Annotated in this window: 49 protein-coding genes, 1 tRNA gene and 1 other RNA gene (1 of these 51 only partly in view); 29 read left to right on the forward strand and 22 right to left on the reverse strand. The window is 67.4% G+C overall.

What is annotated here, in order from left to right:
- From ACIA8C_RS16625 to ACIA8C_RS16655, 7 genes are all read left to right on the forward strand, one after another.
- Window positions 1–794, forward strand: the 3' portion of a protein-coding gene (locus ACIA8C_RS16625) for a MurT ligase domain-containing protein (RefSeq protein WP_397135361.1). 442 nt of this gene lie to the left of the window's left edge; 794 of the gene's 1,236 nt are visible here — the last part of the coding sequence; its start codon lies off the left edge, out of view; its stop codon occupies window positions 792–794.
- Between the two features lie 73 nt (window positions 795–867).
- Window positions 868–1,578 (forward strand): type 1 glutamine amidotransferase, encoded by a 711-nt coding sequence (locus ACIA8C_RS16630; RefSeq protein WP_397135363.1) that lies wholly within the window; start codon window positions 868–870, stop codon window positions 1,576–1,578.
- Between the two features lie 112 nt (window positions 1,579–1,690).
- Entirely contained in the window at window positions 1,691–2,383 is a 693-nt protein-coding gene (locus ACIA8C_RS16635) for a DUF2637 domain-containing protein (RefSeq protein WP_397135365.1), read from the forward strand.
- A 62-nt stretch (window positions 2,384–2,445) separates the two neighbouring features.
- Complete coding sequence (locus ACIA8C_RS16640) at window positions 2,446–2,880, forward strand: hypothetical protein (RefSeq protein ID WP_357379871.1); 435 nt, start codon at window positions 2,446–2,448, stop codon at window positions 2,878–2,880.
- A 156-nt stretch (window positions 2,881–3,036) separates the two neighbouring features.
- A complete protein-coding gene (locus tag ACIA8C_RS16645; protein ID WP_397135367.1) occupies window positions 3,037–3,924 on the forward strand; it encodes an ABC transporter permease in 888 nt (295 codons plus the stop codon).
- Window positions 3,921–4,988, forward strand: coding sequence for an ABC transporter substrate-binding protein (locus ACIA8C_RS16650; protein ID WP_397135369.1), 1,068 nt, complete (start codon window positions 3,921–3,923; stop codon window positions 4,986–4,988). The genes ACIA8C_RS16645 and ACIA8C_RS16650 overlap by 4 nt, the downstream gene beginning before the upstream one ends.
- A 73-nt stretch (window positions 4,989–5,061) precedes the next feature.
- Window positions 5,062–5,844: an ABC transporter ATP-binding protein gene (locus ACIA8C_RS16655; protein ID WP_397135371.1), complete on the forward strand. Its 783-nt coding sequence runs from the start codon at window positions 5,062–5,064 to the stop codon at window positions 5,842–5,844.
- A gap of 7 nt (window positions 5,845–5,851) precedes the next feature.
- On the opposite strand, the gene ACIA8C_RS16660 is transcribed toward ACIA8C_RS16655, so the two are convergent.
- From ACIA8C_RS16660 to ACIA8C_RS16685, 6 genes are all read right to left on the reverse strand, one after another.
- On the reverse strand, window positions 5,852–6,226 hold the full coding sequence (locus tag ACIA8C_RS16660; RefSeq protein ID WP_397135373.1) for a type II toxin-antitoxin system VapC family toxin: 375 nt from the start codon (window positions 6,224–6,226) through the stop codon (window positions 5,852–5,854).
- Entirely contained in the window at window positions 6,223–6,480 is a 258-nt protein-coding gene (locus ACIA8C_RS16665) for a type II toxin-antitoxin system Phd/YefM family antitoxin (RefSeq protein WP_397135375.1), read from the reverse strand. The genes ACIA8C_RS16660 and ACIA8C_RS16665 overlap by 4 nt, the downstream gene beginning before the upstream one ends.
- Before the next feature lie 71 nt (window positions 6,481–6,551).
- Window positions 6,552–7,625 (reverse strand): putative zinc-binding metallopeptidase, encoded by a 1,074-nt coding sequence (locus tag ACIA8C_RS16670; protein WP_397135377.1) that lies wholly within the window; start codon window positions 7,623–7,625, stop codon window positions 6,552–6,554.
- 5 nt (window positions 7,626–7,630) lie between these two features.
- Window positions 7,631–8,545: a transglutaminase N-terminal domain-containing protein gene (locus tag ACIA8C_RS16675; RefSeq protein WP_397135379.1), complete on the reverse strand. Its 915-nt coding sequence runs from the start codon at window positions 8,543–8,545 to the stop codon at window positions 7,631–7,633.
- Window positions 8,542–11,538, reverse strand: a complete 2,997-nt coding sequence (locus tag ACIA8C_RS16680) for a circularly permuted type 2 ATP-grasp protein (protein ID WP_397135697.1) — start codon at window positions 11,536–11,538, stop codon at window positions 8,542–8,544. Before ACIA8C_RS16680 ends, ACIA8C_RS16675 begins: the two co-directional genes overlap by 4 nt.
- Window positions 11,539–11,576: 38 nt before the next feature.
- Window positions 11,577–15,182 (reverse strand): transglutaminase family protein, encoded by a 3,606-nt coding sequence (locus ACIA8C_RS16685; protein ID WP_397135381.1) that lies wholly within the window; start codon window positions 15,180–15,182, stop codon window positions 11,577–11,579.
- Between the two features lie 171 nt (window positions 15,183–15,353).
- Between ACIA8C_RS16685 and ACIA8C_RS16690 the strand changes: the two genes are divergently transcribed.
- Together ACIA8C_RS16690 and ACIA8C_RS16695 are read left to right on the forward strand one after the other, a co-directional pair.
- Complete coding sequence (locus ACIA8C_RS16690) at window positions 15,354–15,560, forward strand: hypothetical protein (protein WP_397135383.1); 207 nt, start codon at window positions 15,354–15,356, stop codon at window positions 15,558–15,560.
- Window positions 15,561–15,585: 25 nt separating this feature from the next.
- Window positions 15,586–16,230 (forward strand): hypothetical protein, encoded by a 645-nt coding sequence (locus ACIA8C_RS16695; RefSeq protein WP_397135385.1) that lies wholly within the window; start codon window positions 15,586–15,588, stop codon window positions 16,228–16,230.
- Between the two features lies 1 nt (window position 16,231).
- Here the strand turns inward: ACIA8C_RS16695 and ACIA8C_RS16700 are convergent, their stop codons facing one another.
- From ACIA8C_RS16700 to ACIA8C_RS16710, 3 genes are all read right to left on the reverse strand, one after another.
- Window positions 16,232–16,849: a LysE family translocator gene (locus tag ACIA8C_RS16700; protein WP_397135387.1), complete on the reverse strand. Its 618-nt coding sequence runs from the start codon at window positions 16,847–16,849 to the stop codon at window positions 16,232–16,234.
- A 69-nt stretch (window positions 16,850–16,918) separates the two neighbouring features.
- Entirely contained in the window at window positions 16,919–17,527 is a 609-nt protein-coding gene (recR, locus tag ACIA8C_RS16705; protein ID WP_357379883.1) for a recombination mediator RecR, read from the reverse strand.
- Window positions 17,528–17,547: 20 nt separating this feature from the next.
- On the reverse strand, window positions 17,548–17,889 hold the full coding sequence (locus tag ACIA8C_RS16710; RefSeq protein ID WP_397135389.1) for a YbaB/EbfC family nucleoid-associated protein: 342 nt from the start codon (window positions 17,887–17,889) through the stop codon (window positions 17,548–17,550).
- Window positions 17,890–18,127: 238 nt separating this feature from the next.
- On the opposite strand from ACIA8C_RS16710, the gene ACIA8C_RS16715 reads away from it, so the two are divergent.
- The 3 genes from ACIA8C_RS16715 to ACIA8C_RS16725 are packed head-to-tail and all read left to right on the forward strand — an operon-like array spanning window position 18,128 to window position 19,941.
- A complete protein-coding gene (locus tag ACIA8C_RS16715; protein WP_397135391.1) occupies window positions 18,128–18,709 on the forward strand; it encodes a hypothetical protein in 582 nt (193 codons plus the stop codon).
- Window positions 18,710–18,758: 49 nt separating this feature from the next.
- Complete coding sequence (locus tag ACIA8C_RS16720) at window positions 18,759–19,574, forward strand: MerR family transcriptional regulator (protein ID WP_397135393.1); 816 nt, start codon at window positions 18,759–18,761, stop codon at window positions 19,572–19,574.
- 16 nt (window positions 19,575–19,590) lie between these two features.
- The gene (locus tag ACIA8C_RS16725) at window positions 19,591–19,941 is read left to right on the forward strand and encodes a VOC family protein (protein ID WP_397135395.1); all 351 of its coding nucleotides are present in this window, start codon (window positions 19,591–19,593) and stop codon (window positions 19,939–19,941) included.
- Between the two features lie 52 nt (window positions 19,942–19,993).
- Here ACIA8C_RS16725 and ACIA8C_RS16730 read toward each other — a convergent pair whose 3' ends face one another.
- Window positions 19,994–20,431, reverse strand: a complete 438-nt coding sequence (locus ACIA8C_RS16730) for an SRPBCC family protein (RefSeq protein ID WP_397135397.1) — start codon at window positions 20,429–20,431, stop codon at window positions 19,994–19,996.
- Between the two features lie 207 nt (window positions 20,432–20,638).
- Between ACIA8C_RS16730 and ACIA8C_RS16735 the strand changes: the two genes are divergently transcribed.
- Window positions 20,639–22,078 carry an FAD-binding oxidoreductase gene (locus ACIA8C_RS16735; protein WP_397135699.1) on the forward strand — a complete coding sequence of 480 codons (1,440 nt, stop codon included), beginning with the start codon at window positions 20,639–20,641 and terminating at the stop codon, window positions 22,076–22,078.
- The gene (locus ACIA8C_RS16740; RefSeq protein WP_397135399.1) at window positions 22,075–23,391 is read left to right on the forward strand and encodes a class I SAM-dependent methyltransferase; all 1,317 of its coding nucleotides are present in this window, start codon (window positions 22,075–22,077) and stop codon (window positions 23,389–23,391) included. The genes ACIA8C_RS16735 and ACIA8C_RS16740 overlap by 4 nt, the downstream gene beginning before the upstream one ends.
- Before the next feature lie 20 nt (window positions 23,392–23,411).
- Here ACIA8C_RS16740 and ACIA8C_RS16745 read toward each other — a convergent pair whose 3' ends face one another.
- Window positions 23,412–26,978 carry a protein kinase gene (locus ACIA8C_RS16745; RefSeq protein WP_397135401.1) on the reverse strand — a complete coding sequence of 1,189 codons (3,567 nt, stop codon included), beginning with the start codon at window positions 26,976–26,978 and terminating at the stop codon, window positions 23,412–23,414.
- Between the two features lie 434 nt (window positions 26,979–27,412).
- On the opposite strand from ACIA8C_RS16745, the gene ACIA8C_RS16750 reads away from it, so the two are divergent.
- A complete protein-coding gene (locus ACIA8C_RS16750; protein ID WP_397135403.1) occupies window positions 27,413–27,802 on the forward strand; it encodes a MarR family transcriptional regulator in 390 nt (129 codons plus the stop codon).
- A gap of 32 nt (window positions 27,803–27,834) precedes the next feature.
- On the opposite strand, the gene ACIA8C_RS16755 is transcribed toward ACIA8C_RS16750, so the two are convergent.
- The 4 genes from ACIA8C_RS16755 to ACIA8C_RS16770 all read right to left on the reverse strand — a co-directional run bounded on the left by ACIA8C_RS16755 (window position 27,835) and on the right by ACIA8C_RS16770 (window position 35,650).
- Window positions 27,835–28,941 carry an esterase-like activity of phytase family protein gene (locus tag ACIA8C_RS16755; protein WP_397135405.1) on the reverse strand — a complete coding sequence of 369 codons (1,107 nt, stop codon included), beginning with the start codon at window positions 28,939–28,941 and terminating at the stop codon, window positions 27,835–27,837.
- 122 nt (window positions 28,942–29,063) lie between these two features.
- On the reverse strand, window positions 29,064–31,199 hold the full coding sequence (locus ACIA8C_RS16760) for a 3-hydroxyacyl-CoA dehydrogenase NAD-binding domain-containing protein (protein WP_397135701.1): 2,136 nt from the start codon (window positions 31,197–31,199) through the stop codon (window positions 29,064–29,066).
- Between the two features lie 57 nt (window positions 31,200–31,256).
- Window positions 31,257–32,471, reverse strand: a complete 1,215-nt coding sequence (locus tag ACIA8C_RS16765) for an acetyl-CoA C-acetyltransferase (protein ID WP_150400710.1) — start codon at window positions 32,469–32,471, stop codon at window positions 31,257–31,259.
- 290 nt (window positions 32,472–32,761) lie between these two features.
- A complete protein-coding gene (locus ACIA8C_RS16770; RefSeq protein WP_397135407.1) occupies window positions 32,762–35,650 on the reverse strand; it encodes a DNA polymerase III subunit gamma and tau in 2,889 nt (962 codons plus the stop codon).
- A 467-nt stretch (window positions 35,651–36,117) separates the two neighbouring features.
- On the opposite strand from ACIA8C_RS16770, the gene ACIA8C_RS16775 reads away from it, so the two are divergent.
- The 6 genes from ACIA8C_RS16775 (at window position 36,118) to ACIA8C_RS16800 (ending at window position 44,015) form a co-directional block, all read left to right on the forward strand.
- Complete coding sequence (locus tag ACIA8C_RS16775) at window positions 36,118–36,942, forward strand: hypothetical protein (protein ID WP_397135409.1); 825 nt, start codon at window positions 36,118–36,120, stop codon at window positions 36,940–36,942.
- A gap of 171 nt (window positions 36,943–37,113) precedes the next feature.
- The gene (locus ACIA8C_RS16780; protein ID WP_397135411.1) at window positions 37,114–38,415 is read left to right on the forward strand and encodes an ammonium transporter; all 1,302 of its coding nucleotides are present in this window, start codon (window positions 37,114–37,116) and stop codon (window positions 38,413–38,415) included.
- Window positions 38,416–38,501: 86 nt separating this feature from the next.
- Complete coding sequence (locus ACIA8C_RS16785) at window positions 38,502–40,784, forward strand: MMPL family transporter (protein WP_397135413.1); 2,283 nt, start codon at window positions 38,502–38,504, stop codon at window positions 40,782–40,784.
- 44 nt (window positions 40,785–40,828) lie between these two features.
- Complete coding sequence (locus tag ACIA8C_RS16790) at window positions 40,829–41,458, forward strand: TetR/AcrR family transcriptional regulator (RefSeq protein ID WP_397135415.1); 630 nt, start codon at window positions 40,829–40,831, stop codon at window positions 41,456–41,458.
- Window positions 41,459–41,574: 116 nt separating this feature from the next.
- Window positions 41,575–42,276, forward strand: coding sequence for a hypothetical protein (locus ACIA8C_RS16795; protein WP_397135417.1), 702 nt, complete (start codon window positions 41,575–41,577; stop codon window positions 42,274–42,276).
- Window positions 42,277–42,725: 449 nt separating this feature from the next.
- Entirely contained in the window at window positions 42,726–44,015 is a 1,290-nt protein-coding gene (locus ACIA8C_RS16800) for an ROK family protein (RefSeq protein ID WP_397135419.1), read from the forward strand.
- Window positions 44,016–44,171: 156 nt separating this feature from the next.
- Here the strand turns inward: ACIA8C_RS16800 and ACIA8C_RS16805 are convergent, their stop codons facing one another.
- Window positions 44,172–44,372 (reverse strand): hypothetical protein, encoded by a 201-nt coding sequence (locus ACIA8C_RS16805; RefSeq protein WP_397135421.1) that lies wholly within the window; start codon window positions 44,370–44,372, stop codon window positions 44,172–44,174.
- Here ACIA8C_RS16805 and ACIA8C_RS16810 point away from each other — a divergent pair.
- The gene (locus ACIA8C_RS16810; RefSeq protein ID WP_397135423.1) at window positions 44,371–44,610 is read left to right on the forward strand and encodes a MerR family DNA-binding protein; all 240 of its coding nucleotides are present in this window, start codon (window positions 44,371–44,373) and stop codon (window positions 44,608–44,610) included. The two genes, ACIA8C_RS16805 and ACIA8C_RS16810, sit on opposite strands and share 2 nt — an antisense overlap.
- A gap of 159 nt (window positions 44,611–44,769) precedes the next feature.
- On the opposite strand, the gene ACIA8C_RS16815 is transcribed toward ACIA8C_RS16810, so the two are convergent.
- A complete protein-coding gene (locus tag ACIA8C_RS16815; protein WP_397135425.1) occupies window positions 44,770–46,401 on the reverse strand; it encodes a DUF2207 family protein in 1,632 nt (543 codons plus the stop codon).
- Window positions 46,402–46,747: 346 nt separating this feature from the next.
- On the opposite strand from ACIA8C_RS16815, the gene ACIA8C_RS16820 reads away from it, so the two are divergent.
- The gene (locus ACIA8C_RS16820) at window positions 46,748–47,665 is read left to right on the forward strand and encodes a neutral zinc metallopeptidase (RefSeq protein WP_397135427.1); all 918 of its coding nucleotides are present in this window, start codon (window positions 46,748–46,750) and stop codon (window positions 47,663–47,665) included.
- Between the two features lie 380 nt (window positions 47,666–48,045).
- Here ACIA8C_RS16820 and ACIA8C_RS16825 read toward each other — a convergent pair whose 3' ends face one another.
- On the reverse strand, window positions 48,046–48,621 hold the full coding sequence (locus tag ACIA8C_RS16825; protein WP_397135429.1) for an HhH-GPD-type base excision DNA repair protein: 576 nt from the start codon (window positions 48,619–48,621) through the stop codon (window positions 48,046–48,048).
- A gap of 316 nt (window positions 48,622–48,937) precedes the next feature.
- Between ACIA8C_RS16825 and ACIA8C_RS16830 the strand changes: the two genes are divergently transcribed.
- Window positions 48,938–49,744 (forward strand): methyltransferase domain-containing protein, encoded by an 807-nt coding sequence (locus ACIA8C_RS16830; RefSeq protein WP_397135431.1) that lies wholly within the window; start codon window positions 48,938–48,940, stop codon window positions 49,742–49,744.
- Window positions 49,745–49,796: 52 nt separating this feature from the next.
- On the opposite strand, the gene ACIA8C_RS16835 is transcribed toward ACIA8C_RS16830, so the two are convergent.
- Both ACIA8C_RS16835 and ffs read right to left on the reverse strand, forming a co-directional pair.
- Complete coding sequence (locus tag ACIA8C_RS16835) at window positions 49,797–51,086, reverse strand: aminotransferase class I/II-fold pyridoxal phosphate-dependent enzyme (RefSeq protein WP_397135433.1); 1,290 nt, start codon at window positions 51,084–51,086, stop codon at window positions 49,797–49,799.
- Window positions 51,087–51,271: 185 nt separating this feature from the next.
- Window positions 51,272–51,366: signal recognition particle sRNA small type (gene ffs, locus ACIA8C_RS16840), an RNA gene on the reverse strand.
- Between the two features lie 139 nt (window positions 51,367–51,505).
- Between ffs and ACIA8C_RS16845 the strand changes: the two genes are divergently transcribed.
- The 5 genes from ACIA8C_RS16845 to ACIA8C_RS16865 all read left to right on the forward strand — a co-directional run bounded on the left by ACIA8C_RS16845 (window position 51,506) and on the right by ACIA8C_RS16865 (window position 54,663).
- Window positions 51,506–51,590, forward strand: a tRNA-Ser gene (locus tag ACIA8C_RS16845).
- 135 nt (window positions 51,591–51,725) lie between these two features.
- Window positions 51,726–51,974: a hypothetical protein gene (locus tag ACIA8C_RS16850; protein ID WP_397135435.1), complete on the forward strand. Its 249-nt coding sequence runs from the start codon at window positions 51,726–51,728 to the stop codon at window positions 51,972–51,974.
- Window positions 51,971–52,525: a hypothetical protein gene (locus tag ACIA8C_RS16855; protein WP_397135437.1), complete on the forward strand. Its 555-nt coding sequence runs from the start codon at window positions 51,971–51,973 to the stop codon at window positions 52,523–52,525. The genes ACIA8C_RS16850 and ACIA8C_RS16855 overlap by 4 nt, the downstream gene beginning before the upstream one ends.
- Window positions 52,526–52,759: 234 nt before the next feature.
- Complete coding sequence (locus ACIA8C_RS16860) at window positions 52,760–53,980, forward strand: hypothetical protein (RefSeq protein ID WP_397135439.1); 1,221 nt, start codon at window positions 52,760–52,762, stop codon at window positions 53,978–53,980.
- Window positions 53,981–53,982: 2 nt separating this feature from the next.
- A complete protein-coding gene (locus ACIA8C_RS16865; protein ID WP_397135441.1) occupies window positions 53,983–54,663 on the forward strand; it encodes a hypothetical protein in 681 nt (226 codons plus the stop codon).
- Window positions 54,664–54,929: 266 nt separating this feature from the next.
- On the opposite strand, the gene ACIA8C_RS16870 is transcribed toward ACIA8C_RS16865, so the two are convergent.
- Both ACIA8C_RS16870 and ACIA8C_RS16875 read right to left on the reverse strand, forming a co-directional pair.
- The gene (locus ACIA8C_RS16870; RefSeq protein WP_397135443.1) at window positions 54,930–55,763 is read right to left on the reverse strand and encodes an EamA family transporter; all 834 of its coding nucleotides are present in this window, start codon (window positions 55,761–55,763) and stop codon (window positions 54,930–54,932) included.
- Window positions 55,764–56,049: 286 nt separating this feature from the next.
- Window positions 56,050–57,033, reverse strand: coding sequence for an adenosine deaminase (locus ACIA8C_RS16875; protein ID WP_397135445.1), 984 nt, complete (start codon window positions 57,031–57,033; stop codon window positions 56,050–56,052).
- Window positions 57,034–57,514: the final 481 nt, after the last annotated feature.

Genomic DNA, 57,514 nt, shown 5'->3' on the forward strand with positions numbered 1-57,514 from the left:
AGCGCAAACTGCGCGCGGGCCTGGCCCGCCACCCCGACGCCGTGGTGATCGCCAACTGCGACGACGTGCTGGTGACCTCCATCGCCTACGACCATCCGAACGTGGTGTGGGTGGCGGCGGGCAGCGGCTGGTCGATAGATGCCACCAGCTGCCCGCGCAGTGGTGAGCCGATCTTGTGGGAGGGTGAGCACTGGCGTAGTACCGGCGCGGATTTCGAACGGCCCGAACCGAATTGGTGGCTGGACGGCGATGACCTGGTCGGCCCCGACGCACAGCGCTTCCCGCTGAAACTCGCCCTGCCCGGCCGGGCCAACCGCGGCAATGCCGCGCAGGCGGTCGCCGCGGCTATCGCGCTGGGTGCCGATCCGGCGGCCGCGGTCACCGCGACGGGCACGGTGCGCGAGATCGCGGGCCGCTACCGAACGGTGCAGGTAGGCGAGCATGCCGCCCGGCTGCTGCTGGCTAAGAACCCGGCAGGCTGGCAGGAAGCGCTGTCGATGATCGAGCCGACCTCGGCCGGATTGGTGATCGCGGTGAACGGGCAGGTGCCCGACGGCGAGGACCTGTCCTGGCTGTGGGACGTGCGGTTCGAGCACTTCGAGGGCGTCCAGGTGGTCGCCTCCGGTGAGCGAGCCACCGACCTCGCGGTCCGCCTCACCTACGCGGGTGTCGAGCACACCACGGTGCCGAATCCGTTGCGCGCCATCGCCTCCTGCCCGGCGGGGCATGTCGAGGTGCTGGCAAACTACACCGCATTCCGGGATCTCAACCGCGACCTCGAGGCCAAATCATGAGAGAGCGAAGCGAACGAATCATGTCGCAGTGCGCATCGCGCATGACGGAACCGAGCGCCAGCGAGGTGCAGTCATGAGCGAATCGACCGTCCGCATCGGTTTGGTGCTGCCCGATGTGATGGGCACCTACGGCGACGGCGGTAACGCGCTGGTGCTGCGGCAGCGGTTGCGACTGCGCGGCTACGCCGCCGAGGTCGTCGAAATCACGCTGGCCGACCCGGTTCCCGACTCGCTGGACATCTATACCCTTGGCGGCGCGGAGGATTCGGCGCAGCGACTGGCCACCCGGCACCTGCAGCGCTACCCGGGCCTGCAGCAGGCGGCCGCGAATGGCACTCCGGTGCTGGCCATCTGCGCCGCCATCCAGGTGCTCGGCCAGTGGTACGAGACGTCGTCCGGTGAGCGCGTCGACGGCGTCGGCATGATCGACGTGACCACCGCACCGCAGCCAAAGCGCGCGATCGGCGAGGTGACCACCGCGCCCCTGCTCGACGGGCTCAGCGCGGCACTGACCGGCTTCGAAAACCACCGTGGCGGCACCAAACTCGGCGGCGACGCGACCGGGCTCGGCAAGGTAACCCGCGGCATCGGCAATGGCGTCGGCGACGGCCTCGAGGGCGTGGTGCATGGCTCGGTGATCGGCACCTACCTGCACGGCCCCGCATTGGCTCGTAATCCCGAACTGGCCGATCTGTTGCTGGCCAGGGCGCTCGGCGTCACGGAATTGGCTCCGCTGCCCATGCCGGAAGTCGAGCAACTCCGCCGTGAACGTTTGCGCGCGTAGCTAGTCCAGCACCAGATAGCACAATGCCAGGTTGCGGCATTATCGATCGATAACCGCGACTCGACCGATCGGCTCCTGGGTGCTGGGCTATCGGCACGCTACGCTCCCCGCTATGACGACGATCACGCCGGGGTTGCCTGCCGAATCAATGGCGCGGCCGGTAATGCCACGCCGTCCACCGATATGGTCTCGCTGGCGCAGCATTCTACGGCCGCGCCCGTTGTATCTTTCGCTGATCGTTTCGTCGGTAGTCGCGCTCAAGGCGTTCGAGATGTCTTTTGCCGCACTGCACCATCTGGCCGTGCGCAACCTGGTGGAAGCCGACCTGGCGTCCAATGTGCCGATCGCCATCGACGGCCTTGTCGTCGGTGCCATCGTCGCCACCGCGTCATTCCCGAAACGCAGTGCCGGCTGGTGGTATGCGACAGGGCTATTCGTCCTTTCGACGCTGGTATCGGTCGCCGGAAATATCGAATACGCGCGGGAGATCGGCGGCGGTCCGGTGTCGTTGATCATCTACGCCGGAATGCCGTTGACCCTGCTGTTCGCCGTGCATCTCACGCTGATTCTGTTGGCGCGCAGCACCGCCGCACGGCCCGTCGCGGACCACGCCGCCGAAGTCGAGCACCTCATCGCGGCCGAGGAAATGCCGGAAATGGTGACATCGCCGCAGCTCAACGGGCATTCGCCGACCAACGGGCACGAGGTAGCGAAGCCGACGGGGCCCTTCGCCGCCGGTCCGAACACCCCCATGCGTTTCAACACCTTCGACGCCGACGGCCGAAAGCTGGTCAACCACCGATAATCACGCCGTGACGTCCCCGGTACCAACTCACCCACGCTCGACTACTGCGATGGAGAAAACGTATGTCTCTCACAGTCTGGCAGGACCAGGACGTCGATCAGTTTCGTGAAGTAGCGAGCAGGCTCGCCTCGGTGATCCAAAGCAGTGTGGACCGATCGGGTGCGCTGAGCCAACTCACCGAGTCGGTGGAAAGCGGAGACGCGTTCACCGACCTGTTGATCGAATTCGCCGGTCGCTGGTTCCACGAGACCGGCGGGCAATCGGTGTTGATCGGGCCGGAATTGTTCTGGTTGCTGTCGGAACCGAACCTGCGCAAAGGCATCAGCAGTGCGCTGCGCGGCCCGGAAACCGCGCCCGATCTCGAGTACTCGGTGAGTCGGCGCAGTCGAAAGCTGTTGTTGATCTGCGTTTTCGAGACATTGGCGCAGAACCAGTGGCTGGCGGGCAACATCGGCGAGCACGTCGGCATGAACGGCAGCGTCAACGGAATAGGGTGACGGCTCTTCGCGCGTCCACGATCAATTAACTTCACGGAGTTTCTAACCCTCCCTTCGGCCCCCTCGGCGCGGATAGCGTCGAGGTTTGCCGAGTTTTGAGGAGAGTGCCGTGTCCGACGTGGGCCTGCATCGGCGTGGACTGCCACCGAGCGCCGGATGACCGCGATCACCACGCCGGACGCGCCAACGGTCGGCGCGGACGCGCCCACCGTCGCACCGCGGCGCTCGCGAAACTATCGCCGCCTGCTCGGCCCGGCGCTGACGCGCCTCGGTGCGCTCGCGCTCGTGCTCGGCCTGTGGGCGGTGCTCACGGCGACCGGGCTGGTCGATCAGCTGTATCTGCCGTCGCCGCACGCGGTGTGGGATGCGTTCGTACGGGCCAATTCTCGGCATCAGATCGCGGCGGGCGTCGATCGCACGGTGATCGGTGAGCAGAACTATTACCTGTGGGAGCATCTGCTGGCCAGCCTGCAGCGGATCGGCGCGGGGGTCGGCCTCGCCATTGTGGTCGGCCCGCTGGTCGGCTTCGTAATGGGCATGCTCACCCCGGTGCGCCTGGTCACCGAGCCGATCCTGAACTTCCTGCGGTCGCTGCCGCCGCTCGGTTACATCGGGCTGCTGATCGTGTGGTTCGGCATCGGCGACATGTCGAAGATCTGGCTGCTGTTCCTTGCCGCGTTCCCGCCCATCGCCGTCGCCACGCTGAGCGGCGTCACGGGCGTCAAGCAGGACTATCTCCATGCCGCCCGCTCGCTGGGTGCCGGTCGCGCCCAGGTCATTTCGCGGGTGGTGTTGCCCGCGACGCTGCCCGAGGTGATCGGCGGCATCCGGATCGCCACCGCGTTCGCCTGGACCACCGTGGTCGCCGCCGAGCTGAACAACGGCATCCCCGGCATCGGCGGCCTCGCGTATATCTCGGGCACGCAGCTGAATACGCCGCTGACCATCGCCTGCATCCTCGTGATCGGCGCTGCCGCACTCGTGCTCGACTCGGTCATCAAATTCCTTGGTGCCAAAGCAGTTCCGTGGAAAGGCAAGGTATGAAATCCGCAGTACGCCGGGTGGCCACCGCAGGTCTGGCGGTGGCGGCCGTCTTCGCGACGACAGCGGGGTGTGTCGAATCCGGACGCGGTGACACCGGCGCCGAGGGGGCACCGGCCGCCTGCCCGTTCGCCGCGGATCCCAGCGTGACCACGCAGGCGCGGATCGGCTTCCAGGCGATCCCCAATGCCGATCTGTTCGTGAAGGACCGCGGGCTGCTTGCCGCCTGCCTGCCGAACGCGAAAGTCGCATGGAGCCAGTTCTCCTCGGGTGCCGACGTGGTCCAGGCGTTCGGCGCGGGCAACCTCGACATCGGCACCATGGGATCGAGCCCGGCGACCAAGGCACTGTCGGCACCGCTGAATCTGCCGGTGCGGGTGCTGTGGATCCACGACGTGATCGGCAAGTCGGAATCGCTGATCGCCAAGGATAAGTCGATCACCTCGCTGGCCGGGCTGCGCGGCAAGCGCGTCGCGACGCCGTTCGGCAGCACCGCGCACTACAGCTTGCTCGCAGCGCTGAGCAAAGCCGGGCTCGGTAACGACGTGCAGTTGATCAATATGACACCCGACGCGATTCCCGGCGCCTGGAGCGGCGGCCAGATCGACGCCGCCTGGGTGTGGGATCCGACGCTGTCCAAGCTCGCCGAATCCGGCGGCCACATCGTCACGTCCAGCGCCGACACCGCGGCCGCCGGCGCGCCGACCTTCGATCTGGCGGTGGCGAGCAAGCGGTTCCTCGACGAGAACGCGCGATTCGCGGTGGTCTGGGCGAAGTTGCAGGACTACGCGGTGACCCAGCTGCGGACCAAGCCCGAGGAGGCGGCCGTCTCGATCGGCGCGCAGCTCGGCATCGAGCCCAAGCTGGTCGGACCGCAGCTGGCCGAGTACACCTACCTCGGCGCGGCCGAGCAGTCCGACGCGAAGTATCTGGGCGGCGGCTTCGGCGGCGACCTGCACAAGACGGCCGAATTCCTGTTGAGCCAGGGCGGAATCGACGCTATCGGCAACGAATCCGATTACCGCACCGGCATTTACGCCGACGCGGCCAAGGGGGCAAGCTCGTGAGCGAGCGTAGCGAGGGAACCATCAGCACAGGGCCTTCGGGCACGGCGGAGCCGAGCGCTGGCGAGGCGGAGTCGTGAGCGATGAGCTCCGGGTCGCCCTCTCCGGGGTGAGCAAGAGCTACCCGGGTGACGACGGTCCGACGCAGGTGCTCGCGCCGACCGATCTGACCATCGAGGGCGGCGAATTCGTCTGTGTCGTAGGTCCTTCCGGCTGCGGCAAGTCGACACTGCTGAACATTCTCGCCGGATTCCTCGCGCCGACCGAGGGCACAGTGCAGGTCGGCGGCGATCCGATCACCGGACCAGACCCCGACCGCGGCGTCGTCTTCCAGCAACCCAACCTCTACCCGTGGCTTTCGGTCCGCCAGAACGTCGAATTCGGCCCCAAAGTCCGTGGCGTACCCCGCCATCAACGCACCGCCGAAGCCGAGCGCATGCTCACCCTCGTCGGCCTGGATCACCTCGGTGCCCGCCGCCCCTACGAACTCTCCGGCGGCCAACAACAACGCGCTCAAATAGCTCGAGTCCTCGTCAACGACCCCCGAATCATCCTGATGGACGAACCTTTCGGCGCCCTGGACGCCCTGACCCGGGAAAAGCTCCAAGGCGAACTACTCACCCTCTGGCGCGACGGCAAAAAGACCGTCCTCTTCGTCACCCACAGCATCGACGAGGCCCTACTCCTCGGCACCCGAGTCCTCGTCATGGGCACCCGTCCCGGCCGCATAATCTACGACGAGCCAACCGCTTTCAAAACCACCCTGACCAACCCCTCCTTCGCCACGCTGCGCGCCGACCCCGACTTCCGCCACCTGCGCGACGAGGTCTCCGCCCACATCTACGCCGCCCACGCCTGACGCATCCTCACACTGGGAGGACGGCAACCTCGTACTGCTGACACCAGGGATCGTGCGTGACCAGCGTGAGATCCTCACATTGCGCCTGCGCCACCAGCATTCGATCGAACGGATCCCGATGAATCAGTGGCAGCCGACCGGCCACGGCGGCATGGTCGAGGCCGATCGGCAGCGGGATGAACCCGCCGTTCCCGATGTAATCCGCCAGGCCGACGGGCCCGTCCAGCTTGCCGAGGGCCTGCTTTATGGCGACCTCCCAGATCGTTGCCGCGCTCACCAGGATGTCGGGATCGTGGGTGATCCGTTCCTTCAGTTCATCGGAGAGCGCCGGATCGTCGGTCAGCCACCACAGCACCACGTGGGTGTCGAGCAGCAACCTCACGGCACCATCCCGAAGTCGCCGGCGATCTGGGCGTTGGTCTCGTCGGAATCCCAATCGGGGGCGAGGACCAGCCGCCCGCCCAGCGAGCCGCGGCCGACCCGGTTCGCGCTGCGACTCAGCGGGACCACTTTGGCGACCGGCCGACCGGCACGACTGATGACGATCTCCTCGCCGCGTTCGACCCGCTCGATGATGCGCGACAGATTCGTCTTCGCCTCATGGATGTTGAACTGCTCGGCCGATATGCCCGCCATGACCCACCTCCTTAGCTAACAGGTTAGTCCACCGCACTCGATCACGCCACCATCTTTCCGGATACCCCCGGTCAGCGCGGCATCGCGCAGAGGTCGTGGGCTAGGCGCATCTTGTCGAGAACGGGGTCGGGGAGAACAAAGGGGTAGAGGTCGGGGTGACCCATGGAGCGGTTGACCATGTTGAGGGACCAGGCGAGGGGGAGCCAAAGATCGATGATTTTGTCGAAGCCCGCGCGGCCGACCTGGGGGCGGTCCAGGGTGGCGCCCGCGGGGGCGATGCCGAAGGCGGCTGCGGTGTCGAGGGTGTCGCGGATGTGCAGGTAGTGGGCGAAGGTTTCGGCCCAGTCTTCGGAGGCGTGCATGGTGGCGTAGGAGGAGACGTAGGAGGCTTCCCAGCCTGCGGGGGCACCCTCGGAGTAGTGGCGGTTCAGTGCCGCCTGGTAGTCGGCGCCGGGGTCGCCGAAGAGGTCGCGGAAACGCTGGGCGGCGTCGTCGGTGGCCACCAGGCTCATGTAGTAGTAGTGGCCGATCTCGTGGCGGAAGTGGCCGAGCAGGGTGCGGTAGGGCTCGTCCATTTCGATCCGAAGTTGTTCGCGGTGCGGGTCGTTGGCCTCGGCGAGGTCGAGGGTGATCACGCCGTTCTTGTGGCCGGTGATGACCTTGCCGCCGGCCCCGGTGAGCAGGTCGAAAGCCAGGCCGCGGTCGGGATCCCGGTCGCGGCCGACGATGGGCAGGCCGAGTTCGGCCAGCTCGACGATCAGGCGGCGTTTGGCCGCCTCGGCTTCCGCGAAGGCGGCCAGCCCGGCGGCGTCGAGGTCGTTGGGGCGGGTTCTGGTGAGCAGGCAGGACTCGCACAGCACCGGTTTCCCGTTGCCGTTCGCGACCCGCGCCGTGGATTCAGCGCCCGACTCGGGCACCTGCACCAGCCAATTGCATTGCGCCACATGAAGGTTATCGCAGAGCCGGAAGCGGCTCGCGTCCACGACACCGGTCATCGGGTCGTTCGGTGCGGCGCCAGGCGGCGCACCGATCACCACCAGGGCGATGTCGGCGAGGCTGAAACCCAGTGGGCTGGAACAGGACAGGCACACCGAGTTCTCGAAGGCCAACTGCTGACCGCAGTTGGGGCAGGCGAAATCGCGCACGCGGGTTACACCTCCACCGGAGAGACATCGACCGAGACGGTAATTGTGCTCTCCTTGGCGTCGGTATAGATGATGCCGCGCAGCGGCGGCACGTCGGCATAATCACGGCCCCACGCCACGGTGACGTAGCGTTCGTCGCCGAATTGGTCGTTGGTTGGGTCGAAGTCGATCCAGTGCCCGGTTCGGTCCTGCTCGTCGGCGGCGGGCACCCACACGGCCGACCAGGCATGGGTGGCGTCGGCACCGACCATGCGTTCCTTGCCCGGCGGCGGGTCGGTGGCCAGATAGCCCGATACGTAGCGACCGGCCAGGCCGTGTGATCGCAAGCAGGCCAGGCCGATTCGCGCGAAGTCCTGGCAGACCCCGGCCCGGGCCGCGAACACGTCGGCGACCTTGGTGGACACGGTGGTAGAGCCGGACTTGTAGGTGAAGTCGGTGTGGATGCGGGTGTTGAGTTCGGCCACCGCCTCAAGCAGCGGGCGGCCGGGGGTCAGCGACTCGGCCGCGTACGCCCTGACCTCGGCGGTGATCTCGGGCGGCTGCAGATCGAGGCTGAATTCCACCGCGAGCGGGCCCGTCGCGCCGGTCGGGCGGGCCTGCTCCCACGGCCGCCCCGCCGGACCGTCCTGCGCGCGGTCCGGACGATCCACCTCGACCAGGGATTCGCCGGTGACCACCAGGGTCCGATGCTCGGCGGTCACATGGAAGTAGGACGTGGTGTTGCCGTACACATCCGGGCCGACCGACTGATCCGAGGGCACCGGGTCGATCGAGATATCGTGCGAAAGTAGCCGCTGCCCAGGGAATTCGCGCGGGGTCAGGTAGGCGCGCCCGTAGGAACTGGTGACCGCGTCGGAGTAGCGGTAGGTGGTGCGGTGTGCCACGCGATAGCGCCGGGGCGAACCGTTGCGGCCGCTCATCCGACCACCCGGGTGCTACCCCACAGCGGCTGAAAGCCGGCGGGCAGCGACAGTTTCGACGTCTCGAACGATTCGGACAGCTTGCGCAGCCGCAGGTGCACACCCTCCAGCAGCTCGAGCAGTTCGGTGCGCCTGCCGTCGTCGTCGGTGACATCGAGATCGTCCGGGTCGACGCGGCGCAGCATCCGCTGGGCGTCGGCCAGCAAGCGTTGCGGCCGTGACGATCCCGACGCGCCGGGCAGCGCCTGAAGGTCGGCGTCGAGCCGATCCAGCTGGTAGGCCAGCGAGCGCGGATTGGCGGTATCGAAGAGCAGCAGACCGGCGACCGCGGAGATGCGCACCGAATCACCGTGCCGCCGACGGTAACTCACCTGGGACTCGGTGGCCCGCAGCACCGACTCGGTGACCACCCGTTCGGCCTCGTTCGGGTAGACCTGGGTCAGCGCCGCCGACATCAGCGCGGTCAGTGCCAGCCCGCGCTCGATCCGTTTGCCGATATCCATGACGTACCAACCGGAGTCGCGCACCAGCGATTCGGCGCCGATCCCGGACAGCGACAGCAGCGCCGCCAAGGTCAGCGAGTGCACCGCCGACAGCGCGGTCTCCTGGTCGCCGCTGGTGCCTCGGTACTCGGCGAGCGCCCGATCCACCGCGCTCAGGATCATCCAGGTATCGACGGAGAGCTGATCACGGACGGCGCGAGCGGCGTTCTCGTATCGATCGATCGCGAACGCCAGCGACCCGGGCAGCTCACGGTCAATTGTCAACGCCGCCAAGTATTCGTAGCCTTCGCGCGATGCCCCGGCCACCGCGGGCATCCATACCGACCCGGCGGCCGGGCCGCCTTGTTCCTCGGCGGCACTCGCGGCGGCGACGATCGCCCGCTGCAGCACCCCTGGTCGGATGGTCACGTTCATTTCCTTGGCGATACCGGAGTCCGTGTCGTCGACACCGGCCGCGTCGACGTCCGATCGCTCAGCCGAATCGGACTCGGCCCCAGCTGGCGTAGTTCCGCCCATGGACTGCGACTGTTGCTGACTCGAACCGGCCTGTGCCGCTGCCATATTCCCGGGTCCGCTTGACTGCGACTGCGAAGCTCTAGAACTATCCCCAGGCACACCGTCTGCGTAATCATGCTCTGCCGCACCGCTATCCGCGTCGTCGCCCCCGGACAACACCGCCGCCGGAGCGACCGTGGCGGTCGCACGAGCCAGCGCCGCCATCAAGACCGGCACCGCCTCGGCACCCTCCAACCACGGCCGGTAGCGATAGTCCTGATACCGCGCATGCGTGGCGATGAGCAGCCGGGCCGCCGACTCCGCCCGCTCGCCGTATCGGCCCATCCAGAACAGATCGTTGAGCACGCGCGGCGAACTGATCGCCGAAACGACCGGAGCGGCTCGGCGCTCGCGTTCCTCGTGCGGCGCCTCGGTGGCCATCGCGGGCACCGCGCTGGCGGCGGCCCTGACCCAAATGTCTTTGGCGGCAATCTTGATCACCACCCGCTCGGGCAATATGCGCTGATGCAACTGCCCGAGACCGCCGGCCATCGCGGTGTAGCCGCTGCGCATGGCCATCGAGAACAGCCGCATGCCGACCGGCGCCGGAGCCAGCCCGCCATAGCCTTCGACCGCGGGCGCCACGGAGAACTGCGTTGGTTCCTGGCCGACCCATTGCCAGCCGTTGGCCTCGATCTCGGCCCGCAGGTCGGCGCGCTGCCTGATCGATAGTTCGGGACCGAAGACAGTGGCGCCGTCGACCGCGGATCGAATGATCAACCGGTGCAGGTTCTTCGTCAGATGGGCGCGCTCCTTCTCGTCACCGCCCCAATAGCTCGGCGCGCTCTCCAACATCAGGTCCTCCCCGAGCAGTGCCCTGGACAGCCGCGGCAGGAACCCGGTCAGCGCCGGGTTCTCCAGCAGTCCACTGCCCAGCGTGTTCACCACGGTGACCGCGCCCCTGCGCAGCACCTCGACCAGCCCGACCACGCCGAGCCGCGAATCCGGCCGCAGGTCGAGCGGATCGGAGAACTCGGCGTCCACCCGGCGCAGTACCACGTCGACCCGGCGCAGCGTGCCGAGCGAGCGCATCCACAGCGCGGCGTCGCGCACCACCAGATCCGCGCTCTCCACCAGCGGGAAACCGAGCATCGACGCGAGATTAGCCTGATCGAACGCGGTCTCCGAGTGCACGCCCGGACTCAGCACCACGACGAACGGATCGTCGGCCGCACCCTCCTGCGCCGACTCGATCAGCATCAACCGCATCGCCCTGGCGAACGGGGTGAGCGGGCGCGGATTGGAATGCTCGAACGCCTCCGGGATGGCCGTGGACACCACCCGCCGGTCGGCCAGCGCGTACCCCGCGCCGGACGGTGCCTGCGCCCAGTCGGCGGTCACCCGGAACTGGCCGTCGCTCCAGCGGCTGATATCGCAGCCGTGCAGGAACAGCTGATGCCGACCGGGCACCGTAATGCCGTGTGCGGCACGGACATAGCCGCGATAGCCGAAGATCACCTCGGGTGGGAGCAGCCCGCTGGTGAGCGTGCGCCGCGGGCCGTAGACATCGGTGAGCACCTCGTCGAGGACCCGCGAGCGCTGCACCAGCCCGGTCTCCAGCCGGGTCCAGTCGTCCGCGGAGATCAGCAGCGGGATCGGATCGAGCCGCCACGGCGAGGTCACCGGCTGCTCGCCCGCCCCGGTGACCTCGGTGTAGGTGATGCCGTCGTCCTCGATCAGCCTGCGAACGCGGGTGTCCAGTCTGCCGAGTCCGGTGGTGCCGAGCTCGACGAAATCGGCGGACAGCTCCGACCACATCCGGCGCACCTTGCCGTCGCCGTCGACCAGTTCGTCGTAGTAGCCCTCGGTCGGCCTGCCGCATTCGTCGTATGGCGCGCTCTCGACGCCGCCGGTCCGGTAGCGCGCGAATTGCTCGGCCACCTGCTCGCGCACCGTGGCGCCGGCGGTTGTCGCCAGCAGTGCGTCCTCGCGCATCGTCACCGCGCCGACCTCACTTCCGCTGCCAGACGTGCCTAACGGTCGCTGACCAATCCCCAAACGGTCCGCGCCCGGCGCAGATCGAGGATGCCCGCGACGCCGCTGTCTGTGGATTGTGCCGCTATTTTCGCACGTAGCTCCCCAGGGTCGACCCGATCGGTGGTGTGTCCCGCCGCCTCGAAGCGTCGGTTGCGGCGCGATTGCGCCGCAACCGCGTTGACCGGAGGCTCGGCGTAGGCCATGCCGCCCGGGTGTGCCACGTGATAGGTGCAGCCGCCGCGCGACAGCCCGGTCTCGGCGTCGATCAGGTCGAAGACGAGCGGCACGTCGACGGTGATCGACGGGTGCAGCGAGTTCGGCGGCTGCCACGCCCGGTAACGCACGCCCGCGACCTGAACATCGCCCTTGCCGGTGGCCAGCAGCGGGACGGGCATGCCGTTGCAGGTCAGCACATACCGCCCGCGGTCCGCGCCGACCACCCGCACCTGCAGGCGCTCCACCGAGGAGTCGACGTATCGCGCGGTGCCCGCCGCGGTGGTTTGCTCGCCGAGGGTGTGCCACGGTTCGATGGCGCCGCGCAACTCGATCTCGACATCGCCGAGCAGCACCGTGCCGATGCGCGGGAAGCGGAACTCGGTGAACGGCTCGAGCCAGCTGGCGTCGAAGTCGACGCCGTGCGCGCGCAGATCGGCGGCGACCTCGGCGATATCGGCAAGCACGAAGTGCGGCAGCAGATATCGGCCGTGCAGATTGGCGCCGTGCCGAATCAGCGGTGCCCGCAACGGCTCCGACCAGAACCGGGCGACCAAGCCGCGAACCAGCAGCGACTGCACCATCGCCAGCTGGCAGTGCGGCGGCATCTCGAAACCACGCATTTCCACCAAACCGAGCCTGCCCCTGGCGGTTTCGGGGCTGTAGAGCTTGTCGATACAGAATTCGGCACGATGGGTGTTGCCGGTGAGATCGGTCAGCAGATGCCGCAGGGCGCGATCGATGTGCCACGGCGCCGAACCCACCGAGCGCGGTGCCGAATGCGGCACCTGCGCAAGCCGGCTCGGCGCGGCGAGCCGCGCGATTTCGGCAAACGCGATCTCCAGCTCGTAGAGGGCCTCCTCGCGTCCCTCGTCCACCCGCGGCGCCTGCGACGTCGGCCCGACGAAACGCCCGGCGAACAGGTAGGACAGCGACGGATGCCGCTGCCAGTGGGTGATCATCGACACGAGCAGGTCGGGGCGGCGCAGCATCGGTGAGCGCGCGGGAGTGGCGCCACCGAGGGTGATGTGGTTGCCGCCGCCCGTTCCGCTGTGCGTGCCGTCGACATCGAACGATTCGGTGCTCAGCCTGGCCAGCCGCGCCTGCTCGTACAGGGTGGACAGCAGCTCGGACTGCTCGGCGAACGAGACGGTCGGCTGCACGTTGACCTCGATCACGCCGGGGTCGGGTGTCACCGAGAAGGTCCGCAGCCTGGCGTCGACGGGCGGGGCGTAACCCTCCAGCACCACCGGCCGGTCGAGCGCCACCGCGGCCGCCTCGATGCGGCGCACCAGGTCGAGGAAGTGGCCGAGTTCCTCGATGGGCGGCAGGAATACGTGCAATCGCCCGTGGCGTACCTCGCCGACCAGCGCGGTTGTCGGCTCCCAGTCGGCGGATTCCACCACCGCGGGCGGCTCGGGGCGGTCGACGGTCAGCGGCTCGGCGAACAGCGGATCGCGGTCGGGGCGTTGGGTCGGCGTATGCCAGGAGACGGAGTCGAGTGGCAGCCGCAGCCCGGCCGGAGAATCGCCCTCCGTCAACACGATTCGCCCGGCGGGCTGGTCAGTGCGGACGCCACGGCGCAGCCGCCAGTCGGCGCTCGCCCAGCCGGTGCCGTCGGCGCGGCGATACAGCGACAGCACGTAGGCGGTTGGTTCGGTGACCTCGGCGTCCAATCGGGTCAGCAGGTCCATGCGTGCCTGCGCCGAGTCCCGATCCGGGTCGAGATCATCGATCGCGGCGACCGGATCGCCCTCGGGAGCACGGACTTTCCCGGCAAGCCGGAGCAGCGGGTCCTCGTACGCCGGGCGAACCTGTCCGGCAGGCAGCCCGAGGCTCGCCGCCACGTGCGCGATCAAGGCTCGCGCGGCATCGGGTTCGACGGGGGTGAATATGCGTTGCGCGGCAGGCACTTCAGCGGCCTGGGATAACCGCGGACCGGCCGCGGGCCGCACAGCGGCCTGCCCGGCAGGCTCGGGTGATCGCGTGGCCTGCACCGCACCCGTTCCGACAGTCGAAGTCGTTGTGGCACTTGGGCGTTCGATGGTTTCCGGCTGATCTATCGCCGCAGGCTCAGGTGTCGTTTCGCGCCGAACCGGCACACTGCCGAACGGCGTCCACGGATCGGCAAGCAGATCTTGCCGTGCCCACAGCGGCTCACCATCGACCCGCCAGGCGACCGCGATCTCCCACCGCGGCAACGGCTCTCCCGGATACCACTTGCCCTGCCGATACTGCACCAACCCGGTCGGCGCGTAGATCCGCCGCAACCGATCGGCGAGATCGACCGCCCGCGCACGCTTGTGCGCGCCGTCGGCCTCGGTGGTCCATTCCGCGCCGGTCTGGTCATCGATGGAGACGAATGTCGGTTCGCCGCCGACGGTCAACCCCACGTCCTCGGCGGCCATCCGCGCGTCGACCGCGGCACCAGACGCGGTGATCCGCGCCCACTGAGATCCGTTGTAGGGCAAGGTGACCCGAGGATCCTCGTGGAAACGCCGGACGGTATTGGCGAACTCCATGGTGGCGACGGCAGGCCCGGTCGCCCCGGTGATCGGCGCGGCGGACGCCGGATGCGGCGTCGCCGCCAACGGGATGTGTCCCTCGCCCGCGAAGAGCCCCGACGTGGGATCGAGCCCGACCCAGCCCGCGCCGGGCAGATAGACCTCGGTCCAGGCGTGCAGGTCGGTGAAGTCGGCGGGCGGACCGGACGGCCCGTCCAACGACGGCACGTCCTGGGCCAGCTGCACCAGATACCCCGACACGAACCGCGCCGCCAGCCCGAGCTCACGCAGGATCGACACCAGCAGCCAGGCCGAGTCCCGGCACGAGCCGAGCGCGCCGCGCAGCGTGTGATCGGGCGTCTGCACCCCGGCTTCCATCCGGATCGTGTAGCCGACATCGTGGCGCAGTGCCTGGTTGAGATCGACCAGGAAGTCGATGGTGCGCGGCCGACCCGCCGCGTCGTGCGCGCGTACCCAGGCCTTGACCACATCGCCGGGGCCGGAACCCGGCCCCGACTCGTCCACCGGCCGCAGGTACGGCTCCAGATCCGCGAGCAGCTCCGCGCGGTAGCCGAACGGATAGTGCTCGGCGTAGTCCTCGATGAAGAAGTCGAACGGGTTGATTGCCTCGAGGTCGGCGATCAGCCCGACGGTGATCGACAACTCCCGCGCGGGCTCCGGAAACACCAGTCGCGCAAGGAAATTGCCGAACGCATCCTGCTGCCAGTTGCGGAAGTGCCCGGCCGGGGTGACCCGCATCGAGTAGGCATCGATCCTGGTGCGCGAATGTGGCGCCGGGCGCAGGCGCACCACATGCGGATGTAGCTGCACCGGCCGGTCGAAGGTGTACATGGTCCGGTGCTCGAGCGACACCTTGATGCCCATGCAGCAAGTTCACCACACGGCGGACGCGGTGTGCGCCACAATCGCGCAGCGTTCGAGATGCGCGAACTGCGCAAACGGCGGTCACGGTCCGACACACGGCGCGGACGTCCCCCCGCGTGCGGCACGAGAGTGGTAGACAAAGATAACGAACCGATCTCGTCAGGAGGTCACATGCGCGCGCCGGATTGTTCGTCCTGCGAATCCGCCGTCGACCACTGCCACGGCACGCTGATCGTCCATTCGGACAGGCTCACCGAATGCACCGAGGGCGACTGCGTGGATCTCGACTACGTCAGGCACACCTTCGTCGTCGACTGCGCCGACGTGGCCGGTGGCTGTGCCTGTGCCGAGCCCGGCACGGCCCGTCGCCTGGCCTGAACGGCCGCGTACGTACCCTATCCGGGTGAGCTATGACCACGTGTTGCTGCCATCCGGTGTCGCGTCATCGATCTCCGAGGTCGACGCTTACCTCAGTACCCAGCAGGGCCTGCCCCAGGCGAGCCTGGTCGCGCAGATCGCGGCCGAGCTGAACAAGGCCAACTCGGAAATTCCGGAAGACGACAGCTTCCTCAGCGTGCACCCGGTCGGCGGCGTCCCGACCGGCGGCGCACTCCAGGTGCCGAGCCCGTACGACGCGATCGGCTTCGTCCGGCAGCTGCTGTTCGCGATCGCGACGCCGCTGGACTACGCGATCTACGATCCGCAGTTGGCCTGGCTGATCGACCCGGCCGGGCACGTGCCTGCCACGGTCACCCACGGCGGCGCGGGCGAGTTCCCCTATCTGACCAAAACCCTTGCCGATCAATGGGTTTCCGAGCTGGCCCCGCCGAACCCGTACCTGGTGGTCGAACGCGACGAGCAGGTCTACATGCAGACCTACCGGGAGAAGACCGGCGCGTTTACCCTCGAATACCGAGATGGCTCCCCGGACAAGCACTTCGGCACCACGGTCCTGGACGCGCCGACGGTGTCCGCGGTCATCTGGGACTGGGCCACCGGCGACCGCACCCGCATGCAGAACCTGCCGTGGTCGCGCGTCGAACTCTGACTCACTGGTTCTGCACGGCAAGGCGTCCGGCCAGCGCGATGAACGAGACGCCGAACACCCGGCGCATCCAGGTCACCACGGCGGGCCGGGAGATGACGTGGTTGCGCACTGCCGCCGCGCACACCCCGTAGCCCGCGAACACCACGAACGTCGCGGCCATGAAGATCCCGCTCAGTTCGAGCATGCGCGCCAACGCGTTCGGTGAGCCGTTCGGCACGAACTGCGGCAGGAACGCGAAGAAAAAGATGGTCAGCTTCGGGTTGAGGATGTTGAGCAGCACCGCCGAGGTGATCACCTTGCGCGCCGACTGGGTGACCTGCGCGCTGTCCTCCGGCACGGTGAGCGCGCCCTTGTCCCGGAATGTGCTCCACGCCATGTAGATCAGGTACGCGACACCGAGATACTTCAGCGTCTGGAACGCGACCGCACTCGCGTTGAGCAGCGCGGCCAGGCCGGTGATCGCCGCGACCATGTGCGGGATGATGCCGAGGGTGCAGCCGAACGCCGCGATCACGCTGGCCTTGGTCCCCCTGGAAAGTCCGGCCGCCAGGGTGAAGAGCGCGCCCGTGCCGGGGGTGGCGACGATGACGAGCGTTGTCAGCATGAATTCGATGCTCATCCCCGTCACAGTAACCCGTCGCCTGGACACCGCAACCCCCGTAGATTCGGGGCTGGACCTGCGCCGAAATTAGAGCGCGCGCCGGCCGGACAGCGCGCGGCCCAGGGTGAGCTCGTCCGCGAATTCCAGATCGCCGCCCATCGGCAGACCCGACGCCAGCCTGGTCACGCTCAGGCCGGGAAAATCGCGCAGCATCCGCACCAGGTAGGTGGCCGTCGCCTCGCCCTCGGTGTTCGGGTCGGTCGCGATGATCACCTCGGTGACATCGATGCCGTCCTCTTGATTGCCGATGCGCGCCAACAACTCCCGGATCCGCAGCTGGTCGGGTCCGATGCCGCTCAGCGGGTCGAGCGCGCCGCCGAGCACGTGGTAGCGACCACGGAACTCACGGGTGCGCTCGATCGCCTGCACGTCCTTTGGCTCCTCGACCACGCAGATCATGGTGCGGTCACGACGCGCGTCGGCGCAGATGCGGCACTTCTCGCCGTCGGAGACGGTGCCGCAGACCACGCAGAACTGCACGCCGTCGCGCACCTTCTGCAGGGCGGCCTGCAACCGGTCGATCTCCGGCGGCTCTACCTGCAGCAGATGAAAAGCGATGCGCTGTGCGCTCTTCGGACCGACGCCGGGCAGCTTGCCGAGCTCGTCGATCAGATCCTGAACCGGACCCTCGTACAACGGCTATGTCCCCGTGGCTCTCAGAGGCCAGGCAGCCCGGGCAGCGAGCCGCCGCCGAGCCCACCCGAGAGCGGGCCGAGCCGCTCGGCCGCCAGCTGCTGCGCGTTGGCCATCGCGTCGTTGACCGCGCCGATCACCAAGTCCTGCAACGTCTCCACGTCTTCCGGGTCGACCGCCTTCGGATCGATGGTCAGCGCGACGACCTCGCCGGATGCCTTGATGGTGACCTTGACCAGCCCGCCGCCGGCCTGGCCCTCAACCTCGGCCGCGGAGATCTCGGCCTGGGCTTCCATCACCGCCTGTTGCATCTGCTGCGCTTGGGCGAGTAACTGCTGCATGTCGAACTGGCCACCGGGCTGCACGGCATATTCCTCTCTGGGGAAAGTGTCACTGATCAGCGTAGTCCCTGACGCCGGGGCGGCGGCGCGCCGCCTCGATCGGCCGACGCACCCGCACGCGCGAAACCCGTTCGGCGATATAGCTCCCGACCGGTCGTTATGTCTTCGATGCATGGCCGGTAACAGGTTGGGTACGTCCGGGTTCAGGGCAACAAGATCGACCTACCATCGAGAAGTAGGTCGGGAGTTCTGGAGTACCGATATGAGCACGATGAGGGCACGTTTCCTGAGCACCGCGGTGCTTTCGCTGGGGGTTCCCGGCATCTTCCTCGGCATTGCCACTCCGGCCGCGACCGCGGATTCCGGTGTCACCGCGGCGGCCGCCGATTACGGCGGCGGTTGCGTGCTCTACCCGGACAACCGGGCGGCCACGATCGACTCACTGCGCGTGCGCTGCTCGCCGGAGCAGCAGGACGCCATCTTCCGGGACGCCGAGCGCGGCGACGTGCCGATGGGCGTGCAGAACGGCTGGGTGACCAGGCCGCCCGCGATCGAGGGCATCGCACCCGCGTTCTGGATCGGCAAGACCTTCTACACCGGTCCGGACGGCGGCATGCTGACCAACCGGGTGACCGGCGCGGGTTACGAGGCTTGGCCCGCTTACGTGTACACCGCGCCTGCGATGCTCGATGGCAAGCCGACCTGGGCGCTCAACTATGACCCGTCCCCCACCCCGCAGGTCTACGACGAGATCAGGGAGATCACCCCCGGCGTCTGGTTCGGCTACTCGTGGTGGCGCGGCTTCTTCCAGAACACCCTCCTGCTCACCTTCGTCCTCGGCTGATCTTCCCGGAAATTGACTCTCCCCCCACTGGAGGGTGTTCGCTGAAGGCATGACAGCGACCGTCTCCATCGGGGAGTTCGCCAGGCTGACGTACCTGACCGTGAAAACGCTCCGGTACTACCACGACATCGAGCTGCTCGAACCCATCGAGATCGATACGGGGTCCGGCTATCGGCGCTACTCGACCGACCAAGTGGCACAGGCTCATCTGATCCGGCGCCTGCGCCGGCTCGACATGCCGCTGCCCGAGATCAAGGCCGTGCTGGCCGCCCCCGATACCGACATCCGCAATGCCGCGCTGCGCGCACATCTGGAACGGATGGAGGCCGAGCTGGCCAGGACCCGCTCGGTGGTGGCGTCATTGCGGTCATTGCTCACCCCGTCCGCACCGATCGCCGTCGAATACCGCTCGATCCACGCCTTTTCCGCGCTGGCGCTCACCGAGGTGGTCAGCAGGGACGACATCGGCCCATGGTGCGCGGCGGCATACCCGCTGCTGCACCGGACGCTTGCCGCGGCGGGTATCGAACCCGACGGCGTCGACGGCGCCACCTATTCGATGGACTTCTTCGAGAACGACCTCGGCGAGGTGGTCGCCTACGTGCCGATCCCGGCGGCCGCCCGGATCGCACCCCCCGAGCGGGTCTCGATCATCGAGCTGCCCGCACGCCGCTTCGCCGTCGCGCTGCACGAGGGGGATTTCGACGACTTCGACCGCACCTACGGCGCGCTGGGCAGCTACGTCGCCGAACACGACACCGCGCTGGCCGAGCCCGTCCGGGAGCGCTACCTGCTCAGCCCCGACGACACCGACGACCCGCACAGCTACCGAACCGAAGTCTGCTGGCCGATCGGCCTGCTCTGAGAAGTGGAGAACCCCAATGACACTGTCACTCGCGCACATCACCGTCGACTGCGCCGACGCCGCCGCCCTGGCCGGATTCTGGTCGGAGCTGCTGGACAAGCCGGTCGACGCGGGCGCGTCCGCGCAATTCGCCACCGTCGGCAGCGCGTCCGGTCTGTCGCCGCTGCTGATGTTCATCCAGGTGCCCGACAAGAACCCGGGCAAGAACGTGATCCACCTCGACTTCCACGCCGAGGACTGGCATCAGTACGTCGAGCGCGCGGTCAGCCTGGGCGCCAAGCGGATCGGCGACTTCGACGAGTACGGCGCGCAGTGGACAACGCTGGCCGACCCGGAGGGCAACCTCTTCGACATCGGCGCGGCGTAGCCACCCGGCTCGACAACGCAGCCCGGCACGAGGGGCCGGGCTGCGCTTCGCGTTAGACCTTCAGTTCGCGCTGCAGGTTGCCGAGCACCTCGGCCTGGATCTTCTTCAGGCCGAGCGGCGCGAAGATTCCTTCGAAGATGCCCGCCACGCCGCCCGCGCCCTGCCAGGTGGTGCGCAGGGTGACCTGCGCGCCTGCACCGTCCGGCGTCACGGTCCAGGTGTTGACCATGGTGGAGTTGGAATCGCGCTCGGTGACAATCGAATCCGACACCGCCACCACCGCGTGCACGTTGCGCGAGCGCTTCTCGGTGGCCTGCAGCGTCCACTCGGCCACGGTGCCCGCGCCCTTGCCGCCCTCGACGACCTTGTAGTCGCGGTAGTGCGACGACAGAATGCGCGGCCGCACCGTCTCGTAGTCCGCGATGGCCTCGAGGGTGCGCTGCGGGTCCGCCGCAACGGCGATCGAACTACTGGCGCTGACCTGTCCCACAATGAGCTCCTTGTCCGGGTACGGTATGTCGACCGGTCTCCATCCTGCCCTGTAGCGGCCACCACACCGCATGCCGGTCGAGTCGTGTGGCGAACTTCTCCGAGCCGGTCGGTATTCCGGTTCGCAACATATGCGTGACATTTCTCCCGAGACCCTGCCCTCGCGGTGGTCTCACACTCAGGTGCGTACTAGCGTCGAGGGGTGGCAGTGAGTCTGTTGGGGAAGGCCGGACGCGCTCCGGCCGCACACGAATCCGGGTTTGCCGCGCATCGAGCTGGGGTAGATCGACTCCTGGCGAGTTATCGCGCGATTCCCAGGGACGCGAATGTGCGGCTGGCGAAGAAGACCTCGAACTTGTTCCGGGCCAGGGCGAAAAACCCCGCGCCCGGCCTCGACGTATCGGGACTGGCCCAGGTGATCACGGTGGATCCGGTGACCAAGACCGCCGACGTCGCAGGCATGACCACCTACGAGAATCTGGTCGCCGCCACCCTCCCGTACGGCCTCGCTCCGTTCGTGGTTCCGCAGCTCAAGACGATCACGCTTGGCGGCGCGGTGACCGGCCTCGGCATCGAGTCGACCTCGTTCCGCAACGGCCTGCCGCACGAGTCGGTGCTGGAGATGGACATCCTGACCGGGGCGGGCGAGATCATCACCGCCACCGCGGACAACGAGCACGCCGACCTGTTCCGCGGCTTCCCCAATTCCTACGGCACCCTCGGCTATTCGGTCCGGCTGAAGATCGAACTGGAAACCGTGCAGCCGTACGTGGCCCTGCGCCACCTGCGCTTCCACGACCTGCGCGAGCTGGAGCGGACCCTCGCGACCATCGTCGACGAGAAGACTTACGACGGCGAACGGGTCGACTACCTCGACGGCGTGGTGTTCACCGCCGACGAGAGCTACCTGACCCTCGGCCGCCAGACCGACGAGCCGGGCCCGGTCAGCGACTACACCGACATGGACATCTTCTATCGGTCCATTCAGCATGATGACGCGGTGCCCAAGCGCGACCGCCTGACCATCCACGATTACCTGTGGCGCTGGGACACCGACTGGTTCTGGTGCTCGCGCGCGTTCGGCACGCAGAACCCGAAGATCCGCCGGTTCTGGCCGAAGCGCTACCGCCGCAGCAGCTTCTACTGGAAGCTGATCGCGCTCGATCACAAATACAACATCGCCGACAAGCTGGAGGCCCGCCAGGGCAATCCGCCGCGCGAGCGGGTGGTGCAGGACATCGAGGTGCCGGTGGACCGCACCGCCGACTTCGTCGAATGGTTCCTGCGCGAGATTCCGATCGAGCCGATCTGGCTGTGCCCGCTGCGGCTGCGCGAAACCGGCGCGCCCGCGACGACCGGACGCACCTGGCCGCTGTACCCCCTCGAACCGAACCGGACGTATGTCAACGTCGGGTTCTGGTCCGCCGTCCCCACCGTGCCCGGACAGCAGGAAGGAGCGGCCAACCGTGCGATCGAGCGCACCGTGACCGACTTCGACGGACATAAGTCGCTGTACTCCGATTCCTACTACGACAAAGATGAGTTCGCGGCGCTGTACGGCGGCAGCATTTATACCGAATTGAAGAAACGCTACGACCCGGACCAGCGGCTGCTGGATTTGTATTCGAAGGCGGTGCAACGCAAATGACGACATTCAAGGACCGTTCCGACGTCTTAGGTGACCTCGGAGCCAAACTCAGCATTGCCGAGATCTTCGAGACGCTGATCGACGGCGAGTCACCGATCCGGCTGACCGCCTACGACGGCAGCGCGACCGGTCCGGAAGACTCGAAGTACGCGCTGGACATCAAGACGCCACGCGGCATCAACTATCTGGCGACCGCGCCCGGCGATCTCGGCATGGCGCGCGCCTACATTTCCGGCGACATGACCGCCGACGGCGTGCATCCCGGCGATCCCTACGACATCCTCGCGGCGATGGACGGGCTGAAGTTCCACCGTCCGTCCGCGCTCGCGCTGGTCACCATCGCCCGCTCGCTCGGCTGGGAGCGGCTCAAGCCGATCGCGCCGCCGCCGCAGGAGACGCTGCCGCGCTGGCGCCGGATCGCGCTGGAAGGCCTGCGGCACTCCAAGACTCGCGACGCCGAGGCGATCCACCACCACTACGACGTCTCGAACAAGTTCTACGAGTACGTGCTCGGCCCGTCGATGACCTACACCTGTGCGTGTTACGGCGACGAGGACTGGACGCTGGAACAGGCGCAGGAGAACAAGTACCGCCTCGTCTTCGAGAAGCTGCGGCTGAAGGAAGGCGACCGGCTGCTCGACATCGGTTGCGGCTGGGGCGGCATGGTCCGCTACGCGGCCAAGCGCGGCGTCAAGGTGATCGGCGCGACGCTGTCCGCCGAGCAGGCCGAGTGGGCCCAGCAGAAGATCGCCGAGCAGGGCCTCGCCGAGCTCGCCGAGGTGCGCCACTCCGATTACCGGGACATCCCGGAGGGCGAGTTCGACGCGGTGTCCTCGATCGGGCTGACCGAACACATCGGTGTGCACAACTATCCGTACTACTTCGATTTCATGAAGACCAAGCTGCGCGACGGCGGCCTGTTCCTCAATCACAGCATCACCCGCCCGGACAACACCAGGACCACCAAGGCCGGTGACTTCATCGACCGGTACGTGTTCCCGGATGGCGAACTGATCGGCTCCGGCCGGATCATCTCCGAGATCCAGAACACCGGGCTCGAGGTGCTGCACGAGGAGAACCTGCGCGAGCATTACGCGCTGACCCTGCACGAATGGTGCAAGAACCTGGTCGAGAACTGGGACGCGTGCGTCGCGGAGGTCGGCGAGGGCACCGCGAAGGTGTGGGGCCTGTACATGGCGGGTTGCCGGCTCGGCTTCCAGCGCAACGTGGTTCAGCTGCATCAGGTGCTCGGCGTGAAACTGCCTGCGGACGGCGACTGGACGGTGCCGCTGCGCCCCTGGTGGCAGCCGTAACTTTCGCGGCGCTGCCCGTCCTAGTCCAACAGTTCGTCCAGGAATAGGGCGGGCAGTTCTATGTCTCCGGTATGTGCTGCGGCGGAGGGCATTTCGGCGCGCAGCACGCGCAGGATGGAGACCACGCCGGGGCCCGCGTCGAGCAGTGGCCTGGTCCAGCCCAGTTCGGCGCAGGTCGCGGCCGCGGGCAGCAGCAAACCGGTGGCCTCGCCGACCCAGCCCGAGGCGGCGAGGCATTCGGCGAGCAGCAGTGAGGCGTCCAATTGCGCTCGGGGGCGGCCCTTGTCGAGCATGCGGCCGTGCAGGGCCCGTGCTCGGCGGACCGCGCGATCGTCGGCGCCGAGCCTGCCCTTGGCCAGCAGGGAGCGGATCGCGGCGACCTCCTCGGCCTCCGCGGTGAGCACGGCGGCACCGGTCATCCGATGGCCCGCACGCAGTGGCGCGGAGGATGATTCGGGGCCGGGGAATTGGTCGTCGGCGTCGTCCAGCGGTAAGCCGAGGCGCAGCCGTTCGGCGCGGATATGCGCGGCGAGGCGGAACAGCCTGTTGTCGTTCGCGATCCGCGCGCCCTCGTCGAGGCGCGTTGCGGCCGTGAACAAGTCACCGCGCACCGCCTTGACCCTGGCCCCGATGACGAACGTCGAGATCAGGAAGTCCACCGGGCCGACCCTGGCGACCAGCTGATGGCTCTCGTCGAGCAACTGGTCGGCGGCGTCGAGATCACCACGGCGATAGTTCAATTCGCCGAGCATCGCCGCGGCCACCCGCAGCGAGTGCGAGCGCGGACCCGACCGCTGCTTGGCGACCTGCCATGCCTCCTGGAAACACGCTGTCGCCGTAGGGATGTCGAGCTGCTCGTAGGCGGCGGCGCCACGCCCGCACAACCCGAACACCGCGCCGAGCGGATCCTTGGACCGCGCATGGTATTCCGCCGCCCAGTCCTGGATCTCGCGGGCGCCGTCGAAGTCGAACTCACACAGCCGCACGAACGAGGTCAGGTTCGCCGCGGTCGACACGGTCCAGGCGGGCAGCTCGTCCGGCTTCTTCAGGCAGTCCGCGACCCGGTCGAGCACGCCGTCGGTATGGTCGCGGGCGATCTGGTCGGCGGCACCGATCACGGCGGCCTGGCAGCGCTGCTGGCCCACCTCCGCATCGGTGGACGAACCACGCGCGAGGATATTGGACAGCCTGCCGAGCGCCGTTCGTGCCGCGCCCGACTGCTGCAGGTTCACATTGGCCCTGGCCACCGCCATCAACAGCTTGGACCGCGAAGCCACCTGCTGCACCGGCAGTTTGGAGACCGAGCCGAGCAGCGTGGCCAGCCGGGAACGATCGATCAGGTCCATGCCGCCGGTCTCGAGCAGATCGAGTGCCATCTTGAAGTCGGTGGCGGCGAGCGCGTGATCGACCGACTTGCGCAGCAGCTGATGCTCGGCATACCAGCGGGCCGCCTTGCGGTGCAACGACTTCAGCCTGCCGGGCTGGGCGCGTTCCAGCCGGGCCCGCAGATGCTCGGCGAACAGCGGCTGCATCCGGAACCACTCCGGGTCGTGCACGATCCGGCGCAGGAACAGCTCGCGCTGCTCGGCCTGTTCCAACAATTGCTCGGCGTCCGCGTCCTCGGACAGCGCCGCGGCCAGCGAACCGCACACCCGCTCGGTCACCGAGATCGACATCAGGAAGTCGAGCATCTTGGGTTCCAGTGTGTCCAAGACATTTTCGGCGAGGTACTCGCGGATGCCGTGATTACCCTCGGACAGGGTGGCGATCAGCCGCGCCGGGTCGGCGTTGCCGCGCAGGGACAGGCTGACCAGTTGGATGGCGGCCGGCCAGCCATCGGTGGCCGCGTGGATCTGCTCCACCTGGGTATCGCTCAGCGGAAACCCGTGGTGGCGCACCAGGATCTCGTTGGTCTCCGCCATGGTCAAACGCAGTGCGCTGGAACCGATCTCGACCAGTTCATCGTGCACTCGCAACCGACTGGTTGGCAGGCCGGACTGCTCCCGGCTGGTCACCACGAAGCGCAGATGGTGACATCCGTTGTCCAGCAACGCTTCCATCGCCCGGTGCGCGCCCGCGTCGGCGACTCGATGCCAGTCGTCGATGACCACCACCACCGTACTGGCGCTGGCATGGATTTCGTCGATGAGCGTGGAGATGACGAAAGCACCCGCGTCGGCGGGCCTTTCCTCGAGCGCCTGATCCAAGCCAACGCCCACGTCCGGGCGCACCCGGCGGATGGCCTGGATGAGGTGGGCGAGGAACCAGATCTCGTTGTCGTCGTCGCGATCGATGCCGATCCAGGCGACCGGGATGCCGCGGTCGGTCAGGTCGGTCCGCCACTGGGCGGCCACGGTGCTCTTACCGAAGCCGGCGGGCGCGTGGATCACGGCGAGCCTGCGCCGGCCGCCCGCGCGGAGGATGTCCAGCAGCCGCGGGCGCGGGACCGGGTCGCGGGCCGGGGTCGGCGGACGGAACTTGGTTGCCGCGGTCGGCGGCAAGGTGGTTGCCGCGCCGCCGGCCTCCGTTGGCTGGGATAACGCCGGACGCAGCGTCAACGGCCAGCTGCGCCGGGCCGTCACCGCGGGCCTGGACTTGGTCGACGCCGCCGATTCGGGTGGATGTGCCATCGGCTCGGGCGCGGCGATGGTTTCCAGCAGCGCCATCTCGTCGGGCATCTGATCGTGGTCGCGCTGCACCGCGCGCAGCAACTGCCCCAGGTCGTAGGCCGAGGGCGGGCGTTCGTCGGGGTCGATGGACATGGCCTGCTGGATCACCTCGGCCACGTCCGGCGGAATGTCGTGCTCGCGCAGGTCCGGCACCGGCTGGGTGGTGATCCGCAGGAATTGCGCGACCACCTTCTCCCCCGCCTGCCGTTCGAAGGCGGCGTGCCCGGTGAGCAGCGCGAACAGCGTCGCGCCGAGGCCGTAGACGTCGGAGAGGGTGGTCGGGTCGTCGCCCTTGAGCACTTCCGGCGCGGTGAACGCGGGCGACCCGGTGATCAGGCTGCTGGAGGTCTGGAAGCCACCGGGGATTCTGGCGATGCCGAAGTCGGTCAGCTGCGGCTCGCCGTAGCCGCTGAGCAGGACGTTCGCCGGTTTCACGTCGCGGTGCAGGATCTGGGCGCGATGTGCGCTCTCGATCGCGCCCGCGAGCTTCACCCCGGCCCGCAGCGAGTCGGCCCAGGTGAGCGGCCCCTGATCGCGGATCACCTGCTCGAGCGAGCCGCGGGTGCAGTACGGCATGACAATGAACGGCAGGCCGCTCAACGTCACGTCCACCTGCAGAATGTCGACGATATTCGGGTGGCCGGACAGCCGGCCCATGGCCTGTTCCTCGCGCAGGAAGCGCTCGCGGCTCTCCACCTCGATCTCCGAGGAGAGCACCTTCACCGCGACCACTCGCTCCAGGGCTCGTTGGATACAGCGATAGACCACGCCGAAGCCGCCCCGGCCGATCTCCTTCGCATCCGACAGACCCAGCGCCTCCAGCTCGTCCGCTATCCCGATGAGCGGGTGGCGCTGGGTATCCGAGTCGGCCGGAGTCGAGTCCGGGCCGACCGCCCCCGCCTGTGTCCGTGGATTCACGTGACCACCTCGAACTCATATCGAATCGGCGTCACCGGCAACCAATAAGCGCGCCGACGGTCGGACATCACCCGGAACCCCGCGCGATGTCCGATATGTCTGCGCATACTCCAACGTAGCGCGGGCACGGCGTCCGGTGGGAGAAGTTTCGGCACAGGATCTTTTCCATCACCACCTTCCCCCCTAATTCTCCCCGCTCAGCGCTCCGCCGCAGGCGTTGCTTCCGGCGCGATCAGGAACGAGATTCGCTCCATTACATTCTGCCGCTCGGCGTTGTGGAAGGACGCAATTTCCCATGTTGACGACCGCGGTATCGGGGCCGTAGCAGCGGATGCCGACCACGTCGTCGGCCATCTTGGTGTCCTTCAGAAAGCTGCCGAACAGGGCGCGGTGGGATTCGACGATAGGTTTACCGGCGCTATCTCAGCGCGGTCATGCTGCACGGACAGGCCAGTGCGCGGGCCGTCGACCTCGGCGCCACCGACCTCTACGCGCTGAACATTCTGGAGTTGACCGGGCCGATGACACCGGGCGAACTCGGCACGCGCAGCGGACTGACCACCGGTCCAACGACGCGGCTGATCGATCGGCTGGCGGACGCGGGTTACGTGCGCCGAGTGCCGGTGCCCGGCGACCGGCGCAAAGTGCTCGTCGAATTGGTCGGCACGTCAGCGGAATTCGACGAGATGCTGGCCCCGGCGCGGCACCGGATCGGTGAAATCATCGGCAGCTATACCCCCGAACAGCGAGAAGTGCTGTTCGACTACTTCATTCGCGCCGCCGACGCGTACCGCGACGCGACCGAAGACCTGCGCACCGAATAGATCCGGAACGACCACTGTGGGGGAGACACACCCTAGCGAACGGCGAGCGCGATGAACTGGGTGATCTGGTTGTCGGCGAAGTTGTTGTCGCTCACCAGGATCAGGGTGCGCTCACCGGAGGGCAGGCGCGGGCCCCAGGTCATGCCTTCGACATTGTCGAGGTTGCGCAGGCCGACATCGGCCAGGTCGACCAGCAGGCGCTTGGTGACCGGGCGGGCGTTGCCGAGCGGAGCGTCGAGCACATTGGTGGCGGCGCTGAGGTCGGCCTCGTAGATCCGGATCTTGTTACCGACGCCGAAGACGAAAGAACGTTCCAGGACAAGGATTTTCGACGGGTCGACCGGGTCGGCGGCCAGAATCGAGGCGATCCCGTTCATGCCGAGATCGGGCTGCGGACGGGACTCGGCGAACACCGGCTCCACCGGGTACGCGTACTGGGCGAGCAGCTGGCCGGACCGCGCCTGCACGGTGAGCCGCGAGGTCGCGCCCGCCGTTGTCGTCGCCAGCGGGCCGTCCTGCAGCAGCGGGCCTTCCACCGACGTCACGAACAGCGAACCGCCGGCGGTGAACGTCGCACCCTCCAGCGCGAGATTCTGCCGCGGACCCGAATTCGGCCGCATCCGTTCGTTGTCCGGGATCGGCAGCTCGGCCGCGAAGGTACCGTCGGGATGCGTGACGCGGACCGATGGGTCGGCGAGCACGGTGTCGGTGCGCTCACCCTCCTGCGTCCAGTAGTAGTCGCCGGTCCACGGATCGACCCGAATCTCCTCGGGGTCCAACGACTTCGGTCCGTAGGTGGCCCCTGCGGCCGTCAGCAGCGGCCGCGTACCGGTGAATGTCACCGGGCCGATGCCGTTTTCGCCAACCGGGATGCGCGCGGTGTAGAACCGGGCCGGGTCACGCTCCGAGCGGTCGTCGCTGATCAGCACGTAATCGCCGGTGCGGGAATCGAAGTCGATCCCGGACAGGCCGCCGACGGCAGTGTCGTGGAAGACCAGGTCGTTGGGCACCACCTGCTCGCCGAGCAGCCGGACCGCCTGGCCCGGGTCCGGCGCCGCGGCGGCGGGCGCCACGCCGAGCGCCACCGCGACGGTCGCGACCAACAGTGCTTGCCCACGTCGAGGGTGTCCACGTCTCACGCGCATCACGCTATCCACCATGCGGTACCAACAGGTGAACAACACCCGAATCCGCCGAATAACCCCGAAAACGGCGAAAGCCCGCCGCCGCGAATCGCGGCGGCGGGCTTTGCCGTTGGTGACTACTTGCGCAGCGAGGCCGGAACCTCGAACCGCTCACCGTAGGTCTTGGCGAGCTCGTCGGCGCGAGCCACGAAGCCCGCCTGACCGCCCGGGTAACCGACGATGAACTGGTGCACACCACCGGTCCAGGCCGGGTAGCCGATGCCGAAGATCGAGCCGATGTTGGCGTCGGCGGTGGTCTCCAGCACACCCTCGTCGAAACACTTCTGGGTCTCGATCGCCTCGATGAACAGCATGCGGTCGATCAGATCCTGCAGCGGGACAGTGAAGTCCGCCGTGGTCTTGAAGTGATCGCGCAGGCCCTGCCAGATGCCGGTGCGCTTGCCGTCTTCGTCGTACTCGTAGAAGCCGGCCTTCTCCAGCCGACCCGGACGACCCTCGGACACCAGGTAGTCGATGACGTCCTGGGCCGGGTGCCGCTTCTTGCCCATGGTGGTGTCGCCGTGCTCGGCGGCCTCCTGGGTCTCCTTGGCGATCTTCTGCATGAGCTTGAGGTTCAGCTCATCCGACAGCTGCAGCGGCGCGGCCGGGTAGCCCGCCTGCAGACCGGCCTGCTCGATGGTCGCGGGCTCGATGCCCTCGGTGAGCATGGAGATGGCCTCGTTGACGAAGGTGCCGATCACCCGCGAGGTGAAGAAGCCGCGGCTGTCGTTGACGACGATCGGGGTCTTCTTGATCGCGAGGGTGTAGTCGAACACCCGCGCCAGCGCCTCGGGCGAGGTCTTCTCGCCCTTGATGATCTCCACCAGCGGCATCTTGTCGACCGGCGAGAAGAAGTGGATGCCGATGAAGTCTTCCTGGCGCTTCACGCCGGCCGCGAGACCGGTGATCGGCAGGGTCGAGGTGTTCGAGCCGAGCAGCGCGTCCGGGGTGACGATGTCCTCGATCTCCTGGAACACCTTGTGCTTGAGCTCGGTGTTCTCGAAGACCGCCTCGATCACGAAGTCCACGCCGTCGAAATCCTTGGCGTCGGCCGACGGGGTGATCTTGGCCAGCAGCGCCTTGGACTTCTCCTCGGTGGTCTTGCCCCGCGAGAGGGCCTTGGCCTCGATCTTCTCGGAGTAGTTCTTGCCGCGCTCGGCCGCCTCGATGGTGACGTCCTTCAGCACCACGTCGTAGCCAGCCTTGGCGGAGACGTAGGCGATGCCCGCGCCCATCATGCCCGCGCCGAGCACGCCGATCTTCTTGATGTCCTTCTTGGGCACATCGTTCGGCCGCGAGCCACCGTTGTTGATCGACTGCAGGTCGAAGAAGAACGCCTGGATCATGTTCTTCGCGACCGGACCGGTGAGCAGGTGCACGAAGTAGCGCGACTCGATGAGCGAGGCGTTGTCGATGTCGACCTGCGCGCCCTCGACCGCGGCGGACATGATCGCCCGCGGGGCAGGCATGTTGGTGCCCTTGAGCTGCTTACGCAGGTTGGCCGGGAACGCGGGCAGGTTCGCCGCGAAGGCCGGGGTGGACGGGGTGCCACCGGGGATCTTGTAGCCCTTCTTGTCCCACGGCTGCACGCCACCCTCGGGGTTGGCCTTGATCCACGCCTTGGCGGCGGGTACCAGTTCCTCGACCGAGCCGACGACCTCGTTGATCAGGCCGATTTCCTTGGCCTTGGCCGGGCGGTACTTGTTGCCCTGCAACAGTACCTGCATGAGGGCGTTCTGCAGGCCGAGCATGCGCACGGTGCGGGTGACGCCACCACCGGCGGGCAGCAGGCCGAGGCTGACCTCGGGCAGGCCGAGCTGCACGCCCGGCACGTCGGCGGCGATCCGGTAGTGGGTCGCGAGGGTGATCTCGAGGCCACCGCCGAGCGCTGCGCCGTTGATGGCGGCGACGACCGGCTTGCCGAGGGTCTCCAGGCGGCGCAGCGCGTCCTTGATGGTGAAGAGCTCTTCCATCACGCCCTGGCCGTCTTCCGGGCCGACCTTCATCATGTTCTTGAGGTCGCCGCCTGCGAAGAAGGTCTTCTTCGCGGAGGTGATCACCACGCCGGTGATGGTGTCCTTCTCGGCCTCGAGCTTCTCGACGGTCGCGGTCATCGACGTCTTGTACAGCTCGTTCATCGTGTTGGCGCCCTGGTTCGGGTCGTCCATCGTCAGCGTGACGATGCCGTCCGAATCCTGCTCCCAACCGATCATGTTGGTTTCGGTGCTGGTCACAGCTCTGTGTCTCCCTTGCTCAGCTGTCGGTTGGGGTTAGACGCGCTCGATGATGGTGGCAACGCCCATGCCGCCGCCGATGCACAGGGTGATCAGCGCGTAGCGGCCGTTGCGGCGCTCCAGCTCGTCGACCATGGTGCCGGTGATCATCGCGCCGGTGGCACCCAGCGGGTGGCCCATCGCGATCGCGCCACCGTTGACGTTCAGCTTCTCGTCCGGGACGTTCAGGTCCTTCTGGAACTTCAGCACCACCGAGGCGAACGCCTCGTTGATCTCGACCAGGTCCATGTCCTCGATCGTCAGGCCCGCCTTGGCCAGCGCCTTCTTGGCGGCCGGGGTGGGGCCGGTCAGCATGATGGTCGAGTCGGCGCCGCTGGTCGCGGTCGCGACGACGCGCGCACGGGGGGTCAGGCCGGACGCCTTGCCCGCCTCTTCGGTGCCGACGAGCACCAGCGCGGCACCGTCGACGATGCCCGAGCTGTTGCCACCGTGGTGCACGTGGTTGATCTTCTCGACGAAGTAGAACTTCTGCAGCGCGACCGCGTCGAAGCCACCCATCTCACCGATCACGGCGAAGGACGGGTTGAGCTTGGCCAGGTCCTCGGCGGTGGTGCCGGGACGCATGTGCTCGTCCTTGTCCAGCACGACGATGCCGTTCTGGTCCTTGACCGGGACGACCGACTTGGCGAAGTAGCCGCCGGTGGTGGCCTTGGCGGCCAGCTCCTGCGAGCGCACCGCGTATGCGTCGACGTCATCGCGGCTGAAGCCCTCGATGGTGGCGATCAGGTCGGCCGAAACACCCTGCGGCACAAAGTAGGTGTCGTAGTTGGTGGCGGGGTCGAGTGCCCACGCGCCGCCGTCGGAGCCCATCGCCACGCGGGACATGGACTCGACGCCACCGGCCAGCACCAGGTCGTCGAAGCCGGAGCGCACCTTCTGCGCGGCCAGGTTGACGGCCTCGAGGCCGGAAGCACAGAACCGGTTGAGCTGGAAGCCGCCGACGGTGTCGGGCAGGCCCGCCACGGTCACCGCGGTGCGGGCGATGTCCATACCCTGGTCACCGACGGGGCTGACGACACCGAGGATCAGATCCGAGATCCGGTCTTCGTCGAGGTTCGGGAAACGGCCGCGCAGCTCCTGGATCAGACCAACAGTCAAGTCGATCGGCTTGACCGAATGCAGCGAGCCGTTCTTCTTGCCGCGGCCGCGCGGAGTGCGGATGGCCTCGTAAATGTAGGCCTCTGTGGTCATATCGGAGTGTTCCTTCCTTAAAGGTGCGGCGGCCGGACGTCGTCCGTCCGAGCGCTCTGTGCCGCTACTCCGCGCGATGCGGGGTAGCCGCGGGTAACCTCGCCGACCGGTCTGCGACCGACCGTCCTGACGCTGTACAAAACGCGGCATGCGACGGCGGACGCAGGTTCCGATCGCCCATACGCCTGGGCTTACCATAGAACCTCGTCGTACCGGAGCTCACGGCCACCCGTTCATACTACCGTGGTGTGCGAACTCCGGTTAACTTAACGTCCTGACGACGGTGCTTGTCAACCACTCAGCCGTGTGGCCCCGAGCTCACTCTTCAGCAATTCGAGGGCAGCCTCGTCGGGGTCGCGCCGATCCTCCGGCGCCACCGGGACGGCCGCGGCCCGGATCATCTCCTCTTCGTCCTCCGGCGTGGTCTCCGGTACCACCCCGTCCGCGGCGCGGCCAGCGCCGTTGCCCACTCCCTTGCCGACCTGGGGCTGCGCCGACTCGGGCGGCGCTGAATCAAAAGGGCCGGGATCGTCCGGTAGATCGGGGAAATCGGGCGGCGGAATGTCGTCGTCGCCGCCGAACGAGCGCGGCTTGTGCGCGCCGGCCGCCTGATCCGCCGCGGCGTTCTTGGCCTGGCTCGGCCGCGAGAAACGCGGTGGCGCAGGCGCATCCGAGTCACGCTCGGCCGCGTTGCCGGATTCACGCGCCGCGGGTTGCGCGGCACTGCGTTGCGGCTTCGCCGCCGCACCTGCCCGCTGCGTCGCCGCAGGTCGCGCCGCGGCACCGCCCGCTTCCCAGCGCACGTCGTGCTCGCGCCCGAGCACCGCGCGGACCGCGGCACGCACCGCGTCCAGGTTGCGCGGGTCGGAGAGTCTCTGGGCCAGCGGCGCGTGCTGATGCGCGAACACGATCGTGTCGCCTTCGATGCGCGACACCGAGGCACCGGCCAGCATCGCCTGCACGGCGGCGCCGAACTCACGCACTTTGGTACGGATATCCGCCCATGCGGTCTCGACCTCGCGCAGCAGGTCGGCGTTCGACCCGGCGGGGGCGGCCGACGGCTCAGGCTCGGCTACTGGATCGGGCTGCGCGGCGGCGGGCGGCTGGACAGCGGCCGCGGGCTCCGGTTGGGGCGGGGCAGGCTGCACGGGTGCCTGTTCAGCAACCTCCCCACCAACCGGCTCAGCTGCGGAAAACGCCTGCGCCGCTTGCCCTTCGGTCGCCGCGGCGGCTGGAACGGACTCGCGTGAACTCGCCGGAACTTGCTCCGGCGCGGCATCCACCTGTCCCGGCTCGGACCGCCTACCACCAGCGGATTCGTGCTCGACCGGAGTCGATGCGCTCGGTTGATCGACCGGGTTGCCCGACGCGGCAGCAGAGGTATCCGCACCGATGTCAACGCCAGCGGATCGAGTTTCTCCGACCGCGCCACTCCCCTCGTCACCGCGAGCGGACGAAGCACCGCTCGCGGCCGAAGCACTCGGGCCTCCAGGAGCCGGCTCATGACCAGTCGCCGCAACACCCGCCGCGACCGAACTGTCAGCCGGTCGAGTTCCCGTGTCCTCGTCGCCACTTCGCGCGACACCTGCGTCGCTCATGGGAGAGGCCGGACTACCAGCTGGTCGCGCTTCCGCCTCGCCACCCATCTCGTGGTCACTCCGCGCAGCACCTGCAACGGTCGCGGAGGTCGCGTCGGCGGTCGAAGCACCCGATTCGGTCCGGCCATCAACCGATCGAGCCCCTGCCACCTCGCCGACACTGTCGTGGCTGCTCCGCGCGGCACCTGCATCACTCGCGGTCGGCGCTGAAGCAGCGGAAGTTTCGCCACGCGGTCCGGCTCCCGCGCCCTCGGCAGCTGTTTGCGCGGCACCGCCCGATCCCGCGGTCTCGCGGCGAATGGCGGCCAGCGCCTCCGCGCCGCGTCGGCGGGTCGACTCGCCCGATCCGCTCGCGGGCGCGATCCTTGGCGCCGCGGCAGCGGGCGCCGAGCTCGACGATACCGCGGGCGCGGCGGCGACGGCCCCGCCGGCGAACCCGCGCTCGAGCCGCTCCAACCGCTGCAAGGTCGCGGATTCGGCATCCGACACCGACGGCAGCAGCATGCGGGCGCAGACGACCTCGAGCAGCAGACGCGGTGACGTCGCGCCGCGCATTTCGCCGAGCGCCTCGTGCAGCAACTCCGCGTAGCGCGCCAACGTGGCCGGGCCGAGTCGCCCGGCCTGTTCACTCATGCGATCGAGGACATCCTCCGGCCCGGAGACCAAGCCGCGCTGGATCGCGTCGGGCACCGCGCGCATCAGGATCAGGTCGCGCAACCGCTCGAGCAGGTCGACGGCGAAGCGGCGCGGATCGTGGCCCGCCTCCATCACCCGGTCGACGGTGCCGAACAGTTCCGCGCCGTCGTTCTCGGCAAGCGCGCCGACCGCGTCATCGATCAGCGCGACATCGGTGACGCCGAGCAGCGACACCGCCCGCGAATAGGTGACGCCCTCGGGACCGGCACCGGCCAGCAGCTGGTCGAGCACGCTGAGGCTGTCGCGCGGCGAGCCACCGCCCGCGCGAATCACCAAGGGGTACACCGCTTCTTCGACGGTGACCTGTTCCTGGTCGCAGATCTTGCCGAGCAGACCGCGCATGGTGGCGGGTGGCAGCAGCCGGAACGGGTAGTGGTGGGTGCGCGAGCGGATGGTCGGCAGCACCTTGTCCGGCTCGGTGGTGGCGAAGATGAAGATCAGGTGGGCCGGCGGCTCCTCGACGATCTTCAGCAGCGCGTTGAAGCCCGCCGTGGTGACCATGTGCGCCTCGTCGACGATGAACACCCGGTAGCGGGATTCGGCGGGCGCGTAGAAGGCGCGGTCGCGCAGCTCGCGGGTGTCGTCGACACCGCCGTGACTCGCGGCGTCGAGTTCGATCACGTCCAGGTTGCCCGGCCCGCCGGGGCCGAGCGCGACGCAGGACGGGCACTCGCCACACGGGGTCGAGGTCGGACCGTCGGCGCAGTTCAGCGACCGGGCCAGGATGCGCGCCGACGAGGTCTTGCCACACCCCCGCGGTCCGGAGAACAGGTAGGCATGACTGATCCGTCCGGTGTCCAGGGCGGTGCTCAGCGGGTCGGTGACGTGCTCCTGACCCACTACCTCAGCGAACGTTGCCGGTCGGTACTTCCGGTACAGAGCCACGGCCAGAGGTTACCGGCGCGCACCGACAAAGAACATTCCCGCTGCGCGCCGGGCTCGGCGCGGCGAAACGGGGACAGCGAACAACCCGAGATGTGATCCAAATCACAAGATTCCGGAGCCCTTCTTAACCCCCACCGACCGATACTGACAGCGGCAACGCATGAGCTAACGCTGACGAGACACCGGTCGCATGCGGGAAATTACCGCCCAATTCCCGCTTGTAGACCGGAAAATATGTACTCATTCCCCGATTTGCCGCAGGTTTGTGGAGATAACGAAAGCGTCAACGAGGGTGACACCGACGCAATCGGCTGGCTACCGTGGCAATCGGCAACTTCGGTAGCCAAACCTTCATCAGGTTGGTTGCCCCGGCCGGTCCCTCATCCCGACCGGGGCACAACCAAAGTTCCCGCACCGCCAAGTTCCAGCGCAACCGAGTTCCACATCCATCGGAGGAACTTCTCACCGTGCAGACGCCTGATGACATCGCCACCGCGTTGCTTTCCAGCACCGACTTCGCCGGCGATCGCTCCGCGGTCGACCTGCTCAGCCGCGCGATCAGCCCGCAGGACTTCGCGATCAAACGCGACTCGCTCCCCGTGGCCGCCGCGGCCGATCCCGCCACCTCCGCCGCCATCCTCGAGCTGCTCGAACGCGGCCAGGTGCCGACCATGGCCGCGATCCGCACCCTCACCACGCAGAACGAGATGCGCCGCGAGGCCGAACGCATCGAACGCCTCGGCCGCCGCGCCCAGCGCAGCATCGACGACTTCGGCCGCGCACTCGCCACCCTGGCCGACGCCCACTGGACCGCGCACGGCATCGGCCCGACCCGCCGCGACGTGCTGTCCTCCGAGCAGGTCATGTCGCTGATCCGGACCCGCATCGGCGACATCGCCCCCTCGGCGGTGAAACACCTCTGGCTGATCGAGCGCGCCCAGCGGGCCGGCTGGATCGCCTCCAACGCCAACGCCGGATCGCTCTGCGCCGGACGCCGCTTCCACTCCGATCAGTACGGCAACCGGGTCTCGCTGCGCCCGGTCAACACGATCGGCACCGCGGTCGCCGCCTACCTCGGCGACTACCTGACCGAGCACGATCGCGCCCCCCGCTGGTCCACCGTCGCCCAGGAGTTGCGCGACGATCGCGGCCGCCGGGTCTTCCACAACACCGCCGACGCCCGCGTCCAGCAACTGTGGCTGACCACCGCCGAATGGGTCGCCATCCAGGACGAACTGCCCGTTCCCGGCAAGCGGGGTCAGCGCGCGATCGCCCGCAAGTCCCGCGCCTGATCGGTCCCGGTCACCCGACGTCCCTCGATAAACATCCCATGTCCGAACTTGCGCGCAACTCCTAGACCAGCGCAAATCCGGTGGTGAGCATTCGGTAATTTCCTTGCAACGCAGAGAGCGCTTGCGAGTCACGCACGTGCGAGGCCGCATCTCGCGTGGAAGGAGCTTTCCGTGTCCACATCCCTGGATCCCGCGGCCACCGCCTGGTTGCTCGTCAGCACGGCCCTGGTGCTGCTGATGACGCCTGCGCTCGCGCTGTTCTACGGCGGGATGGTGCGCTCGACCGGCGTGCTCAACATGCTGATGATGAACTTCATCGCGATCCCGCTGGTGACCGTCGCCTGGCTGCTGTTCGGCTACAGCATGGCCTTCAGCGACGACGCGGGCGGCGGCCTGATCGGCAACCTGGACCACCTCGCCATGGCGAATATCGATCCGGGCACCCTGCACGGCGCGGTACCGGAGTTGCTGTTCGCCACCTTCCAGCTGACCTTCGCGATCCTGACCGCGGCCTTGGTCAGCGGCGCGATCGCGGACCGCGCGAAATTCGCGGCGTGGATGATCTTCGTGCCGGTGTGGGCGCTTGCGGTCTACGCGCCGATCGCGCACTGGGTGTGGGGTCCGGACGGCTGGCTGGCCTCGTTCGGCGTGCTGGACTACGCGGGTGGCCTCGTCGTCGAGATCGCTTCCGGCGCTTCGGCACTCGCGCTCGCGCTGGTGCTCGGCCCGCGCATCGGTTTCAAGACCGACGCGATGCGTCCGCACAATCTGCCCTTCGTGCTGCTCGGCGCGGGCCTGCTGTGGTTCGGCTGGTTCGGCTTCAACGCGGGCTCCGCGCTGTCCGCGAATGGTGTTGCGGCGGCGGTCTTTCTGAACACCCTGGTGGCGGGCTGCCTCGGCATGCTCGGCTGGCTCGCGGTCGAGCAGATCCGCGACGGCAGGCCGACCACCTTCGGTGCGGCGTCCGGCGTGGTGGCCGGCCTGGTCGCGATCACGCCGTCCTGCGGATCGGTGAACACGCTCGGCGCGCTGATCGTCGGGCTCACCGCGGGCGTGGTGTGTTCGTTCGCGGTCGGCTGGAAATTCAAAGCGGGATATGACGATTCGCTCGACGTGGTCGGCGTGCACTTCGTCGGCGGCATCGTCGGCACGGTGCTGATCGGCCTGCTCGCCACGCAGGTGATGACCGGCGGGGTGCGGGGTCTGTTCTTCGGCGGCGGGTTTGCCCAGCTCGGCAAGCAGCTGGTCGGCGTGCTCGTCGTCGCGGCGTACGCGTTCGTGGTGACCTTCGTGCTCGGCAAGATCATCGATCGCACCATCGGCTTCCGGGTGAGCCAGGAAGACGAGACGGCGGGCATCGACTTCGCGCTGCACGCCGAGACGGCCTACGCGGAGGGTGTGCACGGTCATGCCCCGCGGCGGTTCGGCGAGGGACATTTCGGCCAGGGCCCGATGGGTGACCGGAATCACTGAGCACGCGACGGCTCCCTCTGTTCGCGCCGGGTTAACGGCGTTACGCTAACGCCGTTAACCTACTGCGCCGAGCGAGGGAGCCGCGCGTGCTGATTCGGATCGCACAGATCGTCACCCGATATCCACGGGCAATTCTGCTCGCCACGGCCGCGCTCGCGATCCTCTGCGGAGTGTTCGGCGCGACGGCGGCAGCGCATCTGAAGTCCGCCGGGTTCACCTCGCCCGACGCCGAGTCGTCGCAGGTCGCGCGGTTGCTCGCGGACAATTTCGACGGGGCGGCACCGAATTACGTGCTGCTGGTCAGCTCGGACGCGGGCGCCGACGCGCCGGCCACCCGCGCCGTCGGCATCAAGCTGACCGACACGTTGCGCGCCCGCGGCGACGTCAAAGGCGTGCAGTCCTACTGGACGGCTCCGCCCGCGGTGGCCTCCGCCCTGCGCAGCACCAGCGGCAAGGAAGCCTTGGTGTTCGCCTACCTGACCGGCGACGACACCCAGGCGCAGGAGGCGGCGGGCGAGCTCACCGAGCAGCTCACCGGAACCACCGACGGCGTCACCGTCCGGCAGAGCGGTACCGCTGCCGTGTTCCACGATGTGAACAAGCAGATCACGCACGACCTCGCCATCGCCGAAGGCGTCGCGATCCCGGTGTCGCTGATCGTGCTCGTGCTGGTCTTCGGCAGCCTGATCGCCGCCGCACTGCCGCTGACGGTCGGCATCTTCGCCATCCTCACCACGCTGGCCATCCTGCGGTTGTGCACGCTGATCACCGACGTATCCATCTACGCGCTGAACATGACCACCGCGCTGGGGCTGGCGCTGGCGATCGACTACAGCCTGTTCATCGTCAGCCGGTATCGGGAGGAGCTGGCGAACGGTCTCGAGCCGGTGGCCGCGACCATTCGCGCCGTGCAGACCGCGGGCCGCACCGTGCTGTATTCCGCACTGACCGTTGCGCTTTCGCTGGCCGTGCTGAGCATCTTCGACATCTACTTCCTGCGGTCGTTCGCCTACGCCGGTGTCGCGGTGGTCGTCGCGGCGGCCGCGGCGGCGATTCTGATCCTGCCCGCCGCGCTGGTGCTGCTCGGGCACCGGGTGAATTCACTCGACATCCGGGTTCCGTTGCGCCGCTTGTTCGGTCGCGCCACACCGGATCCGATGCGGCCGCTGGTGCCGGAGCAGAGCAGGTGGTACCGGATGGTGACCTGGGTGACCGGACATTCCATCCCGGTCGCGTTGCTGCTCGTCGTGCTGTTCCTCGCGCTCGGATCGCCGTTCCTGTCAGTGAAATTCGGCTATCCCGACGACCGGGTCCTGCCAACCACCGCCGCCACCCGCCAGGTCGGCGATGTGCTGCGGGCCGAATTCCCGGCGGCCAACGCGGGCAACAACACCACCGTCGTACTGGACGGATATCAAGGTGGGCCAGGACCGATCGGTGACTACGCCAAGGGATTGTCCAAGGCGGACGGTGTTTCGGCGGTGCTGTCCAGCGCCGGGGTCTTCATCAAGGGCGGTCGAGTAGCCAACGGGCCGGCCGGAATGGCAAACGGCACAGGCGAATACATCAATATCCCGACCCGCGTCGACCCATTCTCCCCGGCGGGCGAGGCCCAATTGCGCGAACTACGCGCCGTGCCCGCGCCAGGGCCCGCACTGTTCGGCGGCGGCGCGGCGGTCAATGCCGATGCCCTCGGCTCGCTCGGCAAGCGGCTGCCGCTGGCCGTCGCGCTCATCGCGCTCGCCACCTTCGTTGTCCTGTTCCTGTTCACCGGCAGCCTGATACTGCCGCTGAAAGCCATCGTGCTCAACACGCTTTCGCTCACCGCCGCGTTCGGCGCGATGGTCTGGATCTTCCAGGACGGGCATCTGTCCGGACTGCTCGGCTTTACCCCGGTCGGCTACATGACGCCGACCATGCCGATCCTGATGTTCTGCCTCGCGTTCGGCATGTCGATGGACTACGAGGTGTTCCTGCTCTCCCGCATCCGCGAGGAATGGCTGGCCTCCGGTCACGTCGTCGACGGCGTCATCGTGCGCACCGCCGAGGACAACGTGCACGCCGTTGCCGTCGGCGTCGCAAGGACCGGCCGAATCTTCACCGCCGCAGCCGTTCTGATGGCCATCGTGATGGGCGCGATGATCACCTCGAAGGTGTCGTTCATCCAGTTGATGGGGCTTGGCCTCACCCTGACCGTGCTGGCCGACGCCACCCTCATCCGTACCATGCTCGCGCCAGCCCTGATGAAGCTGATGGGCACCTGGAACTGGTGGGCGCCCGCGCCGCTGGCTCGGCTGCATGCCCGAATCGGGTTGCGCGAGCACGCCGATCCCGACCCGACCGAGCGCGTGCTGGCCGGGCGCGAATGATCCGAGCGGGCAGGTCGCGGTCGGCGCGCGGCACCGGCGCTCAGTTGCGCACCGAAATTCTTGATGCGGCAAGGGAATTGCTGGCCAGGACCGGCCATGCCGACGCGGTATCGATCCGCGAGATCAGCAAGCGGGTCGGTGTCAGCGCGCCCTCGATCTACCGGCATTTCGTGGACAAGGACGAGCTCATCGAGGCCGTGGTGGCGCAGGTCTTCGAGGACCTCGATGCCGCGATCGCGGCCGAGACCGATCTGTCGGTCTCGCCGATCACGCGGCTGTGCGACCAAGGACTGGCCTATGTCCGGTTCGCCAGGGAGCACCCCGAGCAGTATCGGCTGGCGACAACTCCGACCACGTCCGGTGGCGCGGTGGATCAGGTGCTCGGCAGTGGGGCGTTCCTGCGGTTTTCGCGCACGGTTCAGGAATGTATGGATGCGGGGGTGTTCACCCAGGGCGATCCGATGCCGGTCGTGCTCGACCTGTGGGCGGCCGCGCACGGTATCGCGTCCCTGTTGATCGCCAAACCGTTCATCCCGTGGGGCGACACCGAGGCGGCGGCGAATCGGGTGTTGCGCGCCGCGTGTATCGGGCACGTGGTGGTGGACATGATCGGTAGCGACGCGGCGCCGGACGAGGCCGCGGTGTGGCTCGACGAGTTGCGCCGCACCCTCTGACCCACCGGATGTGCTGTCGCCCATTGGAATCTGCCTGCGTTTTTCCCTCGTTCTCCTGGGCTTTCTCCTTGATGCTTTGCCTCGACAGCCGCCGTCTAGATGAGGGATCGCAGTACATGAGGATGAGCAAGCTTGCCGTGGTCGCGGCGCTGGTGACCATGGCGACCGGAGTGGCCGCCGGCACTTCCGTCGCCGCACCGACCACCGAGGGCCCGGTGAACTACACCGCGCGCGCCACCGACACGTCATCGATCATCTCGACGGATTCCGGCTCGCTGGTGGTCGAGGACAATGCCTTCAAGATCAAGGCCGCGGACGGCACCGTCATCGCGGCGACGCCGCTGAAGCTGCGGATCGACGACTTCGAATTCCCGATCGCCGCGCAGATCTCCGAGCGCACCGCGACGCTGACCCCGCAGATCGACACGCAGCACGCCATTTACCAGCCGGTCGCCCTGCCCTTCGAGGACAAGGCACCGTGGAAGTCCGAGTACGACCGTGAGCAGGCGGCCTGGAGCCGACTGACCAGCACGATCAGCGCGGGCGCGACGATCGGCACGCTCGTCGGCGGTCTCGGCGGCGCGGCCGTGGGTTGCGTGCTCGGCGGCATCCTCGGCGCCACCGCTGCCTCGGCCACCATCATCGGACTCTTCGGCCCGTTCATCCCCGCCGCCGCGATCGGCTGCCTCGGCGGCATCATCGCCGTCGGCGCACTCGGCACCGTCGCCGGTCAGATCTTCGTCACCGCTCCGGTCGCGATCGGCGCGGCAATTCAATACTTCACCACGATCAACCAGCCATTCGCCCCGGCGAAATAGAACGCGGTCGCCACTGCCGCGACAAGATCCCGCCCAGCATCCGCTCGCTGGGCGGGATTTTTCGTAGGCACATGCCTGCTTCGCCCGATCGAGCTGGGGCGGTGCCGATGAGCTCCCGCGTCGGACGTTTCCGGCGCCGCGGAGGCCGACGGTAGCGGCTACGGCGCGAGCCGTGACCTAGGGAAACGATGTGTGCGAGAACACAGCGGTGCATTGGCGCTTGGTGAGTCGCGGTACCCGGTGTTAGCTTCATTTACATGTCTGCCAGCCGATCGACCGCGCCGCGGGTCACCTATGTGACCGCCGCGCTCGGTTTGCGGTTGCCGCTGACGCGCGAACTGTGTTGTCGCCCTTGCTGCAGCTGAGCCGCTTTTCCGGCTTATTTGCTGCCTAGTCGCCCATGTAGGCATATCCCGCCAGCCGCGGGACCTCGGCAAGGAATCTTCACCATGTCCCTCCCCACCCTAGAACGATCCGCCAGCAGGGTCGCCGGCGGCCGCATCCGCGTCCAGCGTCCCGTGGTCGCCCCGGAACTGCGCATCGCCGACAACCCGGCGGCCGCGGTCCTGCGCTCCGCCACCGGTGGTCCCGTATCGCGCGACAATGCCGCGCGATCAACGGGTTTGAGCATCGCCACGGTCAACCGCCAGGTGTCCGCGTTGCTTGCCGCCGGGTTGCTGCGCGAACGGCCCGACCTGACGGCGTCGGGCGCGGTCGGACGACCGCGGGTGCCCTTCGAGATCGACCACGAGGCGTACCTGACCCTCGGCATCCACATCGGCGCCGCCGTCACCAAGATCGTGGCGGCCGACCTGCGCGGCCGCATCCTCGGCGGTTTGGCCATCGCGACCCCGCAGACCGGCCAGGAATTCGCCACCACCACCGTCGCGCGCAGCGCCAAGGCGTTCCTGCAGCGGTGGCATCGGCGCAAGCCGCTCTGGGCAGGCGTCGCCATCGGCGGCCGGGTCGATCCGCTCACCGGCGTTGTCGATCATCCCAAGCTGGAATGGCAGGGTGCGCAGATCGGTGCCGTGCTCGGCGAGGTGCTCGAGCTGCCCGTTTCGGTGGCGCCACACGTCGAGGCGATGGCGGCCTCGGAGTTGTTGCTGCCAACCATCGAATCGCGCGATGCCGCCAACGGTCGCGTGGCCGGTCCGGAACGCGGCAGCAGCCTGTACTTCTACGTTCGCGAAACCGCCGGTGTCGCAGTGACTTTGGATGGTCGCGTGCATACCCCGAGCAATGGGCCCGGGTCGATCGCGCACCTGCCGACCGGCTCCGACGTCGAATGCACCTGCGGCAGGCGCGGTTGCCTCGAGGCGACCGTCGGCGACCGTTCGCTGCACTCGCGGGCGGTCGGGCGCGGAATCATCCCGGCGCACAACGGAACCGCGGGCTCGACCATCGTCGACCTGTATCGCGCGGCCGAATCCGGTTCGGCACCGGCCCGTGAACTACTCGCCGAGCGGGCGACCATCCTCGGCAACACCGTTGCCATGGTGCGCGACATGCTCAACCCCGATCGCGTGATCCTCGGCGGACAGGCCTTCACCGGCTACCGACCTGCCGTCGCACACGTGGCGCGCGCGTTCAACCAGGGTTCTACGCTTCCGCCCACCGACATCCGGATCAGCGGATTCGGCGGCAAGGTCCAGGAATTCGCGGCAGTGGTCACGTCGCTGAGCGTGCTCTACGCCGACCCCCTCGCCGCTGTTCGCCGGACCGCGCTGAGCGACTGATCGCTGGGCGGCTGCCGTCGCTTGCCGGAACTGCACTGACTTAGCCATTCCGGCGTACGCGGAATCGAGTGGCGTCGGCGTCACTTCGTGGCCACTCGACTCACGCGTACGCCGGAATGGGGCATGCGGCGGCCGGACTGATCGGAGGTCCCGGCGTCAACTCAGTAGCTGCTGGGCGGTGCCGCCGAGGACCAGTTCACGTACGTGGGCCGACCGGGTGGCACGTTCGACGGTGACGCGGGCGATCACGGGGTCACCGTAGGGCGCGTCCGAGCCGAAGAGGGTGCGCTCCGGGATCTCCGCGATGGCCAGCCGGACCGCGAAAACGATGCTGGCGGTGGAAAGTTCGAGGTACATGCTGGGGGCCGCCGAACAACGCGTCACCCAGATCCGCGCCCTACTCGCCGTCGGCCTCCCCACCCGCGTAATCGCCCAGCTACTCCCCTGCACCACCAACAACGGCACCCTCCGCCCCTGCCCCCACGTCCTACCCGCACTACAGGACCGCCTATCCGAATTAGACCGCCGCGCAGCCGAATTGGCCACCGCCCGCACCCTCCTCCGCCGCACTATCACCAACACCGCCACGCAATAACGCCGCACACCCCTTATGCAGCCGCTTCCGAGCACCACACGCAGCCGAACGACTTGACGCACGGTGCACGCTCTTGACGTAGGTTGCAGCCTGCGTCAAGTGCAAGCACCGTGCGTCAAGTCAGGCGAGCACGCGTTTTGGGTGGGTTGGTTGGGCGGGTCAGCGGTGGGGGTCGCCAGCGGCGGCGAAGAGGGCTTCGAGTGCCGTGATGAAGAAGGGGAAGTGGGCTGCGAAGCGGTGGAGGTTGCGGTCGCGGTCGAAGCCGCCGAACCAGTAGAGGCCTGGTTGGGAGTCGGCGGAGGGGTTCAGGTCACGGAAGGCGCGGATCCAGTTGTCGGCGCGGCCGCCGATCACCATGAACGGGAGGGCGCGGGAGAACACAGTCTCCTGGTCGATCGGCGGAACCTGTTCGCGCCGCGTCGATTCCAGTCCGCGTTGGAGTGCGCGGAGCTGACCGGTCAAGGCGAGGCCGTGCGTGGTCCGGACGGGCAGGTACTTCGGCAGCAGCACGGTGGCGATACCGGCGAGCGCGATCGCGACACCGACCAGCGCGTGGCCGGAGGTGAGGGCGAGCGCGATGGTCGCGGCGACACCGGCGACGATCAGCGCGCCGCCCAGCCACATCGCCAGCCCTGGGCGGCGGCGATCGAGGAAGGTGCCGCGGGTGACCGCGTCGGCGACCAGGGCGGTGCGCACCGGCCCGGACTGCACCCGTCCTGGGGCGCGTAGTTCGGTGATGGTGACGGCGTCGGTGCCGTCGGGTAGCAGCGCTTGATACACGGCCTTCTCGTAGTCACGCAACTGGTCGTCGAGCGCGTTCACCCGGGTGATCCGCCAGTCGGTCTCCCCGAGTGGCGTCACCCAGATGTACCGGCGCACCGCGAGATCCACCACCGTGGCCGCGATATCGACCGGATCGACGTGCTCGTCGAGCAGCAGGCCCGCCTCGCCGGGCAGCACCCCGTCCGGAGAGGTGAACTGCACTCGCTCACCGTCGCGCACCAGCGGGTCGAACGTCTCCGAACCGGTTCCGGCAGCGGCATTTTGGCGGCGCGCACGCAGCACGAACGCGGCCAGTCCAGCCAGCGCGAGCAGCAGCACACCGAACGCGATGAGCACCGGCGTGGTGATCGCGAACGGCCCGGAAGCGCCGGTGTCGCGCACGTCGGCGTTGCTCGGCACACTGCCAGGCGGCAGTTGCAGGGTGAGATCGATGGCGTCACCCTTTTTCAGATCGGTCTGCTCCAGATGGAGCACGCCGTCGACCTCGGTCTTCACGTCGGCGCACGGCCTGGTGTTGCCGGGCGGGCCGAGTTTGCAGTCGACGATGCCCATTTCGAAGCTCGGGCTGATCAAGGTGGCACTGATCGACGCGATATCGCTGCCCATCACCCCGAGCCAGTTGAACACCTGGCTGCCCGGTGCGTCATTGACCAGGTTGTGCACCGAATAGGTGAACGTCGACTCACCGGCCTTCGCCTCGATGGTGAATTGATCGTTCGCCACCGTCGCGGTGCCCGCGCCCTTGGTGTCGACGTCGGTGACCTTGAAATAGCGTTCGACGTCGTCACTCACCTTCAGCCGCAACGGCAGCGACATCCGGAACGAGCCGTCCGCAGGCACATCGACCTGCTCGACCACCTCGAGCACGCCCTCGCGGCTGAGCTTCAGATCAGCGATGATGGTGACACCGCTCGGGGCGGGCTGGGTGTGGGCGATCGGGGCGGTCGCGAGCAATCCCACGGTGGCGAGCAGCAGCGCGCCTACGGCGCCCCACCGAAAAGTCAGCATGGCTGCCTACTTTAGACAGCTTGCTATTCTGCGTCATCGGCTGTCGGTGATCATTGAGACGAGGGGGTACGGGGGCGTGACACAACCACCGTACGGATACGGACCGGTTCCGCCTGGTGGGCGACCAGTTCCGCCCCCGCCTGGGTACGGTCAGCCTGCTGGGCCCGGCTATGGGCCGCCGCCTGGCTACGGTCCGCCCCCGGGGTATGGACAGCCGCCCGGCTACGGACCACCGCCCGGTTATGGTCAGCAGCCCGGTTACGGTCCGCGCCCGGGATATGGTCCGCCGCCTGGCCATGCACAGCCGAGCTACGGTCCACCGCCCGGACATCGCGCGCCACCGCCGATGCCCTATGGCCCGCCCGGCCGCCCGCCGCACTCACCCCGCCGCAGGTCCGGTGGCGGCGGTGCCTGGATCGCCGTCTTGGTCGTGGTGGTCTTCCTGGTCGCGGGCGGCTTGGTACGCAACGCGATATCGACGGGCAAGCACGACAACGACGCATCCGGTCCGGCACCGAGCCTCACCTTCGCCCCCGACGGCGCGACGGGCCCCGCCGAGACCGGCGCCAACCCGCTGCTGGCCGACCCGAGCGCGACGCTCATCCCGTCCCGGTGCGACTACTCACCGTGGGGCACCCAGGTCGACGCCGCGCGCAAGTTCTTCGACAGCGCCGCGGGCTGCCTGGAGGCGGCTTGGAAACCGGTGCTGCAGAAGGCAAACCTGCCGTTCACCGCGCCGGCACTCAACGTAAGCGCCACCACCACCGGCATCACCACCCCGTGCACCGGCTCCACCAGCAACTTCGCCGCCTTCTACTGCCCGGCGAACAAAACCATCTATATGCCGATCAGCCAGCTGCAGACCGACTTCTTCAAAAACAACTGGGTCGTCTACCTGTCAGTGTTCGCGCACGAGTACGGCCACCATGTGCAAGCCATGTCCGGCATCCTGCGCAAAGCCAACAGCGATCGCGCCGACGCCGGCCCGCGCAGCACCCGCGGCCTCGAGCTGTCCCGCCGAGTCGAGTTGCAGGCCAACTGCTTCGACGGCATGTACCTCAACTCCTCCTCCGGCGGCGGCTCGCTGACCAATTCCCAGCTCACCCTCGCCCGTAAGGACGCTTACGGTCGCGGCGACCAAGCGGGCGACATGCGCGACCACGGCACCTCCGAAAACGGCGGCCAGTGGTTCGAATCGGGTCTGGACAAAAATCGTGCCGCCCAATGCAATACGTTCACAGCCTCGGCATCGGCCGTGAGTTAGCGCTGCGCCGCTCTGCACATCAATCGTCGAATGTGTGCAGAACCAACCAATTCCGCGAAGTTCACGCCGGTCGCGGTCTTCCACACCGCCGACAAAGGGCGCACTCGGCCGACGGGCATAGGTGTACTCCGGCGCCACGGTGATGACATCGCACACCTGCACCAGTTCGTCGGGCACATCGCCCGCGAAATGCGCTGTGCTCGGCACGATTACCGCATCCGTGCCGAGCCGCCGTGCCACCGTCACCAACCGGCCGATGACGTCGTCGGTCTCCGCACCGAACACCACCGTCTTGGCAAGGTCATACCCGAACCGCTGCGCCAAACTCCGGATCAGCACCTCATCCCACTGCTGGCGCGCCCCGCCACACCGAAGGGCGGTCATTTCGTCTTGGCTGCCGCCTTCGCCTGCTTCTTGAATTCCCTTACCTGGGCCAAAGATTCGGCGTCGGTGACGTCGGCGACGGAGCGGCGGGATCCTTCGTCGCCGTAGGCGCCCGCCGCTTCGCGCCAACCCACCGGTTGGACCCCACGTTGTTTACCGAGCAGCGACAGGAAGATCTTGGCCTTCTGTTCGCCGAAACCGGGCAGCGCCCGCAGGCGACGCAAGACCTCGGCGCCGTCCGGCTTGTCGTTCTTCCACAGGTTCTCGGTTTTCCCGTCGTAGTTCTCGATGATGTAGCGGGCGAGTTCCTGCGCGCGGCGCGCCATCGAGCGGCCGTAGCGGTGGATGGCCGGTGGGGTGGCGCAAAGGTCTTCGAATTCCTGCGGGTCGGCCTCGGCGATGCGGTGGATGTCGAAGCCGCCCATCCGGTCGGCGATCTTCTTCGGTCCGCGGAAGGCATGCTCCATCGGATACTGCTGGTCGAGCAACATGCCGAGCAGGGTGGCGAAGTGGTCCTCGGTCAATAGCTCGTCCGCCTCGACGTCTTGCGCCAGGCAAAGCTTGCGGCTCATCGCCATTCCTTCCCACCGTGACAACCATGCTCGGACGGATTCGATCATCTCATTTGTCAAGACCGTGTGAAGGCGTCCTGGTCATCGCGGTCGCGCCGCATCGTCGCGCCCCATCCGGAGAGGTGAAGAGACGGGTCGGCGCCACAGACCCTCGCGTGGGCGCCATGCAGTCGCGAACCACCCCCGTGACGGACCTCACATCCCTACCGTGCGTCGCTAGGGGCCCCCGCGTAGGCTCCAGCGCATGCCTCAGCAGACGGCAGTACCTACATCGGCACCCCACGAGGTTGCCACGGCTAGGGATGGAAACGGGCCCATGGACACCTACACTTTGCGCCCCGATCGGTTCGATCGAGCAGGCCAGGATCAACTCGTCGACGTTCGCGACTTACAAGCCACCCTGCCCGGTATCCGCAGGTTGCGGGACTGGGCGCACGACGCGCTCGCGCTGCGTCCCGGCGAACAGGCGCTCGATATCGGCTCCGGCACCGGCACCGAGGTGATGGCCTTCGCGGACGTGGTCGGACCCGGCGGAGCGGCGGTGGGCGTCGAGCCGGACCCGAACCTGCTCGCCTCCGCCGAACGCCGTGCCGCGCAGACCGGTTCGCCGGCCAAGTTCCATTCCGGCGACGCCTACGGCCTGCCGTTCGGCGCGGGCAGTTTCGATGCCGCGTTGTGCGAGCGGGTGTTTCAACATCTGACCGCGCCCGCCCGCGCCGCCAACGAGATCGCGCGCGTGCTGCGTCCCGGCGGCCGCGTCGTGGTGGTGGACAGCGACTGGGGCACGGCGATCGTGCATCCCGGCGAGCGTCAGGTGGTCCGTGAGGTGGTCGACACGTTGATCTCCGCAACCACCAACCCCTTCTCCGGCCGCAGGCTGCCCGGGCAACTGACCAAGGCGGGCTTGGTGATCGACGACATCGGCTCGCACGCGCTGGTGCAGGACCGCACCGTCGGCGTCGGCTCGCTGGTCACCCGTATTTCGGCGATGGCGGTGGCGCGCGGCGTGATCACCGAGGAGCAGCGCGCCCGGCTGGTCGAGGACCTCGAGGCGGGCGCGGCCAGCGGCGACATCCACCTCTCGGTGACGATGTTCGCGGTGCTCGCGCACAAACCGAACTGACCGCGGACTCCCGCAGCGGGCGCGTACCTCGGTACGCGCCCGCTGTTGTCGTTTACTTGTCGAGCAGCTTCTCGGTGGCCGCGAGCAGCACGCAGGTGGCCAGGCCATCCATCGCCTTCTCCAACTCGGGCAGCTTCGGGAAGCTCGGCGCGATCCGAATGTTCTTGTCGTCCGGGTCATTCCGCAGCGGGAACGCGGAACCGGCGGCCGTGAGCGCGATGCCGGCGTCCTTGGCGAGGGCGATCACCCGCCCCGCGGTGCCCTCCATGACATCCAGGCTGACGAAGTAGCCGCCCTTGGGCTCGGTCCACGACGCGACCTTCGACGCGCCGAGCCGGTCCTCCAGAATCCGCAGTACCGCGGCGAATTTCGGCGCCAAGATGGCGCGATGCTTCTGCATGTGCGCGCGCACGCCGTCGGCGTCCTTGAAGAACCGCAGATGACGCAGCTGGTTGATCTTGTCCGGGCCGATGCTCCGCTTGCCCGCGTGTCCGAGGTACCAGTTCAGGTTCGCGGTGGAACCACCGAGGAAGCTGACGCCCGAACCGGCGAAGGTGATCTTCGAGGTGGAGGCGAACACGATGGGGCGGTTCGGGTTTCCGGCAGCGGCGGCCAGGCCGAGCACGTCGTAGACGGGCGCCGCGGTGTCGGTCAGCGGGTGGACGGCGTAGGCGTTGTCCCAGATCAGCCGGAAGTCCGGTGCCGCGGCGGGCATCGAAACCAGTTCCCGGACAACCTCTTCGGAGAAGGTGACGCCGGACGGGTTGGAGTAGTTCGGCACCACCCACATGCCCTTGATCTGCGGATCGTTCGCGACCAGCTCGGCGATGGCGTGTACGTCGGGGCCGTCGTGGTGCATCGGGACCGGGATCATCTCGAAGCCGAGCACCTCGGTGATCGAGAAATGCCGGTCGTAGCCGGGGGTGGGACACAGGAACTTCAGCTTGTCCTCGGCGGCCCAGCGACGCTGAGAGTCGTTGGTGCCGTACAGCATCGCGAAGGCGAGCACGTCGTGCATCAGCTCGAGGCTGGCGTTGTTGCCCGCGAGCAGGTTGTCCACCGGGATACCGAGCAGCTCACCGAAGATCGCGCGCAACTCCGGAAGTCCGTGCTGGCCACCGTAATTGCGGCAGTCGGTGCCGGTGCCGTCCCGGTAGTCACCGTCGCCGGGCAGCGAAAGCAGGTCAAGCGACAGGTCGAGTTGTTCCGGCGAGGGTTTTCCTCGCGTCAGGTCCAGGGTGAGCTTCTCGGTCTTGAGCGTCGCATAGTTCGCGTGCTGAGTCTCGTGCTCGGACACGAGTTCCTCGTGGCTCATCAAACCGATCTGCGATTGCCGGGGCATCCTGGGCAGCCTTTCGAAACAGCGGGGACGTGGGTTGTGGCCAGACCGATGTGCGGCGGCCGGACATTCCGCCCGCCGAGCGCATCGTGCGTCGACGGACCGTAGTTCACGTTACCCGTGCGCTGCTCGGATTTGGAGGCGTTATTCGACAGCCGGGCTTCAGCCCGTGCGAGCCCCCCAAAAAGATAAGGGGACCCCGCGCACCCGGCAGAGCCCATTGACCCTTGCTGCCTTCCGGCCCTGGGGGAGTTCACAGGATGCGCGCCGCGCGGGATCCGTCGGCCAGTGTAGCCGCTCCCCCGCCCATCCCCCTCCTCCGGGTATCCGAAACGGGGTAGAAACCGGGCCGAACTGGGACTTTCCCGCTCCGAACGGACCCGTTTGGCGTCAAGCCTCCCCCACCCGGTATGCTGCTCCACGGAGGATTCGCCTAGTGGCCTATGGCGCTCGCCTGGAACGCGGGTTGGGTTAACGCCCTCAGGGGTTCAAATCCCCTATCCTCCGCAGAGAAGACGCAGGTCGGGGGCTATTTTCGGATAGCCCCCGGGTTGCGGTCAACATGCGGTCAACACGACCGTGCATCTGAGGCTCGATTCGGCGCACCGACACATTCCTGTAGGTGCAAACGAAGGTGTCCCGATGCCCAGCATCCGCGAACGCACGACCAAGCGCGGCCCCTCATATTTCCAAGTTCTGTTCCGGCACAACAAACGTCAGTGCTCCGAACGCTTCGACACTCTCGACGAGGCCGAGCGCTGGCAGTCGGTCCTCAACCTCTACGGTCCGGCCGAGGCCCTGAACTTCATCTACACGGAAGCCGAGAAGGCGGACGACGCGCGGCGGTGCCGAATATCCACGACGCCTTCACCGAGATCATCGATGCCATGACCGGCGTCGAGCCGGGCACCCGCAATCGATATCGACGCGTGCTGATCAACGACATCGAACCGTTCTTCGGAGCCCTCTCCCCGGTGTCCGTATTTTGCGAGACGGTGATCGGCCGGTGGATCAACCACCTCGCCGAGAACGTCGGCAATGCCGCGAAAACCATTGCGAACAAACACGGTGTGCTGTTCAGGATCCTCGAGAAGCTGGCCTGCCGGGGTGTGATCCCGTCGAACCCGTGTGAGCAGACCGAACTGCCGCGCGTGGTGCGCGCGGAGATGAATCACCTCGAACCCGGGGAGTTCGCCGCCCTGCTGGCCGCGCTACCCGAGCGGTGGCGACACCCGCACGCTCAACCTGCCCGCCGGGCGGGCGCAATACGCGGCGATCATGGAGCGGATGCCGTGCCGGGATTGGCGGGTGTTCACCGACCAGCTGGCCTGGTCGGGCACGCGATTGGCCGAAGCGGTCGCGCTGGCCGATACCGACGTCGAAAGCCGGGTTTCGTCCGTTTCAGGTTAATAGGTTGTGCCGCAATATCTTTCGATTCGTGATGCGCTTGACTTCACGTACCGGCAGCGCGTTCATGGTGTTGCCACCAAAGACGATCACGCGCGCAATGGCGACCGCCCAGTTCAACTGGGGAATTCATTCTCTTTGGAAGATGTGCCACGATACGAGCGACCGCCCACCAAGCTGTCACACTTCGGGCGGTTTCGTTGAGCCAGAGGGCATTTCGATAGATCGAGCGTCGAATATGTCTAACGAATGGCGACCTGGAGGGGATCATGACATTCAGTCAGCAGCACCAGAGGCACGGTCGACGACGAACCCGAATAGTCCGGGCCGCCGCCATCCTCGCGACGATCACCACACTCACTCTCGATGCCGCTGGCGCGTCAGCACGGCCAGCCGATCCGCCATACCCTATCGGTGGCTCGATCAAGGTCGAATACGACGAGACCGGAGGATTCGACTTCTTCGGCAATGCGACCAACCCGGAATCCGACGCCGCACGAGGAGGCCGCTGGCAAGCCTTCGAGAAGAACAGCTCCATCTACTGGCACCCCTTGGTCACCGACGGCCACGCCCACCAGATCGGCGGTAGCATTCGAGACAAGTGGGGCCAACTCGGCTGGGAGAACGGGACGTTGAAGTATCCGACTAGCAGGGAGGTGGCAGCCGGGAAGCCCGGGCGGTTCAACAACTTCGAGGGCGGGGCGATCTACTGGTCGGGTAACACCGGGGCACACAACATCTGGGGCTCGATTTTCGACAAATGGGGTAACTACGGCTGGGAGAACGGTCGGCTCGGCTTCCCTACCAGCGACGAGTTCGGCACCCGCAACAACGGCGCCGGTCAGCACATGGAAGGCGGCGAGATCTACTACTCACCGGGCACCGGTGCCCATGCGGTTTGGGGGGCGATCCGCGACCAATGGGTGAAAGCCGGGTGGGAGAACGGACAATACGGATACCCAACCACCGACGAAGTCGACGGCGGGAATACCAGCAACACCCCGACCGGGTACGAAGGCAAGTGCCAATCATTCGAGAAGGGGGTCATCACCTGGAATTTCGCGCTGCCGCTCTACGACAAAAACTTCTCATCGGTCTCCACGAACCCGACACCTGTGCTGACCATCTTCAATCAGTCCAAATACAAGAGCGAAGTCGACAACGCAATCCAGTCGTGGAACTCCAAGGGGCGCGTGAAAGTGGTGTCGGTCGGTGACCGGCAACCCATCATCCATGTGTTCGACGAAAATCGTGCCGATGTCTCCTACGTCGGGCTGTACACCAAGAACGCCGACATCAGGCTCAACTCGCACTATATGGACACATACGGCCCCGACCTGAACAAGAACACCGTCCTGCACGAGATGGGTCATGCGCTAGGGCTGCGTCACAGCTGCGAGAACAACATTATGTTCGCCAGTGTCACACCGAAACTCGACTTCGGAGACATCGATAACAGTTCCTATCGAACGATGTGGGGAGCGTCCTGATCATGCACGCAACCATCAAATCTGCCGCCGCGCGAGTCGTTCACCTCGCCGTCGCCGCGCTCGCCACAGCTGTCGTGGCAGGCTGTGTAGGGCCGCAGCCGTCACCGGAACCACCGGCGCCGAAAGTTGTCCAGGTCACCAGCGATGCAGCATTCGATCCGGGCGATCCCAAAGCAGTCGCCGGCTGGGCCGACGCCATCTTCGTCGGAACCGTAGAGAAGTACCTGCACACCGAGGCCCCGGCGTCCGGCACGCCCGAGACCCAGTTCCAGGTGTCGGTCGTCACGGAACTCAAAGGTGACCTGCCTACCAAAGTAGTGGTTAACCAGATCGGCGGCATCGCACGCAACCACGACCTCATCGTCGTCGACGGTATGCCGCTGATCTCCGCTGGGAAGTCCTACCTGTTCATCGCCAGGTACTACGCCGAAAAGAAATGGCTCACCATCGCCAACGGGCTCGGTGCTACTGAACTGACCGGCCCGAACCGGGCAAACCGTGAGGCCGAACCGGATGCCGTCAAACGCATGCGCGACGCCATCGCCCATCAGAAACCATTCGCGGACGAGAACACACGGCCGAAACTGCCGGACCCCGCAAGCCTTCCCTCGGACGTGACCGGCACCCCGACACCGCAGAAGACTCCGACCACAAGCCCTCCGTCGACCACCCCAACCAGATAGCCGCCCGCACTGACGGGCGCCTCAACCCACATCGAGAACCCGAGCAGCTCGCCCAAGTGGCCGAATTCTGACCAACAGACGACGAACATCAACCGTGCGAGGCCGTGAAATCTACGGCCTCGCCGTCGTTTCGGTGCGGGACCGTGCGTGTGTGCTCCTGGAACCGGCGACAGATGGCATCGGCGTAGCGCGGATCCAGCTCGACCAGGCGCGCGGCTGACCCGTGCTGGTGGGCGGCGATGAGGGTGGAGCCGCTGCCACCACGCTCACCCCGCCAGTGCGATCGTCACTATTCCCGCGAGGACGATGCAGGTGCCGGTGAGGCGGCGGATTGGGTTTGCCTCGCCGAGGGTGCGCCAGGCGAGGACGCCGCCGATCACTATGGAGAGTTCGCGGATCGGGGCGACCACGCTCAGGGGTGCCAGCGACATCGCGTAGAGCACCAGCACCGAGGTGATGGGGGCTACCGCGCCGACGGTGCATAGCTGGCGGCGATGCGCGCACCACAGCTGTGTGCGGCGGGGGATCACGTAAGGCAGGAGCAGCAGGCTGAAAGTCAGTGTGCGGGTGCTGAAATAGAGCAGGGCGGGTAGCGGTCTCGTGCTCATGACGTAGGCGTCCCACAGGGTGAAAGCCGCGACGGTTACTCCGGTGGCGAAACCGTATCCCACACTCACCCTGGTGGATCGGCGCTCCGCAGCGGTACTGAACGCGATCACGACGACACCGCAGGCAACGGCCGCGACCCCGAGCAGCGCGGGCGCTCCCGGTCGCTCACCCAGCAGGACGACAGCGGCGCACACCGTTAGCAGCGGACCGCTGCCGCGCGCCACCGGATAGACGACCGACATATCTCCGGCCGCGTAACCTCGTTGCAGCACAACGAAATACACCCCGTGCAGGATCGAGCCTGGCACCGCTACCAGCAGCCAGGACCAGCGCGGATAGCACTCGGTGCCGATGGCAACGGCCACCGCGATCGGTGCGACAACGGCGGCCGACACGGTCTGGCAGACCCAAACGATCAGCGCGCCACCATTTCCCACCCGCTTGGCGGCGAGATTCCAACTGGCATGCGCGATCGCGGCAATCAAAAGCATCGCGAGGACGAGACTCACGGGGACCCTTTCCAATTCCCGCGCACGCGGAAACTCGGGGTCCTCCAGGCTTTTGTCCCTTGAGATGTCCGGCGGCACTCGGTGGCCACCGGTGGTGTCGCTCGGACCAGACCCGCCGACCCGAAGGGCAGCGACGGAACCCTAGACACTACGTAGCCGACGGTACCCGCTTGTCATGCGAGGCGATGGCTATCGACTCACTCCTGAACAAGAAGCACCTGACGACGCCGAATGTCGTTGTGGCACCGATCATCAGGCCCCGGATAGCTCAGAACCGGTAGGCATCGACCTCGCGGAGGTAGCGGGCGCGGGTCTGCTCATCGATGAAAGAAGCCTCGAAGGAGTTGCGGGCCAGGGTGCGCAGGTGATCGGCGGTCAGGTTCAAGGCGTCCCGGATGCCGTCGAAGTTGTCCTGCACGTAGCCACCGAAATACGCGGGGTCGTCGGAGTTCACGGTGGCGACCAGGCCGAGTTCGAGCATCTGCCGCAGCGGGTGGTCGGTGAGCTTGTCGATCACGCGCAGCCGCACGTTGGAGAACGGGCAGACGGTCAGCGGGATCCGCTCCCGCACCAGGCGCTGAACCAGCGCGGGGTCATCGAGCACCCGGATGCCGTGGTCGATGCGCTCGACGCGGAGCACATCCAGCGCCTCGGCCACATACGCCGCGGGCCCCTCCTCGCCGGCGTGCGCCACCGCCCGCAGCCCCAGCTCGCGGGCCCGCTGATAGACGGCGGCGAACTTGGCGGGCGGATGGCCGACCTCGGCCGAGTCGAGTCCGACCGCGACGATCCGATCCAGATACGGCTCGGCCTCCCGCAGGGTGTCGAGGGCGGCTTCGGCCGACAGATCGCGTAAGAAGCAGAGGATGAGTGTGGTCGAGATGCCGTACCGCTGTTCGCTGTCGCGCAGCGCCGCCCACAGGCCGTCGATGACGGTCGCGAAGGGCACTCCACGCGCGGTGTGCGCCTGCGGGTCGAAGAAGATCTCGGCGTGCCGGACGCCTGCCGCGCTGGCCCGGACCAGATACGCCTCGGCCAGGTCGGTGAAGTCCTGCTCGACCCGGAGCACATCCGTCAGCCGGTAGTACAGGTCGAGGAACGACTGCAGATCCTCGAACCGGTAGGCGTGATGCAACTCGTCCACCGAGGCGAACGGCAGCTCGGCGCCGTTGCGTGCGGCCAGCGCGAAGGCGAGCTCGGGTTCCAGCGTTCCCTCGATGTGCAGATGCAATTCGGCTTTCGGTACGGACACCCCGGGGATCCTAGCCGCGCTCCGTGACGGCGACGCACCGCGCGGATCACCCGAGCACCCGAGGCCCAGTTGCTACCCAGCACCGAGGGGAGGCCGTGCCGACCTTCGAAGCTGGTGCGACTACAGGATCAGATCAACTATCCGCTCCACCACGGCGTGCACGGCATCGGCGAGCAACCGTCCGAGCGCCGATCCCGCCACGCTGACAAGGAGATTCTTTCGATCGTGGCCGGGCTGCCGATCCGGCTCCGGACGTCGAACCGCTTGCCCGCCCTCATGTGTGCGAACCGACCTGGAAACGGCGGGTGATCCGTCGGCCTGACCGGCTTTCGGATCACTGGTGTCATGCGAGACCATGGGGTGGGCCCTCTCTGAGTCGGCCTGACCGAGGTGGGCCCGCACCGTCGCCTCCAAGTTCCGATGCGGGTCACACCCGGCATGGCTGCCACATCAGCAGCCATGCCGCCATTCAAGAGCGGGG

The organism is Nocardia sp. NPDC051321 (assembly GCF_044455225.1).
Taxonomy (GTDB): Bacteria; Actinomycetota; Actinomycetes; order Mycobacteriales; family Mycobacteriaceae; genus Nocardia.

What these genes read in the sequence shown, in the direction of transcription:
- ACIA8C_RS16630 (WP_397135363.1), top strand. Translation starts at nt 868, where the DNA reads ATGAGCGAATCGACCGTCCGCATCGGTTTGGTGCTGCCCGATGTGATG.
- ACIA8C_RS16635 (WP_397135365.1), top strand. Translation starts at nt 1,691, where the DNA reads ATGACGACGATCACGCCGGGGTTGCCTGCCGAATCAATGGCGCGGCCG.
- ACIA8C_RS16640 (WP_357379871.1), top strand. Translation starts at nt 2,446, where the DNA reads ATGTCTCTCACAGTCTGGCAGGACCAGGACGTCGATCAGTTTCGTGAA.
- ACIA8C_RS16645 (WP_397135367.1), top strand. Translation starts at nt 3,037, where the DNA reads ATGACCGCGATCACCACGCCGGACGCGCCAACGGTCGGCGCGGACGCG.
- ACIA8C_RS16650 (WP_397135369.1), top strand. Translation starts at nt 3,921, where the DNA reads ATGAAATCCGCAGTACGCCGGGTGGCCACCGCAGGTCTGGCGGTGGCG.
- ACIA8C_RS16665 (WP_397135375.1), bottom strand. Translation starts at nt 6,480, where the DNA reads ATGGCGGGCATATCGGCCGAGCAGTTCAACATCCATGAGGCGAAGACG.
- ACIA8C_RS16675 (WP_397135379.1), bottom strand. Translation starts at nt 8,545, where the DNA reads ATGAGCGGCCGCAACGGTTCGCCCCGGCGCTATCGCGTGGCACACCGC.
- ACIA8C_RS16680 (WP_397135697.1), bottom strand. Translation starts at nt 11,538, where the DNA reads ATGCGCGAGGACGCACTGCTGGCGACAACCGCCGGCGCCACGGTGCGC.
- ACIA8C_RS16685 (WP_397135381.1), bottom strand. Translation starts at nt 15,182, where the DNA reads ATGGGCATCAAGGTGTCGCTCGAGCACCGGACCATGTACACCTTCGAC.
- ACIA8C_RS16690 (WP_397135383.1), top strand. Translation starts at nt 15,354, where the DNA reads ATGCGCGCGCCGGATTGTTCGTCCTGCGAATCCGCCGTCGACCACTGC.
- ACIA8C_RS16700 (WP_397135387.1), bottom strand. Translation starts at nt 16,849, where the DNA reads ATGAGCATCGAATTCATGCTGACAACGCTCGTCATCGTCGCCACCCCC.
- ACIA8C_RS16715 (WP_397135391.1), top strand. Translation starts at nt 18,128, where the DNA reads ATGAGCACGATGAGGGCACGTTTCCTGAGCACCGCGGTGCTTTCGCTG.
- ACIA8C_RS16720 (WP_397135393.1), top strand. Translation starts at nt 18,759, where the DNA reads ATGACAGCGACCGTCTCCATCGGGGAGTTCGCCAGGCTGACGTACCTG.
- ACIA8C_RS16725 (WP_397135395.1), top strand. Translation starts at nt 19,591, where the DNA reads ATGACACTGTCACTCGCGCACATCACCGTCGACTGCGCCGACGCCGCC.
- ACIA8C_RS16740 (WP_397135399.1), top strand. Translation starts at nt 22,075, where the DNA reads ATGACGACATTCAAGGACCGTTCCGACGTCTTAGGTGACCTCGGAGCC.
- ACIA8C_RS16750 (WP_397135403.1), top strand. Translation starts at nt 27,413, where the DNA reads ATGCTGCACGGACAGGCCAGTGCGCGGGCCGTCGACCTCGGCGCCACC.
- ACIA8C_RS16760 (WP_397135701.1), bottom strand. Translation starts at nt 31,199, where the DNA reads ATGATCGGTTGGGAGCAGGATTCGGACGGCATCGTCACGCTGACGATG.
- ACIA8C_RS16765 (WP_150400710.1), bottom strand. Translation starts at nt 32,471, where the DNA reads ATGACCACAGAGGCCTACATTTACGAGGCCATCCGCACTCCGCGCGGC.
- ACIA8C_RS16795 (WP_397135417.1), top strand. Translation starts at nt 41,575, where the DNA reads ATGAGGATGAGCAAGCTTGCCGTGGTCGCGGCGCTGGTGACCATGGCG.
- ACIA8C_RS16800 (WP_397135419.1), top strand. Translation starts at nt 42,726, where the DNA reads ATGTCCCTCCCCACCCTAGAACGATCCGCCAGCAGGGTCGCCGGCGGC.
- ACIA8C_RS16810 (WP_397135423.1), top strand. Translation starts at nt 44,371, where the DNA reads ATGCTGGGGGCCGCCGAACAACGCGTCACCCAGATCCGCGCCCTACTC.
- ACIA8C_RS16805 (WP_397135421.1), bottom strand. Translation starts at nt 44,372, where the DNA reads ATGTACCTCGAACTTTCCACCGCCAGCATCGTTTTCGCGGTCCGGCTG.
- ACIA8C_RS16815 (WP_397135425.1), bottom strand. Translation starts at nt 46,401, where the DNA reads ATGCTGACTTTTCGGTGGGGCGCCGTAGGCGCGCTGCTGCTCGCCACC.
- ACIA8C_RS16820 (WP_397135427.1), top strand. Translation starts at nt 46,748, where the DNA reads ATGCCCTATGGCCCGCCCGGCCGCCCGCCGCACTCACCCCGCCGCAGG.
- ACIA8C_RS16825 (WP_397135429.1), bottom strand. Translation starts at nt 48,621, where the DNA reads ATGAGCCGCAAGCTTTGCCTGGCGCAAGACGTCGAGGCGGACGAGCTA.
- ACIA8C_RS16830 (WP_397135431.1), top strand. Translation starts at nt 48,938, where the DNA reads ATGGACACCTACACTTTGCGCCCCGATCGGTTCGATCGAGCAGGCCAG.
- ACIA8C_RS16835 (WP_397135433.1), bottom strand. Translation starts at nt 51,086, where the DNA reads ATGCCCCGGCAATCGCAGATCGGTTTGATGAGCCACGAGGAACTCGTG.
- ACIA8C_RS16850 (WP_397135435.1), top strand. Translation starts at nt 51,726, where the DNA reads ATGCCCAGCATCCGCGAACGCACGACCAAGCGCGGCCCCTCATATTTC.
- ACIA8C_RS16855 (WP_397135437.1), top strand. Translation starts at nt 51,971, where the DNA reads ATGACCGGCGTCGAGCCGGGCACCCGCAATCGATATCGACGCGTGCTG.
- ACIA8C_RS16860 (WP_397135439.1), top strand. Translation starts at nt 52,760, where the DNA reads ATGACATTCAGTCAGCAGCACCAGAGGCACGGTCGACGACGAACCCGA.
- ACIA8C_RS16865 (WP_397135441.1), top strand. Translation starts at nt 53,983, where the DNA reads ATGCACGCAACCATCAAATCTGCCGCCGCGCGAGTCGTTCACCTCGCC.
- ACIA8C_RS16870 (WP_397135443.1), bottom strand. Translation starts at nt 55,763, where the DNA reads ATGCTTTTGATTGCCGCGATCGCGCATGCCAGTTGGAATCTCGCCGCC.